Annotated in this window: 51 protein-coding genes and 1 tRNA gene (1 of these 52 running past the window's edge); 24 read left to right on the top strand and 28 right to left on the bottom strand. The window is 40.3% G+C overall.

Translation table 11 applies throughout. The features are described 5' to 3' along the window. Positions 1-99 precede the first annotated feature (99 nt). Positions 100-2,226 carry a hypothetical protein gene (locus ACX0HA_RS02195; RefSeq protein ID WP_458843632.1) on the top strand — a complete coding sequence of 709 codons (2,127 nt, stop codon included), beginning with the start codon at positions 100-102 and terminating at the stop codon, positions 2,224-2,226. 76 nt (positions 2,227-2,302) lie between these two features. On the opposite strand, the gene ACX0HA_RS02190 is transcribed toward ACX0HA_RS02195, so the two are convergent. From ACX0HA_RS02190 to ACX0HA_RS02160, 7 genes are all read right to left on the bottom strand, one after another. Then, the gene (locus tag ACX0HA_RS02190; RefSeq protein WP_458843631.1) at positions 2,303-3,904 is read right to left on the bottom strand and encodes an ABC-F family ATP-binding cassette domain-containing protein; all 1,602 of its coding nucleotides are present in this window, start codon (positions 3,902-3,904) and stop codon (positions 2,303-2,305) included. A gap of 311 nt (positions 3,905-4,215) precedes the next feature. After that, positions 4,216-4,292, bottom strand: a tRNA-Asp gene (locus tag ACX0HA_RS02185). A gap of 121 nt (positions 4,293-4,413) precedes the next feature. Continuing rightward, positions 4,414-5,340 (bottom strand): DUF58 domain-containing protein, encoded by a 927-nt coding sequence (locus ACX0HA_RS02180; protein WP_458843630.1) that lies wholly within the window; start codon positions 5,338-5,340, stop codon positions 4,414-4,416. Positions 5,341-5,370: 30 nt separating this feature from the next. After that, positions 5,371-6,516, bottom strand: a complete 1,146-nt coding sequence (locus ACX0HA_RS02175) for a hypothetical protein (protein ID WP_458843629.1) — start codon at positions 6,514-6,516, stop codon at positions 5,371-5,373. Between the two features lie 20 nt (positions 6,517-6,536). Then, positions 6,537-7,217 carry a hypothetical protein gene (locus tag ACX0HA_RS02170; protein WP_458843628.1) on the bottom strand — a complete coding sequence of 227 codons (681 nt, stop codon included), beginning with the start codon at positions 7,215-7,217 and terminating at the stop codon, positions 6,537-6,539. Further along, entirely contained in the window at positions 7,207-7,764 is a 558-nt protein-coding gene (locus ACX0HA_RS02165) for an RNA polymerase sigma factor (RefSeq protein WP_458843627.1), read from the bottom strand. Before ACX0HA_RS02165 ends, ACX0HA_RS02170 begins: the two co-directional genes overlap by 11 nt. 153 nt (positions 7,765-7,917) lie before the next feature. Continuing rightward, entirely contained in the window at positions 7,918-8,982 is a 1,065-nt protein-coding gene (locus tag ACX0HA_RS02160) for an NADH:flavin oxidoreductase (RefSeq protein ID WP_458843626.1), read from the bottom strand. Between the two features lie 135 nt (positions 8,983-9,117). Between ACX0HA_RS02160 and ACX0HA_RS02155 the strand changes: the two genes are divergently transcribed. After that, a complete protein-coding gene (locus ACX0HA_RS02155) occupies positions 9,118-9,480 on the top strand; it encodes a winged helix-turn-helix transcriptional regulator (protein WP_458843625.1) in 363 nt (120 codons plus the stop codon). Between the two features lie 3 nt (positions 9,481-9,483). Here the strand turns inward: ACX0HA_RS02155 and ACX0HA_RS02150 are convergent, their stop codons facing one another. From ACX0HA_RS02150 to ACX0HA_RS02130, 5 genes are all read right to left on the bottom strand, one after another. Beyond that, positions 9,484-10,119, bottom strand: a complete 636-nt coding sequence (locus ACX0HA_RS02150) for a TetR/AcrR family transcriptional regulator (RefSeq protein WP_458843624.1) — start codon at positions 10,117-10,119, stop codon at positions 9,484-9,486. 246 nt (positions 10,120-10,365) lie between these two features. Further along, positions 10,366-10,683 carry a thioredoxin gene (trxA, locus tag ACX0HA_RS02145; RefSeq protein WP_458843623.1) on the bottom strand — a complete coding sequence of 106 codons (318 nt, stop codon included), beginning with the start codon at positions 10,681-10,683 and terminating at the stop codon, positions 10,366-10,368. A gap of 117 nt (positions 10,684-10,800) precedes the next feature. Beyond that, a complete protein-coding gene (gene dnaE / locus ACX0HA_RS02140) occupies positions 10,801-15,300 on the bottom strand; it encodes a DNA polymerase III subunit alpha (RefSeq protein ID WP_458843622.1) in 4,500 nt (1,499 codons plus the stop codon). Between the two features lie 192 nt (positions 15,301-15,492). Further along, the gene (locus ACX0HA_RS02135; protein WP_458843621.1) at positions 15,493-15,873 is read right to left on the bottom strand and encodes an RNA recognition motif domain-containing protein; all 381 of its coding nucleotides are present in this window, start codon (positions 15,871-15,873) and stop codon (positions 15,493-15,495) included. Between the two features lie 166 nt (positions 15,874-16,039). Next, on the bottom strand, positions 16,040-16,522 hold the full coding sequence (locus tag ACX0HA_RS02130; RefSeq protein WP_458843620.1) for a DUF6252 family protein: 483 nt from the start codon (positions 16,520-16,522) through the stop codon (positions 16,040-16,042). A gap of 229 nt (positions 16,523-16,751) precedes the next feature. Here ACX0HA_RS02130 and ACX0HA_RS02125 point away from each other — a divergent pair, with 229 nt between their 5' ends. The 3 genes from ACX0HA_RS02125 (at position 16,752) to ACX0HA_RS02115 (ending at position 18,676) form a co-directional block, all read left to right on the top strand. After that, the gene (locus ACX0HA_RS02125) at positions 16,752-17,321 is read left to right on the top strand and encodes a 30S ribosomal protein S16 (RefSeq protein WP_458843619.1); all 570 of its coding nucleotides are present in this window, start codon (positions 16,752-16,754) and stop codon (positions 17,319-17,321) included. Between the two features lie 17 nt (positions 17,322-17,338). After that, complete coding sequence (gene rimM / locus ACX0HA_RS02120; RefSeq protein ID WP_458843618.1) at positions 17,339-17,869, top strand: ribosome maturation factor RimM; 531 nt, start codon at positions 17,339-17,341, stop codon at positions 17,867-17,869. Positions 17,870-17,971: 102 nt separating this feature from the next. Then, complete coding sequence (locus ACX0HA_RS02115; protein ID WP_458843617.1) at positions 17,972-18,676, top strand: tRNA1(Val) (adenine(37)-N6)-methyltransferase; 705 nt, start codon at positions 17,972-17,974, stop codon at positions 18,674-18,676. A 1-nt stretch (position 18,677) separates the two neighbouring features. Here the strand turns inward: ACX0HA_RS02115 and ACX0HA_RS02110 are convergent, their stop codons facing one another. Continuing rightward, on the bottom strand, positions 18,678-19,442 hold the full coding sequence (locus tag ACX0HA_RS02110; protein ID WP_458843616.1) for a hypothetical protein: 765 nt from the start codon (positions 19,440-19,442) through the stop codon (positions 18,678-18,680). 221 nt (positions 19,443-19,663) lie between these two features. Between ACX0HA_RS02110 and ACX0HA_RS02105 the strand changes: the two genes are divergently transcribed. The 8 genes from ACX0HA_RS02105 to ACX0HA_RS02070 all read left to right on the top strand — a co-directional run bounded on the left by ACX0HA_RS02105 (position 19,664) and on the right by ACX0HA_RS02070 (position 31,850). Then, a complete protein-coding gene (locus ACX0HA_RS02105) occupies positions 19,664-20,842 on the top strand; it encodes an acyl-CoA dehydrogenase family protein (protein WP_458843615.1) in 1,179 nt (392 codons plus the stop codon). A gap of 255 nt (positions 20,843-21,097) precedes the next feature. After that, positions 21,098-21,883: a DUF3050 domain-containing protein gene (locus ACX0HA_RS02100; RefSeq protein ID WP_458843614.1), complete on the top strand. Its 786-nt coding sequence runs from the start codon at positions 21,098-21,100 to the stop codon at positions 21,881-21,883. Between the two features lie 141 nt (positions 21,884-22,024). Further along, complete coding sequence (locus ACX0HA_RS02095) at positions 22,025-24,016, top strand: M43 family zinc metalloprotease (RefSeq protein WP_458843613.1); 1,992 nt, start codon at positions 22,025-22,027, stop codon at positions 24,014-24,016. Between the two features lie 205 nt (positions 24,017-24,221). Next, the gene (locus tag ACX0HA_RS02090) at positions 24,222-26,252 is read left to right on the top strand and encodes a M43 family zinc metalloprotease (RefSeq protein WP_458843612.1); all 2,031 of its coding nucleotides are present in this window, start codon (positions 24,222-24,224) and stop codon (positions 26,250-26,252) included. A gap of 146 nt (positions 26,253-26,398) precedes the next feature. Continuing rightward, the gene (locus ACX0HA_RS02085; protein WP_458843611.1) at positions 26,399-28,426 is read left to right on the top strand and encodes a M43 family zinc metalloprotease; all 2,028 of its coding nucleotides are present in this window, start codon (positions 26,399-26,401) and stop codon (positions 28,424-28,426) included. 402 nt (positions 28,427-28,828) lie between these two features. Continuing rightward, a complete protein-coding gene (locus ACX0HA_RS02080) occupies positions 28,829-29,605 on the top strand; it encodes a sensor histidine kinase (RefSeq protein ID WP_458843610.1) in 777 nt (258 codons plus the stop codon). Then, the gene (locus tag ACX0HA_RS02075) at positions 29,602-30,282 is read left to right on the top strand and encodes a LytR/AlgR family response regulator transcription factor (protein ID WP_458843609.1); all 681 of its coding nucleotides are present in this window, start codon (positions 29,602-29,604) and stop codon (positions 30,280-30,282) included. Before ACX0HA_RS02080 ends, ACX0HA_RS02075 begins: the two co-directional genes overlap by 4 nt. 203 nt (positions 30,283-30,485) lie before the next feature. Next, positions 30,486-31,850, top strand: a complete 1,365-nt coding sequence (locus ACX0HA_RS02070) for a M43 family zinc metalloprotease (RefSeq protein ID WP_458843608.1) — start codon at positions 30,486-30,488, stop codon at positions 31,848-31,850. An 83-nt stretch (positions 31,851-31,933) separates the two neighbouring features. Here the strand turns inward: ACX0HA_RS02070 and ACX0HA_RS02065 are convergent, their stop codons facing one another. The 7 genes from ACX0HA_RS02065 to trmB all read right to left on the bottom strand — a co-directional run bounded on the left by ACX0HA_RS02065 (position 31,934) and on the right by trmB (position 36,762). After that, the gene (locus tag ACX0HA_RS02065; RefSeq protein ID WP_458843607.1) at positions 31,934-32,257 is read right to left on the bottom strand and encodes a 2Fe-2S iron-sulfur cluster-binding family protein; all 324 of its coding nucleotides are present in this window, start codon (positions 32,255-32,257) and stop codon (positions 31,934-31,936) included. A gap of 70 nt (positions 32,258-32,327) precedes the next feature. Next, positions 32,328-33,380, bottom strand: coding sequence for an NAD(P)/FAD-dependent oxidoreductase (locus ACX0HA_RS02060; protein WP_458843606.1), 1,053 nt, complete (start codon positions 33,378-33,380; stop codon positions 32,328-32,330). Positions 33,381-33,484: 104 nt separating this feature from the next. Next, positions 33,485-33,724: a NifU family protein gene (locus tag ACX0HA_RS02055; RefSeq protein ID WP_458843605.1), complete on the bottom strand. Its 240-nt coding sequence runs from the start codon at positions 33,722-33,724 to the stop codon at positions 33,485-33,487. A gap of 2 nt (positions 33,725-33,726) precedes the next feature. Continuing rightward, positions 33,727-34,857, bottom strand: coding sequence for an Mrp/NBP35 family ATP-binding protein (locus tag ACX0HA_RS02050; RefSeq protein ID WP_458843604.1), 1,131 nt, complete (start codon positions 34,855-34,857; stop codon positions 33,727-33,729). A gap of 242 nt (positions 34,858-35,099) precedes the next feature. Beyond that, a complete protein-coding gene (locus tag ACX0HA_RS02045; RefSeq protein ID WP_458843603.1) occupies positions 35,100-35,435 on the bottom strand; it encodes an MGMT family protein in 336 nt (111 codons plus the stop codon). A 10-nt stretch (positions 35,436-35,445) separates the two neighbouring features. Continuing rightward, positions 35,446-36,087 carry a LysE family transporter gene (locus ACX0HA_RS02040; protein ID WP_458843602.1) on the bottom strand — a complete coding sequence of 214 codons (642 nt, stop codon included), beginning with the start codon at positions 36,085-36,087 and terminating at the stop codon, positions 35,446-35,448. Positions 36,088-36,090: 3 nt separating this feature from the next. Beyond that, positions 36,091-36,762, bottom strand: coding sequence for a tRNA (guanosine(46)-N7)-methyltransferase TrmB (gene trmB, locus ACX0HA_RS02035; RefSeq protein WP_458843601.1), 672 nt, complete (start codon positions 36,760-36,762; stop codon positions 36,091-36,093). A 96-nt stretch (positions 36,763-36,858) separates the two neighbouring features. On the opposite strand from trmB, the gene ACX0HA_RS02030 reads away from it, so the two are divergent. Further along, positions 36,859-37,920 (top strand): glycosyltransferase, encoded by a 1,062-nt coding sequence (locus ACX0HA_RS02030; RefSeq protein WP_458843600.1) that lies wholly within the window; start codon positions 36,859-36,861, stop codon positions 37,918-37,920. Here the strand turns inward: ACX0HA_RS02030 and ACX0HA_RS02025 are convergent. Then, positions 37,894-38,937, bottom strand: coding sequence for a sensor histidine kinase (locus tag ACX0HA_RS02025; protein ID WP_458843599.1), 1,044 nt, complete (start codon positions 38,935-38,937; stop codon positions 37,894-37,896). The genes ACX0HA_RS02030 and ACX0HA_RS02025 overlap by 27 nt on opposite strands. Then, positions 38,937-39,620 (bottom strand): response regulator transcription factor, encoded by a 684-nt coding sequence (locus tag ACX0HA_RS02020; RefSeq protein WP_458843598.1) that lies wholly within the window; start codon positions 39,618-39,620, stop codon positions 38,937-38,939. Before ACX0HA_RS02020 ends, ACX0HA_RS02025 begins: the two co-directional genes overlap by 1 nt. Positions 39,621-39,801: 181 nt before the next feature. On the opposite strand from ACX0HA_RS02020, the gene ACX0HA_RS02015 reads away from it, so the two are divergent. The 6 genes from ACX0HA_RS02015 to ACX0HA_RS01990 all read left to right on the top strand — a co-directional run bounded on the left by ACX0HA_RS02015 (position 39,802) and on the right by ACX0HA_RS01990 (position 48,485). Beyond that, on the top strand, positions 39,802-42,591 hold the full coding sequence (locus ACX0HA_RS02015) for a TonB-dependent receptor (protein WP_458843597.1): 2,790 nt from the start codon (positions 39,802-39,804) through the stop codon (positions 42,589-42,591). Positions 42,592-42,673: 82 nt separating this feature from the next. Continuing rightward, on the top strand, positions 42,674-43,849 hold the full coding sequence (locus tag ACX0HA_RS02010) for a hypothetical protein (protein ID WP_458843596.1): 1,176 nt from the start codon (positions 42,674-42,676) through the stop codon (positions 43,847-43,849). A gap of 217 nt (positions 43,850-44,066) precedes the next feature. Further along, positions 44,067-44,405 (top strand): T9SS type A sorting domain-containing protein, encoded by a 339-nt coding sequence (locus ACX0HA_RS02005; protein WP_458843595.1) that lies wholly within the window; start codon positions 44,067-44,069, stop codon positions 44,403-44,405. 126 nt (positions 44,406-44,531) lie between these two features. Then, positions 44,532-45,512 (top strand): LuxE/PaaK family acyltransferase, encoded by a 981-nt coding sequence (locus ACX0HA_RS02000; protein ID WP_458843594.1) that lies wholly within the window; start codon positions 44,532-44,534, stop codon positions 45,510-45,512. A 283-nt stretch (positions 45,513-45,795) separates the two neighbouring features. Then, positions 45,796-46,812 (top strand): hypothetical protein, encoded by a 1,017-nt coding sequence (locus tag ACX0HA_RS01995; RefSeq protein ID WP_458843593.1) that lies wholly within the window; start codon positions 45,796-45,798, stop codon positions 46,810-46,812. A 26-nt stretch (positions 46,813-46,838) separates the two neighbouring features. Further along, positions 46,839-48,485, top strand: coding sequence for a T9SS type A sorting domain-containing protein (locus ACX0HA_RS01990; protein ID WP_458843592.1), 1,647 nt, complete (start codon positions 46,839-46,841; stop codon positions 48,483-48,485). A 90-nt stretch (positions 48,486-48,575) separates the two neighbouring features. Here ACX0HA_RS01990 and tyrS read toward each other — a convergent pair whose 3' ends face one another. Beyond that, positions 48,576-49,877 carry a tyrosine--tRNA ligase gene (gene tyrS, locus ACX0HA_RS01985; RefSeq protein WP_458843591.1) on the bottom strand — a complete coding sequence of 434 codons (1,302 nt, stop codon included), beginning with the start codon at positions 49,875-49,877 and terminating at the stop codon, positions 48,576-48,578. A 96-nt stretch (positions 49,878-49,973) separates the two neighbouring features. On the opposite strand from tyrS, the gene ACX0HA_RS01980 reads away from it, so the two are divergent. Then, positions 49,974-50,966, top strand: coding sequence for an NAD-dependent epimerase/dehydratase family protein (locus tag ACX0HA_RS01980; protein ID WP_458843590.1), 993 nt, complete (start codon positions 49,974-49,976; stop codon positions 50,964-50,966). Here the strand turns inward: ACX0HA_RS01980 and ACX0HA_RS01975 are convergent. The 3 genes from ACX0HA_RS01975 to ACX0HA_RS01965 are packed head-to-tail and all read right to left on the bottom strand — an operon-like array spanning position 50,908 to position 53,438. Beyond that, positions 50,908-51,348 carry a DUF4296 domain-containing protein gene (locus ACX0HA_RS01975; protein WP_458843589.1) on the bottom strand — a complete coding sequence of 147 codons (441 nt, stop codon included), beginning with the start codon at positions 51,346-51,348 and terminating at the stop codon, positions 50,908-50,910. The genes ACX0HA_RS01980 and ACX0HA_RS01975 overlap by 59 nt on opposite strands. A gap of 16 nt (positions 51,349-51,364) precedes the next feature. After that, positions 51,365-52,705 (bottom strand): dihydroorotase, encoded by a 1,341-nt coding sequence (locus ACX0HA_RS01970; RefSeq protein ID WP_458843588.1) that lies wholly within the window; start codon positions 52,703-52,705, stop codon positions 51,365-51,367. 10 nt (positions 52,706-52,715) lie between these two features. Continuing rightward, complete coding sequence (locus ACX0HA_RS01965; protein ID WP_458843587.1) at positions 52,716-53,438, bottom strand: polyprenol monophosphomannose synthase; 723 nt, start codon at positions 53,436-53,438, stop codon at positions 52,716-52,718. 104 nt (positions 53,439-53,542) lie between these two features. Between ACX0HA_RS01965 and ACX0HA_RS01960 the strand changes: the two genes are divergently transcribed. Continuing rightward, positions 53,543-54,214: a DUF4271 domain-containing protein gene (locus tag ACX0HA_RS01960; protein WP_458843586.1), complete on the top strand. Its 672-nt coding sequence runs from the start codon at positions 53,543-53,545 to the stop codon at positions 54,212-54,214. 16 nt (positions 54,215-54,230) lie between these two features. Continuing rightward, positions 54,231-54,989 (top strand): uroporphyrinogen-III synthase, encoded by a 759-nt coding sequence (locus ACX0HA_RS01955; protein WP_458843585.1) that lies wholly within the window; start codon positions 54,231-54,233, stop codon positions 54,987-54,989. Between the two features lie 324 nt (positions 54,990-55,313). On the opposite strand, the gene pckA is transcribed toward ACX0HA_RS01955, so the two are convergent. Both pckA and ACX0HA_RS01945 read right to left on the bottom strand, forming a co-directional pair. After that, positions 55,314-56,915: a phosphoenolpyruvate carboxykinase (ATP) gene (gene pckA, locus ACX0HA_RS01950; protein ID WP_458843584.1), complete on the bottom strand. Its 1,602-nt coding sequence runs from the start codon at positions 56,913-56,915 to the stop codon at positions 55,314-55,316. A gap of 79 nt (positions 56,916-56,994) precedes the next feature. Continuing rightward, positions 56,995-57,381: a DUF423 domain-containing protein gene (locus ACX0HA_RS01945; protein ID WP_458843583.1), complete on the bottom strand. Its 387-nt coding sequence runs from the start codon at positions 57,379-57,381 to the stop codon at positions 56,995-56,997. A 110-nt stretch (positions 57,382-57,491) separates the two neighbouring features. On the opposite strand from ACX0HA_RS01945, the gene ACX0HA_RS01940 reads away from it, so the two are divergent. Beyond that, positions 57,492-57,671, top strand: partial view of a saccharopine dehydrogenase family protein gene (locus ACX0HA_RS01940; RefSeq protein WP_458843582.1) — the beginning only. 1,191 nt of this gene lie beyond the right edge of the window; 180 of the gene's 1,371 nt are visible here — the first part of the coding sequence; its start codon is at positions 57,492-57,494; its stop codon lies off the right edge, out of view.

Here is a 57,671-nt window from a genome sequence, read left to right as displayed (position 1 = left end):
GCATATGTGGTAAAGCCCAAAAATAAGGAAAAAAAATTTAAGTATATTTGGAGATATATTAAAGAAAAACCAAATACCTAACATAATCAACCAAACGCTTTGAAATTTATTGCCCTACTACTCTCCCTTTTATTATTAGCCGGATATGCCTATGTCGTTTTTAAGTTTTCTACCGAGCTGATTAAGATAGTTGCTACAATAAAAAACAAGCCCCTAAGAATTATTTACAGCACAAGCTTTTTGCTTCCCGGCCTTGCATTGTTCTTTTTATTAAACGAAGAAAGATTTATTTACTTCTGGGACTATTCCGGCTATTGGCATGGAGCAATAACATTTCATAATAATTTTTTTGACAATCCTTTCAGGGCCTTGATTGGAGTTTACACGTCTATAAAACATGACATCTATAACTCATCTCCTAACCTGCTCCCTGTCGCTGTCAATCATTTCCTCGGATTAAACTTCAATAGCTATGTGTTTTCCGTATATCTCGTCTATTTAGTACCTTTTTCATTGGTATTCTCTTCGATAATAATACGACTGAACCCTGATACCAATATAAAATTCAAGCTTGCGCTTCCGTTTTTTATCCTTTGCTTCACTCCCTGCCTTATACCTATCCGATATGGATTCCTTGACATTGCCGGACTGATTTACGTAGCAATTGCAATGTTACTATTAACAAGAAGCAATTATTACAGGGAACTGAATGTGAAAAATGCAATTGTTTCAGGAGTAGTGCTGTTGTTGCTTATTTTTACCCGCAGATGGTATTCGTTTTGGTTTGTAGCCTACTTTATTGCTGTTTTTACAGTAAATCTTATCGTCGCAATAAAAAGGAAAAACCGCAAAATCATTATAAACACCTGCATTAATCTTGCCATTTCGGGCAGCACTGCAGTTGTCATAATGCTGGTATTCTTTTACCCGTTTTTTGAAATGACAGTTTTAAAAGACTATAAAGATATTTATTCTGCCTACAGGTCATCAAGCTATATGCACCAATTAGATAACTTTAAGCATTTTTTCGGCCTACTTATTATCATCATTGCAATAGCAGGAATATTTCTTTCCATTAAAAAGCATAAATCACTTACCGCCTTCTTTATAACAGGATCAATAATAATCATTTTTCTTTTTATCAGAGTTAACGATTTTGGCGGACTTCAGCACTACTATTTGCTTGTTCCTTTCTTCCTGTATTTTTTCCTGCAGACTGCCGCTTTTTTTTCAAACAGAAAATATATCCTCGCCTCTCTGTTTGCGCTATTGCTCGTAAATAATTATTTTGTATTTGCTCTTAATCCTACGACCACAACACATGTTTTTTCAAACATTCAAGGAAAAGCATTTTTCAGGACGGATTATGATCAGATCGAAAAGATCTCTAACCGAATAATAGAACTTCAGAACTCGGGAGAGTATGTATATATCGTAGCCAGCGGAACAACGCTGAACGAAGATATAATTAAGAATATTAAGCTTCCTGACATCAGCAACCCTATATTCAAGATGCTGAATACCCAGCACGTAGATAAACGTGACAGATTTCCTAACACTCTTTTCCTTGCAGATTACATCATAACAACATCTCCTGATGAGATACATCTGGGCGCCGAAAATCAGCAAGTGGTAGTCTACTTTAACAACGCCATTATGAATGGCTACCTAAAGCATCATTACGAAAAAGTAGAAGAATTCCCTCTTATAAACAACATGAAGGCTTTCCTGATGAAAAGAACCTCATCGCTAAGCAATGCAGAAATACAAACCATGCACGACTATTTCAAAAAGGCATATCCGGAATATGAACAGATGTATGACGTTAACAGAAGTATGCTAAAAATATGTGACATCAATGTTGGCAACGGATATGGGATGGCAAATTTTGAAAATGAGAACACAATCAACCTGTGCCCGGGATCAGAAAGACCGAGCGAGATGAGCTTCATGTTTGATGAGAATGACAAAACCCTGAGCTTCACAGCAACATTCAACAATAAAGAAACTCTTGTAAGGGAATGTAATTCGGAAAAAGATGGTGAAGTTAATCTTATCATCAAAGAAAATGGAAACGTTATAAAAACCATATACCTTACCCATAAGCAAGACGAAAAGATAACACTTGATGTTTCAGGTAAGAAAAAAATAACCATTACGGTTGATAAAGGTAAAAACGAAGATTACTGCGATTGGTTTAGAATAATTGATTTTCACATCAAATAACGAAAACATCCTAAGAAAAACTTTAAAATATTTTAAGAACGCCCCGCAATTGCAGGGCGTTCTTAATTATAGGACCTTATTTCGGGCTTTTGCCAATACTAATAACCTTATCTGTATTTAGCTGTTCGATAAATGTTTCGTCATGCGACACTACAATCAGTGCCCCTTTATACTCTTTTACGGCCGTTGTAAGGATTTCGATATTCTGAATATCAAGATTGTTTGTAGGCTCATCTAAAATAATAACATCTGGCGGTCGGCTATCAATAGTAAGGCAGCAAAGCATCAGGCGCATCCTTTCGCCACCACTAAGGGCTCTGCACGGCTTATCCCAGGTCCCTTTCCCAAACAAAAAGCGATTAAGCCTCATTTTTATATCGTGTTCCTGCATTCCGGAAACATTAAATTGCTGCGCCTGTTCATAAACCGTAAGCCTGCTATCAATCAGGGAATAATCCTGGTCAATATATACCGCTTTAGTAAGATTACTGCTCACTTTGCCCATAGAAGGCTTCATTGCGCCAATTATGATTTTTATAAGAGTGGTCTTTCCTGAACCGTTCTCCCCTTTCAAAAGAATGCGTTCTCCGCTCATAATTTTAAAGCTCAGGGCTTTTTCCCAAATGGGATTAATCCCATAACTGAAATTCACCTCATCCGCAGAAAACAGAACTTTGCCTTTATGCAAACCAGAATCATCAAAACCAAGCTTCATCTTATCAATATCCGGGCGACCGGTTCTCAATTCCTGCAGTTCCTGAGTTATCCCGCCTATTCGCTCCTCATGAACATCTTTCATCTTCGATGTACTGTTCTCGGCCTTATTCCGCATAGTATTCATCATAATACGCGCAACACCGGACTTTTCCTGCTTTCCTTTGCCTCGGGCATCCAGTTTTTGCTGTTTCTCTATTGTTTCACGTTCTTTTTCTTTTGCTGCTTTAAGCTCTTTTTCTTTTGAGTGTATGTTTTGGCTCAGGGCATTTTGTTCGGTTTGCTTTTGTTCTGAATAAAAGTCATAGTTACCCCCGTAGGTTTTTATACCAATCCTGCTTAGTTCACAGATTGCATTTAACAGATTAAGCAATTTCCTGTCATGGCTAACAACTACGAGCGTAGCATTTGTTTGCTGTATAAAATCGTATAATAACTGCCTTCCCGAAGCATCAAGATGGTTACTGGGTTCATCCATCAACACCATGTCCGGTTGATGAATGGCAATCCCTGCAAGAAACACCTTTGTTTTCTGTCCGCCACTAAGGGAAGCCATCGTCTGATTTAAATCCAATCCGTCGAGTTCCCAATGTGACAGTGCCTGAGAGCAGCGCTCTTCGACCGACCAGTCGTCTTCCAGCCATTCAAAATTTTGTTCGGAAGTGTTCCCACTCAAAATCTCTTTAAGCGCGATAAGTTTCTTGTCTACTTTTAAAGCCTGCCCAATAGTAAGGCGGTTGTATTGCCCGAAAACCTGCGGAATAAGATAAGGTACGGCGTCAACAGACTTAAGTCCGCCTGAAGGCTCTAAATTACCTGCAATGATATTTAATAATGTAGATTTTCCGCTGCCATTATTACCTGCCAAAGCAATCTTCTGGTAACGGTTTACGGTTAAATTAAGCGATGAGAATAACAGATCCTTATTAGGATGGATATATGAAATGTTTTGTAGCGTAATCATAATTTATTTCTAAAGTTTACACAATGAACCTGCACCGCCGGTGCGGTTCGTTATTGAATATTCCGAGAAAAAATTATTTTTTACATTTCTATATCTTCAGATTTGTGTTGCAAATATATATTATTTGCGTGACAAGGAATTAAAACCGTACAGTACTTAAATCAAAAAAGCCCTCCAATCTAATGGAAAGCTTCTCATTCGGTCTAACTACTAAACCGTGTTAAGCCCGAAGCTTAACGTAAACAACACAACTGCTTTAAATATTTTAGGCGAAAAAAGCCCCGCATTATGCGAGGCTGTTTCTCCTTTACTGGCGGTCTGGACGGGACTCGAACCCGCGACCCCATGCGTGACAGGCATGTATTCTAACCAACTGAACTACCAAACCAGCGTTCTTAATGTCCCTCTCAACTCGCGTTGTTTGTTTCATTATTACGAGTGCAAATATACGGCTGTTTTTGATATCTGCAAGTGTTTTCAAAATAATTTTTAGATTATTTTTTCATCAATTATCCAAACTTTTGTTTCTCAACAAGGTAGGTCGTTAAAATTTTTTCAAATTTTTCATCCACCGAAACCGGAACATACTTGATTTTATACTGCATGCAGGTTTCAGCAACTTTTTTAAAGTAATTATCGGCCAGTTTTTCGTACTCTTCCTTTACATTTTCGGCAAAAAGGTTCACTTCCTCCCCCGATTCCAGGTCAATAAACTTCCTAGGGGCATTATCAAAGTCAAAATTAAGCTCCGTTTTTTTATCGATCACATGAAAAAGCACTACTTTATGCTTGTTGTGCTTTAAATGCTGAAGCGCATTAAACAGCGCTTCGTCATTTCCGGGCTGAAACATATCAGTAAATAATATGATCATGGAACGGCGGTGCATCTTTTGGGCAATCTGGTGCAAAAAGGTAGTCGTATCGGTCGCTTTGCTTCGTCCTGGCGACTCCAGTACACTTTCTAGCTTATTCAGCAGCATCCTGTGATGCCTGCCACTACCCTTTTCGGGCGCATAAAACTCATAACTGTCAGAGTATACACTCAGGCCAACAGCATCTCGCTGGTGCTTTAAAAGCTCCATAAGTACCGCAGATGCCAGAACCGAGAAACCTATCTTATTTTCATAGAACTGCTGCCCCGCTTTTAGCTTAGGATAATGCATCGACGATGAGTTATCTATAATGATATGGCATCGCAGGTTGGTTTCTTCTTCATAGCGCTTGGTATACAACCTGTCGGTACGGGCATACAGCTTCCAGTCCATGTGCCTGGTGCTTTCTCCTGCATTATATACCTTATGCTCTGCAAACTCTGAGGAGAACCCGTGAAACGGACTCTTATGCATCCCCGAGATAAAACCTTCCACGATTTGGTTGGCTAACAATTCGAGATGCGAAAAACTGGATATCTTTTCTAATTGGCCTTCTATATTCATAAACCAAATGTAACGAAAAAAAGATTTCTATTAAAGATCGGCTCTTAAACCAAAATATAAGGCATGATCTTTATAAGCTGAGTTACTAAACACGGTATTGAGTTCATAGTTCGCAAAAAGGCTAAGGCTACCAAACCCAACATAACCCTTTAGCCCGTAAACAAATTTTTCGACGTTGTAATCCTGACGGGTCTTTACTTTTATATCTTTTCCCTCATCAACATACTTCATCCACTGCATGGCTCCGGCATTAAACCCGGCAAAACCCCCAATTCCTACTTTAAAACTTGTAGAGGTATCATACCTGAAATAATCTTTATATTCCTTTTTCTTTGAAGGCCCGAATTCTAATAAAACAGGGAAAACTATATTACTGATCACAAATCTGTTCCATTTTACCTGATCAGGAAAAACCTCAAGGCTGGTATAGCCGTTGTCATTTACAAAATACTTATTGCCTTTTGGGCTTAGCTGATTTTGCTGATAGGAAACACCATAAGCTAACCTCCAGTAATTAGACTCCTTTAGCAAACGCGTGCGAAAAGTAAAACCAAGTTCAGCATAGCCGTTTTTTCCAAATTTGTACAAACCTCCCAAATCTACACCATCGCCGGTTGTTCCGCCAAATCCAAGTGCGAAGACCATATCAGTATAAGTACGCTTATCATATTTGGGTTTTTTGTCAGACCCCGCATAACTGATCCCTAACAAAAAACTTCCTTTATCGTCTGTTGTATTCCCAAAACCCACTTCTACATAACCCGTTGGATTAGGCTGGTAATCATATATAACATCCCTATTAATAAGTGCAATCTGGCTTTCCACAATAGCCATTTTATCATCGATATTCAGTGCCGTTATCTTTGCGGCTTCCTGTTTTAATGCCGTAGCTTTTTCCTGGGTTATTTCTCCTTTCTCAAGCCTTTTGTCTATTTTTTCGATTATTTTTTTAAGTTCGAACTTTTCAGCTTCAGCGATACTCTGTTTTTCAAGCTCGAAAGCTTCAAGTCTCCGCTTTTTAATCTCTTCGTAGTATGCATGATCATAATCATTCCACCACGACATCTTTTTTTCAGTAGAAGACTGCAAAAGAGGGCTGTTTTCAATCTGGGCGTTAACTTTGGGCAAAAAAATCCCTGTCGCCACAAAGGCGATGCATAATAAGGTTTGTTTCATAATTAAAAGATTGGGTGTTGTTAGTCTTTTACGGCAAAGCGTATCTTTTTATTCTTAAGCGAAAATATACTCATTGCCTTTTCGCGGTAGTATTCATTCATTTCCCCTTCAACTTCTTTTAGAAGGGCAGTATTATCTGTAGGTTTAGACAAAATTTTATCGGCTGCCACATCTTTTACAGCATTTTTAAGCAGATAGTCTACTTCCTGCTCATAAAGCTGTTCTTTAGTAAGCACTCTTTTTTCCTGTAGGGTAACACCTGCAAGGGTCGGGCTTTCTGCTGGCTCAACCTCATTATAAGCCCCTGTGATTGTCGCGACTTCATCTTTACGAATATCAGAACCTGTATACCTCTCAACTTCATAAGAAGTCGCTATTTCCATTTGCTTTGGTAGCACTCCGGTTTCGGGCTCAGCGTCAGGAGTTATTACATCAAACGTTTCATTTTGAGCACCCGTGGTTACTATTTGTGGTTTAACCTTTACATCATTGTTATTCTCCAACATAAAGTAATAACTTCCAAAAAGCATTAACAGCACAATCGACGCAGCATAATATATATATGTCCTTTTTTTCTTCTTTTTATCTTTACCCTGCTCACGGTTGCGAACAATGCGATCCCAAGCCTGCCCACTCGGGGTAATGCTTCTATTGCCAAGCTTATCGGCAAGCTGCTGTTCAAGGTTATTTCTATCTTTCATTTTCCATTCTCTTTAGCGATCCCAATTGTTCCTGTAGTTGCTTTCGCGCCTTAAACAATTGCGATTTCGATGTATTTTCACTTATCCCCAGCATTTCAGCTATTTCTTTATGGCTGTACCCCTCAACTGCAAACATCACCAATACGGTCCGGTAGCCTTCCGGCAGCCTGTCTATGAGCAACTGCAGCAAATCGGCATCAATATCGATATCATTGGTGCTAACAGGCGGCATTTCGGCTGTTTCAATGTCTTCAAAATAAAGCTGGGTTCGGCTCCTTAAAAAGTCAATAGCCTCCCTTACCATAATTCTTCTGAGCCAGCCTTCAAAACTGCCTTCGAACCTAAATTTTGCCAAATTATCAAGCGCACGGGTAAAACCCTGAATCATTACATCCTCGGCATAATGAAGGTCTTTAATATACATCCGGCATACGCCAAGCATTTTTGCGGCATAGCGGTCATACAGCTGCCTTTCGGCACGGCTGTCTCCCTGCTGGATCTTTTTGACAATAACTTCATCAGAAGCATGTAACCTGATTATTTTCAAATTGGTTAAAGTTGGTTTGTTTTTATAAGACGGATAATTTTTATTTAAAGTTGCCTGAAGCTTAAATTATTTTCCATTTTTCTTACTTACACCCAAATGTAAATAAAAAACCACACAATGATTTGTGTGGTTTTACGCTTTATTTTATTGATATTAGTACAGTTTACCTGCACTGGAAGGGCTAAACGATTTTAACTCATCAAAACGGTTTTCTTTTACCTTCTGCACCCATTCCGGATCCTGAAGAAGGGAACGCCCTACAGCTACTAAGTCAAAATCACCACGCTCATATCTGCGTAACAACTCGCTCAGGTCAGTAGTATCTGCTCCTTTTCCTTCGCCAAAGAATTCCATGAAATCACCACTCAGCCCTACCGACCCTACTGTAATCGTTGGTTTACCCGTAATCTTTTTTAGCCAGCCAGCAAAATTCAGGTCGCTTCCATCAAACTCGTTTTCCCAGTACCTGCGCTGCGAACCGTGAAAGATATCTACTCCGGCTTCGGCTAAAGGCAATACCCAGTCCTCAAGCTCTTTTGGGTTGTGTGCCAGTTTTGCGGTATAATCCTGTTGTTTCCATTGCGACAGCCTCATAATAACCGTAAAGTCATCACCCACGGCCCTGCGTATAGCTTTTACAACCTCAACCCCAAAACGAGCCCTCTCCTCAATACCTTTTCCACCATAGTCATCAGTACGGCTGTTAGTCCCTTCCCAAAAGAACTGGTCAATAAGATATCCGTGTGCGGCATGTATCTCCAATGCATCAAAGCCAAGATCTTTAGCATTCTTTGCTGCGCTGGCAAAGGCCGCTATAGTATCTTCTATATCTTTTAATGTCATCGTTTCCGGACTTTCCAGAGGAGACGAAGGCCTCCACTCCCCTGCAACTGTATTTCCTACATGCCATATTTGCGGAGCGATAGCGCCTCCTTCGGCATGCACACCATTTACTACACGGTTCCATCCGTCCAGGGCTTCATTACCATAGAAGTCCGGGATGTCTTTCATATTCTTAGAGGCTGGCCGGCCAATTACCGTACCTTCTGTAAGAATCAGCCCCACTCCGGCGGCTGCCCTTCGGGAATAATATTCAGCTACCTGTTGTGTAGGCACGCCATCCGGCGAAAAAGCCCTAGTCATAGGTGCCATTACAAATCTGTTCTTTAAATTCAGGCTTTTATATTGAAACGGGGTAAATAGCGATTCGAAATTCATAGTATGAAATTTAGGTTTTATTAGAGACAGCAATTGGCCGTCAATTATTTATATTTTGGAAATACAAAGTAACGCATAATAGTTTACTTTTGTAACCAATGATAGTATATACTGGTAACCTATAAGTAACCTGAAATGAAAAATGATGTTTTTAGATATAGCGCATGCCCTATGCACCGCGCAATGTCTATAATGGGCTCAAGATGGAAGCCTATTATTATATATGCACTGCGCAGCCGAAAAGCACGTTTTGGCCAGCTGCATGCAGCCATTGGCACCATATCAAAAAAGGTGCTTACCTCATCTTTAAAAGAACTGGAGACCGATGGTATTTTACTTCGTGAAGAGTTTAAGGAACTTCCGCCAAGGGTAGAATACACACTAACAGAAAAAGGACAAAGTCTTGTGCCCATAATCATTGATCTCGCTAAATGGGATAACAAGCATTATGAGCAAAAAGTATCCCTGAAGGAAGTAGAAACCGTAAATATAGAATAAGAACTATTCTTGTTTATCTTTATAAAGCATATCGACTAAAGATGTCAATGCCGTTTTTATGGCATCTTTACCTTCTTCTTTAGCAGGATCTATGCCACAAAAGGTGCTATTGCTTGCGCCGGAATACATGTTCAGGTAGTAAGCCCCAGAAATAAGGATTGCCATCGAAGCACGAAAATTCACAGCCTTATCCCCAAAAAAAGGGTCAGTGATATTTTTAAGCAACACTTCGCCCGCTATTTCACGCTCGTCGGCTAAATTTTGTAATGATTTTCTCTTTTCAGACAGGCCCCATAACAGAATCTTCTGAAACTCTTTGTTAGAAGCTACATAGTCATACTGCTGCAACAGCATTTGCTTTGTAAATTCCTGCCCGCCATCGGTAATCACTGGTGGGGCATTCTCCTCCTTTACATTGCTCCAAAAATCAATTGACACCAAATACTGGTCAACAAGCTGATCCCTGCCGCCAAAGTATTTATAGATAAGCTTTTTGTCAAGTCCTGCCGTAGCAGCTATGTCGTTTACTTTGAGAGCCGAAAAGCCCTTCGCCTGCAGGAGTTTACCAATCGCATTTAGAAAGCGCTGCTTGCTCTTTTCTTTATCCCTTACCTGAATATTTTGCTTCTTCTCTGTCATTGCTAAAATATTTTAAACAAAAATAATCATAAATAAGTCACCATTTAGTGACTTTTATTATATTTGCAGCATCAATCAAAAAAGGAACTGCAGCTTTAATTAAAATTAAACTTAAAATGTTCTTTTTATAATTCCTGGTTCATATTTAAAAAGGGTTAGTTCATTTTTATTTCGCACCATTGATTAACCAACCAACAACAAAAAAGCCCACAATATTGTGGGCTTTTTTACTTTATTGTCAGCTTATTATATTAAAGCATCGATAGCGTCTGTATACGTCTTTTTAGGAGCAACACCTACCTGACGGCCTACTACTTCTCCGTTTTGGAAAACCAATACCGTAGGGATGTTCCTTACACCATATTTAGCAGCAAATTCCTGGTTAGCATCTACATCAACTTTACCAACTACAGCTTTACCTTCGTATTCTGAGCTGATTTCGTCAATGATCGGTCCTACCATACGACATGGTCCACACCATGCTGCCCAAAAGTCTACCATTACAGGTTTGTCTGATTTTAATACTACTTCATCAAAAGTAGCATCTGTGATTGCTTGTGCCATTATATTTTTTCTTTTTAGATTAACTTTAGGGAACAAATTTACATATTAATATCAATTATTCTGTTAAAGATATATTAGATTTACCTATATGCTCATAGAGGCAATTTATTAGGAAATTTAATTCAGCTTAAAATTCACCTGAAGCTTTTCAAGCTCCTGCAATAACTCATTGCTAATCTTAACCTTAAGCTTACGGCTGGGCATGCTAACTTTAGTCACCACCTGTATATCTTCCACATCGGCAACTACCGGATCAGACACCTCAGCATCCAGCTCATCACCATCTTCAGAGACTTCTTTTACCGGAGCTGCATTGGCTATCTCTACTTTTTTAAGCACTTTTTTTAGTTCCATAACCTCAAACGTTACGGTATTATCGCCCGTGTTATTCCTGAACAACTCACTAAGCGATGCTATCAGCTGCTCCTTCAGTTCGGTAATATTAAATTGTATGATCAGCTTTTTGGCAAATGTGGTCAGTACATCCTGTAGGTATTGTATTGCAATGAATTGTAGCCTTGGCTCTCCCTTTTTGCCCTCGGCATTGGTCCAGCCTTCTTTAACCAACACTTTCATAAAGGTGAAATTATTACCGATAAGGAAATGCCTGAACTTTAAATACTCCTCTCCATATATCCTGAACTCATAACTCTCATCATAGCCTTCAAGCATGAATGATGCCCATCCTTTACCATTCTTGGCTACCCTGTGCTGCACATTCGAAATGATACCCCCAAAGCTCAGGTTTTTGGTAACATGCTGCTCCAGATTTTTAAGTGCTTCAAGCTTTGCGTTGCAGAAGTATTTCATTTCGAACTTATAATCATCCAGCGGATGGCCCGATATGTAAATCCCGACTACCTCTTTCTCTTTGGCAAGCTTTTCCATAGTGCTCCATTCTTCACATGGTGGCACTACAGGTTCCGGTATCTGTACCTCACTGGCTTCACCAAACAGACTCACCTGCGATGAGTTCTCATTCTCCTGGAATTTAGAACCATAACGCACAGCTTTTTCCAGGAACGAGATATTCTCACTCGAATCCATGTGAAAGTACTGTGCCCTGTGGGTTGCCATAAAACAATCAAACCCACCGGCAAGCGCAAGGTTTTCAAATGCTTTTTTATTGGCTGCACGCAGGTCAATACGCTTGGCAAGGTCAAATATCGATTTGTAGGTTGCATCCTTCCTGTTGGCAACAATGGTTTCCACAGCTCCGGCACCCACACCTTTAATAGCACCCATACCAAAACGTACCGCACCATGGTCGTTTACGGTAAACTTATAGTACGACTCATTAACATCCGGACCTAAAACTTCAAGCCCCATTCGCTTACATTCCTCCATAAAGAAGGTAACCTGCTTAATGTCGTTCATGTTGTTCGAAAGTACTGCCGCCATATACTCAGCCGGATAATGCGCTTTAAGGTAAGCCGTTTGATAGGCCACCCAGGCATAACAGGTAGAGTGCGACTTATTGAAGGCATAACTCGCAAATGCCTCCCAGTCTTTCCATATTTTTTCGAGTACGGTAGCATCATGACCCTTTTCAGAAGCCTGCGCAACGAATTTGGGTTTCATTTTGTCCAGTACATCCTTTTGCTTTTTACCCATCGCTTTACGCAGTACGTCGGCCTCACCTTTAGTAAAGCCCGCCAGCTTTTGCGACAGTAGCATCACCTGCTCCTGATATACCGTAATACCATAGGTTTCCTTTAGGTATTCTTCACAGGCATCAAGGTCATATTTTATTTCTTCCTCTCCGTTTTTCCTTCGAACGAAACTCGGGATATACTCCAAAGGCCCCGGACGGTATAATGCATTCATGGCGATAAGATCGGCAAATACAGTAGGCTTCAGGTCCTTCATGTATTTTTGCATACCGGGCGACTCGTACTGGAACACCCCTACGGTCTCACCGCGTTGAAAAAGCTCATAGGTCTTTACATCATCTATTGGGAATGACTCCGGATCAAGGTCAATATTATGCTTGTATTTTACCAGCTTAACGGTATCCTTGATCAGCGTAAGGGTCTTCAGACCCAGGAAGTCCATCTTAAGTAGTCCGGCACTTTCTACCACCGAGTTATCAAACTGGGTAACATACAGCTCAGAATCCTTAGCCAGGGATACAGGAACGAAATTGGTAATATCATCAGGCGTAATGATCACACCACAGGCATGAATACCCGTATTACGCAATGATCCTTCAAGAACTTTTGCCTGCTGGATGGTTTCACCGGTAAGGTCGCCACCATCGGCCATGGCAATAAGCTCTAAAACCTTTTCATACTCCTCGGCACGCAATGCACTTTTAAGCGCATTGGCATCAAGGGAGAATATTTTGGCCAGCTTAAGGTTAGGGATTAGCTTGGCAATCTTATCAGCTTCAAAAAGTGGCAGGTCGAGCACCCTTGCGGTATCACGGATAGACGATTTCGCTGCCATGGTACCATAGGTAATGATCTGCGCCACCTGGCTTGAGCCATATTTATTGATTACATAGTCCATTACACTGCCACGACCCTCATCATCAAAGTCGATATCAATATCGGGCATCGATACACGGTCAGGGTTAAGGAAACGCTCAAAAAGGAGGTCGTACTTAATAGGGTCAATATTAGTGATCCAAAGACAGTATGCTACCGCAGATCCCGCAGCCGATCCCCTTCCCGGCCCTACAGATACTCCCATATTACGGGCTTCCGCGATGAAATCCTGTACAATCAGGAAATATCCGGGGTAACCACTATTCTCAATGGTCTTTAATTCAAAGTCAAGACGCTCGCGAATATCATCTGTTATTTCGCCATAGCGAATCTTGGCTCCTTTATAGGTAAGATCTCTCAGATAACTATTCTCTCCTCGTTTCCCTCCATCGGCATCATCTTCGGGATTAACAAACTCTTCCGGAATATCAAACTTCGGAAGAAGTACATCTCTATATAAGGAGTAAATTTCAATTTTATCTACTATCTCCTGAATATTGGCAATCGCCTCAGGTAAGTCTTTAAAGAGCTGTTTCATCTCATCTCCCGACTTAAAGTAGTATTCGCTGTTTGGGAGACCATAACGGAAACCACGGCCACGGCCAATAGGTGTTGCCTGTTTTTCGCCGTCTTTTACACACAACAAGATGTCATGTGCATGCGAGTCTTCCTTATTGGCGTAATAGGTATTATTTGTCGCAATAAGCTTTACATTATGCTTGCGTGCCAAAGAGACCAATGACTGGTTAACACGGTTCTCGTCTTCCTGCCCATGGCGCATAAGCTCCATGTAGAAGTCGTCGCCAAACATGCCTTTCCACCACAATAGGGCTTCTTCCGCCTGGTTTTCACCGATGTTCAGCACTTTATTAGGGATCTCACCATATAAGTTACCCGACAACACAATGATATCCTCTTTATAATGCTCAATAACTTTTTTATCGATCCTTGGCACATAATAAAATCCTGCCGTAAAGGCAATAGATGACATTTTTGCCAGGTTATGGTAGCCTTTTTTATTTTTAGCCATCAGTACGATCTGATAGCCGTTGTCTTTACGGGTTTTATCTTTATGGTCTTCACAAACAAAGAATTCCACACCTACTATAGGTTTCATTATGACCTCTGTAGGTTCTTCGCCATTTTCTACAGCAGCTTTGTTCTTCGCTTCGGCCGCCTTGTTATGGTTAAGCACATTGCTCACAAAGTGGAATGCGCCCATCATGTTACCGTGATCGGTCATGGCAACAGCCGGCATCTTATATTTGGCCGCGACCTTCACAAGGTCGGGCACTGCTATGGTAGACTGCAGTACCGAAAACTGCGTATGATTGTGCAGATGTACAAAATTCACATCTGCTATATTGTGTACTTCCCCTGACGGATGCTGTGGTACTGCTTCGGCAGACTTCAGTTTTTCAAGGCGCAGGCGCACCTCTTCCGAAGCTTTCTTAAGATTAATATGCTTTAACCCAATCAGCTGTATCGACTGCGGGTTTTTAGCCGTAAACTCATTAAAATATGAAGCAGGAACATCAAGCTCCTGAGACGTAAATATTTGTCGCTTTACCAGCTCAAGGAAACAACGGGTGGTCGCCTCAACGTCGGCAGTAGCATTGTGTGCTTCAGAGAAAGGTTCACCAAAAAGGTACTGGTGCAGCTCGGTAAGCGTAGGCAGTTTAAAACGACCACCACGACCTCCCGGCAGCCTTAGTAATTCGGCAGTAACTTCAGTACAGGTATCAAGTACTTTCATGTTAGCCATACTGTTCTCAACACCCATGCGGTAAAACTCTGACCCCATGATGTTCACGTCGAAGCCTACGTTCTGGCCAACTATGAATTTTGATTTGGATAACGCTATATTAAACTTCTCCAATACCTCGCCCAGCTCAATCCCCTGTTCTGCGGCAAGCTCGGTAGAGATTCCATGAATACGCTCGGCATCATAGGGAATATTAAACCCATCAGGCTTCACCATATAATCCTGGTGCTCTATAAGCTGCCCCATCTCATCATGGAGCTGCCATGCTATCTGTATACAGCGGGGCCAGTTGTCGGTATCGGTAATCGGGGCATCCCAGCGTTTGGGCAATCCGGTTGTTTCGGTGTCAAATATCAGGTACATACCAACTTAGGGATTTATTTTTGCGAAGCTTAAACATACAACTGCCATTAGCGGCAGTCACTTCAAAAATACAATTTTTAAAAATAGGGTTTTCAGAAGTTATAAACAAAAGGAAACCGAATGGTATAAACAAAAAAATCCCCGCTAAAAGCGGGGATACAATATATACTGTAATGTAAATATCTCTTTTTCTTAGTAACGACCTCCACGGTTGTAGTCACCTCCACCACCACCACGGTTGTTGTCTCTATTAAAGCCTCCACCACTACGGTTGTTGTCTCTGTTGAAACCTCCGCTACGGTTATTGTTGAAGCTTTTTCTCTCGCCTTCCGGTCTTGGTTCAGACTTGTTAACAACAATTGTTCTGCCTGATACAGTAGCACCGTTAAGCTCATCGATAGCTTTTTGAGCCTCATCGTCGTTTGACATCTCAACGAAGCCAAAACCTTTACTTCTGCCTGTAAATTTATCTGTAATAATCTTTACTGATTCTACAGCGCCATAAGCCTCAAAAGACTCTCTTAAATCTGCCTCCTCTAAACTGAACGGAAGGCTACCTACGAATATGTTCATAAAAAAAAATTTGTTCGGTGTTTATACTTCTTACAAATGTAAACTTATTTACTTATAAAACAACTTATTATTTTTTTTTAATACAATTTTATGAATTTTAGTAGTATAAGGAAGCACAAAAAAAAACCGCCGGTTGGCGGTTTGTATATTTTTTGCGGTTTTACCGTTATTGTTTTACCGTTATAGGCACTTTGTAAAATACACCTTCCTGGAAGTTTACAACTTCAGATTTATCGCTTGTATAAGCGTTAAAATAAAAACTGCCGGATATAAATCCTTTCCCTGCTGTTCCGTCTATGTTATTATCTTTCACATCCATAATAACAACCTTTCCGTTACCGATAGTCCCTGTAGCATACGACTCGGTGATTCCATCTACCGAAAGATCATAGGCAGCACTATTAAGGTTATTCACCCCAAGATCGTGTACAGAATTTGGAGCAGGTGCATTTAATGTTATAGTAACAGTATCAATATCCGTTTTAGCCGTAATGATTACTGAATTTCCTGTTTTAATAGCCGAGAACTCCCTCGCTTTCCATTTTACATTATCTTTTAGAGCCTGTACTGCGGGGTTATTGAATTTAATATCTTCTTCACACGACGCAAAGACAGCCACTAATACTAAAAGTGATAAAATTTTTTTCATTATTTATTAGTTAGAAAGGGTAGTTCAAATTTTACAACGACAAAAATAGTTTTTTATGGAATATATCCTAATCAAAATCAAATAAATCACAAGAAAAATATAAAATTCCAATAATCTTACGGATAAGAAATCATAAAACAAGAGATTAAATCTGTTTATAAACTAAAGTTTTATATATTTGCACCCTTAATTTAACGAGGTCGGGTACCTCACACTAATCAAACAGATTATGCCTGTAAAAATCAGATTACAAAGACACGGTAAAAAAGGAAAACCTTTTTACTGGGTAGTAGCAGCGGATAGCCGCTCTAAAAGAGATGGTAAATTCCTTGAAAAAATCGGAACTTACAATCCTAACACTAACCCTGCAACGATAGATATCAATCTTGACAGCGCTGTACAATGGCTTCACAACGGAGCTCAGCCTACAGAAACTGCTAAGGCTATCCTATCTTACAAAGGAGCTTTACTTAAACACCACCTTGATGGAGGTGTACGTAAAGGTGCACTTACTCAGGAGCAGGCTGATGCTAAACTAGCACAGTGGCTTGATGAGAAAGCAGGAAAAGTAGACGCTAAGAAACAAGGACTTTCTAAAGCTGATGCTGACGCTAAAGCTAAAGCATTTGCTGCAGAGCAAAAAGTTAATGCAGACCGTATCGCTGCTGCTAAACAAGCAGAAGCTGATCTTATCGCTGCTGCAACTGCTGAAGAAGCTACAGCTGAGGCTACTGAAGAAGTTGCTGACGTTGCTGAAGAAACAGCTACAGAAGAAAACAACGAAGAAACTCAAGCTTAATTATTATTTAGCGGTACATGCGTAAAGAAGATTGTTTCTATTTAGGTAAAATCGCTAAAAAATTTAGCTACAAGGGTGAAGTCCTTATCTGGTTAGATACGGATGAGCCTGAGTTGTATGAAAACATGGAATCGGTGTTTGTTGAGATCAACAAACACCTGGTTCCATTTTTTATTGTTACCTCCTCATTGCATAAGGGCGATTTCTTAAGAACCCGCTTTGAGGATATCGACAATGAGGATGATGCCGATGGTATCATGGGTAAAGAAGTTTACCTGCCTCTTTCGATGCTTCCTGAACTGGAAGGTGATAAATTTTATTTCCACGAGGTTATAGGCTTTGATGCCGAAGACCAGCGACTGGGCAACATAGGCAAGATTGTATCTATAAACGACAGCTCTGCACAGCCGCTTTTTGAAATACTTAAAGGAGAGACAGAAATATTAGTCCCTATGATTGACGACTTTATCGTAAAGATAGACCGTGAAAACAAAAAGGTGATACTTAATACACCTGCAGGACTTGTAGAAATGTACCTTAATAGTTAGAATTGGTTTCCGGTTGATAGTTGTCAGTTGTCGGCCTTCTTTTCTTCTATTATCTTTTGTCTATCATCTATTATCTCAACACTCATATCTAACATCTAAAAAATGTTCCAGTTCAAGCAATTTACTATTCAGCAGGATAAATGTGCCATGAAAGTAGGTACCGATGGCGTATTGCTTGGCGCATGGGCACCTGTTCACCACAGACCTTTCAGCATACTGGATATTGGAGCAGGAACCGGGCTTATAGCATTAATACTTGCCCAGCGAACCCATGCCGAACAGATAGACGGGATAGAGATCGATGACGATGCCTATGAACAGGCAGTAGATAATTTTGAAAATTCACCTTGGGGCGACAGGCTGTTTTGCTACCACGCAGGGCTTGATGAATTCATGGAAGAACCCGAAGACGAATACGACCTTATCGTATCCAACCCTCCTTTTTATACTGATGGGTATTTTTCGGGCGACGAGAAACGCGACAAAGCGCGTTTTACTGAGTCACTCCCTTTTGAAGACCTTATCGAAGCTTCTTCGATATTATTATCAGATATTGGTGTACTCGCAGTTATCATACCCTCAAAGGAAGAAGAGCATTTTATAGCGCTGGCAAAGGCCGAAGAGCTCTACCCTTTTAAGATTACCCATGTAAAGGGAACTCCTGACACCGAAATTAAACGCAGCCTTATTGCTTTCAGCAGGATAGAAAATGAAATAACATCAGACGAACTGGTCATAGAAACTGCCCGTCATAAATATACCGATGAGTATATTTCACTCACCAAAGATTTCTATCTGAAGATGTAATTTATTTACGTCCCACTTTCAAACCGAAGTTGGGAGCAACTAGCATTTTTTCAGGGGCTTGTTTTTTAAAGGCATATATATAATCTGTCCTTAGCCTCTTATTGCTGTTTATCCAAAACTCATCATCTGTACCATATACACTTGCTGTTCCGCAGTAATTATCTGTAGTAGACGAATGATAATCTATAGTTGTTAATTCTTTTTGTTTGAATTTCGACCGTTTTATTGCAGTACCGCTTTCATCAATATAATTTACCAATTCAAGGCTCACAAAAACACCATCCATAGGTATCACTATATCAAACTGAAGCAAATCAACTTCCACTAGCCCTCTTTGACCGGGATTAATATAAACTATAATATCTTCAGTCTTAATTTCATCTCCCGGAACAAATGAAGGATATGTTAGTGTACCGGTTTCAAGATACACTTCCTCCGTATAATTTTTCTTTTTATACAAATGAACCTGTAATTTCGTCCTGTATTTTGCGCGGTCTACTTTAAAGAAAAATGATTCTAAAAAAAAATTATTACCCTGAGTTTTATTTTCAAAATAGTAAGCATCTCTACCTACAGGCCTGCTCTTTTTAGACTTAACATCAAGCTCTCCTAACAGGATTTCCTTCATATCAGAAATGACTACCTCTTTGATTTGGTAACTTTGCAAGTTGGCATTATTAACGCTGTCGTCTAGAGCAACCAGAGTGTTCTGGGCATAAACAGCTGTACCAAGAAGTACTGTTGAGGCAAGTAGTAGTGTTTTCATAATTAGTTGGTTTTGTGGCCATAAATATACAAAACTAATAACGTTTTTTTGTTGTGTTTAGGATTCTGCTTTTTACCACAAATACCTAAAGATATTGGGTTAAAAAAGGGCTTTGTAGCGAAAGTTCTCACTAAAACGATTTAGCTGCAAAAAATACAACATTTTATTATTGAATTGTTAGAATACTTAGTTACTTTTGCTCCTGTTTAAAACTAAAGCAAATGAGACCCGATCTATTCCAGGCACCTGATTATTACCTATTAGACGAACTTTTGTCTGACGAACATAAAATGGTGCGCGACGCTGCCCGCGAGTGGGTTAAGCGCGAAGTATCTCCTATTATAGAAGACTATGCACAAAAGGCTGAATTTCCTAACCAGATCATTAACGGTTTGGCAGAAATCGGAGCTTTTGGCCCTTATATACCTGTAGAGTATGGCGGCGCAGGCCTTGACCAGATCTCTTACGGACTTATCATGCAGGAAATTGAGCGTGGCGACAGCGGCGTTCGTTCTACGGCATCGGTACAGTCATCTCTTGTTATGTACCCTATATGGAAGTATGGTAACGAAGAACAAAGAATGAAATATCTTCCTAAGCTTGCTTCGGGTGAGTTTATGGGCTGTTTTGGCCTTACAGAACCGGATCACGGTTCTAACCCGGGTGGCATGATCACCAACTTTAAGGATATGGGCGACCATTATCTTTTGAACGGTGCTAAAATGTGGATCTCTAACGCTCCTTTTGCAGATATCGCTGTAGTATGGGCTAAAGACGAAACAGGCCGTATCCACGGACTTATAGTAGAGCGTGGCATGGAAGGATTCACAACTCCAGAAACACATAATAAATGGTCGCTTAGGGCATCTGCTACAGGCGAACTTATATTTGACAACGTAAAAGTACCTAAAGAAAACCTGCTACCTAACAAATCGGGACTTGGGGCGCCGCTTGGCTGTCTTGACTCTGCACGTTATGGTATTGCATGGGGCGCTATAGGTGCCGCTATGGACTGTTATGATACTGCACTTCGTTATGCACAGGAACGTATCCAGTTTGACAAGCCTATCGGAGCTACACAGCTTCAGCAGAAGAAACTTGCCGAAATGATTACTGAGATCACTAAAGCGCAATTGCTTACGTGGAGGCTTGGTGTACTTAGAAACGAAGGAAAAGCGACATCGGCTCAGATATCTATGGCAAAACGTAACAACGTAGACATGGCCATCAACATAGCACGCGAAGCACGCCAGATCCTTGGCGGTATGGGTATTACCGGCGAATACTCTATCATGCGCCACATGATGAACTTAGAGAGTGTAATCACTTATGAAGGCACACACGACATTCACCTGCTTATTACAGGTATGGACATTACAGGTTTCGCAGCATTTAAATAATATGTTGCAACACAATATAATAGATACGGACTGAAATTCAGTCCGTATTTTTTTTGGTAAAAAGTTATCAACCGAAAACCTTTTCGCCTATCAAAACGTATATTTGAGAAAACATCATCCCAATATATTAATGATATTTGACGTTATGATGAAAAAGCATAAAACATAACAGGACACTATTTTTGTATTGATAAAATTGATATAAAAACCCTCCCTTTGTGCCAAAGCTTTTTTAATTTTGTAAAAATAAATGCTATGAACACCGCTACTATTAACAGTATCATCCGTCCCCAAAAGGAACTGCTGTTGCAACACCCGCTATACGAAAAAGTAAAGACCATAGACGACCTGAGACATTTTCTTGAAGGGCATGTTTATGCCGTTTGGGACTTTATGTCACTACTCAAGGCATTGCAGGCAAAACTTACCTGCACCACTACCCCATGGCTTCCTGTGGGCAATCCGGAGATACGCTACCTGATCAACGAAATAGTGCTGGCCGAAGAAACGGATCTTACTCTTGAAGGAAAAAGGCAAAGCCATTATGAGATGTACGTCGATGCCATGAATGCCTGCGGCGCAGACACGCTTACCATTGCTGCATTTCTTGATGATGTGGAAACGACACAGAATATCTTTGTATCTATAAGAAAAAGCAATCTGCACAATAATATTAAAGCTTTTCTTGACTTTACCTTCAGGGTAATAGAACAGGGTAAGCCGCACGAGATTGCCGCCGCATTTACCTTTGGCCGTGAAGATTTGATCCCGTCGATGTTTACAGCGATATTAAAAAACTTCCAGCAGAATTTCCCGGAAACGAACCTTGACAAGCTTATTTATTATTTTGAAAGGCATATTGAACTTGATGCCGATGAGCATGGCCCGATGGCAATGCAGATGATTGCCGAGCTGTGCGGAACCGACACCCAGAAATGGAAAGAAGTAGAAGAAGTCTCTGTCCTTGCTCTCGAAAAAAGGATAGGCCTTTGGGATGCTCTTGAAGAAAATATTATGCAGCATGACCTCGCTTCAATATAAAAACCATACACATAAATACTGAATCCCGGCAATGCCGGGATTTTTTATTATGAATATCCCGACAACACTTATAGATTTTCAAGGTGCTATTTTACAGCAATATCCGATTACTTAACTTCGGTTTAACAAAAAATTATTGCTATGAAAAACATCACAAAAATCACTATTTTGGCATTAGCCTTCGCATCGTTTGCAGGCCAGGCACAAAGTAAAGCCGCCCGACAGTTTGGGCAGGTTTCATCCCCTTGCGGATCTACAGAGTATGAAAACCTGCTGCTTCAAAAAGACCCTTCCAGAAAAGGTTTGCAGCAATTTGAGCAATGGCTTGCCCCTAAGACAGCGTTTACTATGCGCAAGCGTCTTCAAAAAAATGGCAATGGCGCAAATGACGTGCTTACCATTCCGGTCGTGGTACACATTATTCATGATGGCGATGCCATAGGCCAGAATGAGAACATTGCCGACGAACAGGTAGTATCGCAAATCACAGTACTTAACCAGGACTTCAGAAAAATGGAAGGAACTCCCGGTTTTAACACCAACACCGTGGGGGCAGATACCGGCATAGAGTTCTGTCTTGCCAGGCGTGACCCTCAGGGATTATACACATCGGGCATAAAAAGATACAAAATGGCGAAGAGTGTTTTAAGCATGGCCGAAATGGAGGAGCTAAAAACACAGACACAGTGGGACCCTGAAAAATACATGAATATATGGGTAACACAGGCAGTAGTTATAGACGGAGGCCAGTTAATGGGTTATGCTCAGTTCCCTACTGACTCAGGAATTGATGGCCTCGAGGAGACAGGCGCGCCAACCACGGCCAATACCGACGGTATTGTTATGGTCTATGGTGCCTTTGGGTCGGTGGACCTCTATCCTGCAGGCAATTACTTTCCCGGTTCGGATAAAGGCCAGATCACGCCTCACGAAGTTGGCCACTTTTTGGGATTAAGACATATATGGGGCGACATGCCAAACTGCGAAGGATCCGATTTTTGCGATGACACTCCTACAGCAGCAGGGCCAAACTTTGAATGTCCTCCTGCCAACTGGGACAGTTGCCCCGATAATCCAGGCTATGACATGGTTCAAAATTACATGGATTATACCAATGACATCTGCAGGAATGTTTTTACCCTTGGACAAAAAGACAGGATGCTTGCTGTACTGGCCAATTCGCCAAGAAGAGTTTCGCTCCTGACATCAAACGGCTGTGAGCCGGGAGCAAGATCGGCAAATGACGGCTCTCTTAATATCTTAGATGTAAACTCACAGTGTAGTACAACATTTACACCAAGGCTACTATTGGAGAATAACGGCAATAACCTAATAACAGCGGCATCTATAACCTATTCTTTTGACGAAAGCACACCGGAAGTTTATAACTGGACAGGAAACCTTGCATTAGGTGAACAAATCATCCTGTCTCTTCCTGAAGCCACAGCAGCCAAAGGGCAACATGTACTTAATGCAAGCCTTATATCACTCAACGGAACTACGGATTCCAGTCCTGAAAACAATGACGATATCCGTCCGTTTACAATTGCAGGGACTTATAACACCCAACAGGTCGTGTTAACCATAGAAAGCAACGGCAACCCTACAGACGAGACGTACTGGGAACTTAAAAACAGTACCAACGAAATTATCGCATCAGTGTTTACCATTAGTTTCCAGAATCCGGAAACAACATTTACTGTAAACAATGGGGAGTGCTATACATTTACCATGTATGATCTTATGGGCGATGGTATATGCTGTACAAACGGCGAAGGTTTTTATGACATTAAAACTGCCGAAGGTGTACTTATTGCCCACGGAGGTGAGTTTACATCTTCTGAAGAGACTAAATTCAAAATTGATACTACACTCAGCAATGTGGTCTTTAGTCCGCAGGGCAATATAAAATTGTATCCAAACCCGGGTAATAGTAGTATCAATATAGCAGCTACCGGGGGAACCATACCCGAAAGCTATACCATATACAACAATCTTGGACAACTGACAGACAGCGGTTCTATTACATCGGCACTTCAGCCAATAGATATATCGGCCTATGCAGAAGGAGTTTACCTCATAAAACTTGCCAAAGGCAATAATATAACAACACTACAGTTCATCAAGCACTAAAAATTCATTTGAATCCCGGTAATGCCGGGATTTTTTTTTGGAATGTCTCAATTTTACAATTATCAGACAATAGGGTTATCGATATTTGTACCTGAAAACTTGAATACATCGAGTTCGGTTTTATTACGCTTATCTCGTTTAAAGCAACAATGTTTAGCGTTTTTAAACTATTTTCGCCTAGAAATTAAACAACTATTATTACCTCATGAAAAAAATTACTTTTAAAGTCTCATTGCTGGCCCTTACAGGACTTTTTGCCCTTACGGCAAATGCACAGCAAAAACCGGTCGGGTCAAAAAAATTCGGAAGGCCTTTTACAACAGCTTCTAATTATTGCGGAACTGTAGAAAATGAAGCGATCTTAAAAGAAAAAGATGCAAAAAGAGCTACCACACAGGAATTTGAACAATGGATAGCTCCTAAAGTTGCTGAAATAAAAAGAAAGTTACTACAAAAAAATGGACAGGGAGCAAATGAAACAGTTACCCTGCCGGTAGTTTTCCACATCATTCACAATGGAGACGCTATTGGCGAAAACGAAAACCTGTCTGAAAACCAGATATTATCTCAAATAACCGTTCTTAATCAGGACTACAGAAGAACTCCAGGCACTCCCGGCTTTAATGATAACCCTGTAGGGGCTGACATGGAAATTGAATTTTGCTTAGCAAAACGCACTCCAAACGGCTTGCCTACTGATGGTATTATACGCTACAATGTTGGTGATGATAATGGATGGGTACGCGAAGAAGTTGAACTTTTTAAAGCACAAACACAATGGGATCCAAATAAATACCTGAACATTTGGGTATTTGAAGACATATATATTCCCGGCGGATATTTGGCCGGTTATGCCCAATTTCCTGGTGGGTCAGGATTGGATGGTATCACTCAGGACATGTTAGGCGTTGCGAATACTGACGGCGTAGCATTAGGCGCACGATTTGTTGGTTCAATAGACCTTGACCCTGACGGGCTTCATGACGAAGTTAGAAACATGGGTAGAACAGCATCGCACGAAATAGGCCACTTCTTAGGCTTAAGACATATTTGGGGTGACAGCAACAGCTGTGCTACTGCAACAGATTATTGTGATGACACACCTACCTCGCTTCAGGCGAATGAAGGCTGCCAGACAAATCTTGACTCATGTCCTGACGACCAGGGTAATGACATGATAGAAAACTACATGGATTACACTGATGACAACTGCCTTAATACCTTTACAGCCGATCAGAAATTAAGAATGCAGGCAGTATTGGCAAATTCTCCAAGGAGGCAAACCCTGCCAACATCTAACAGTTGTACTTTAGGTACTGCAAGCCTTAACAATGACGGTGCTATTTACCTTCTTCCGTTCGACACAAACTGCGACAATTTTATTGCGCCGGTATTATCTTTCCGTAATGCAGGAACTAACACATTAAATACAGCTACAATTAGTTATAAAGTAGACAATGCTGCGCCAACTACTTATACATGGAATGGCACACTGGTACCTGGTGAAGATGCAAGAATAGAACTTCCTACAACATCAGTATCAGCTGGAGAACATACTTTTACAGCTACGTTACAAACAGTAAACGGTAGTGCAGACGCCCTTTCTTCTAACAATACAAGAACTAATGATTTCGCCTATGTACCAACTGAGAGTCATGACATTGAAAGTGTTACTGTAACTATTCAGACAGATGAATTTGCTTCCGAAATAATTTGGTTGCTATCGGATTCAAACGAACAAATTGTTGGCTTTGGCGCAATGTATGAAAATAACCCGGAGGGTGTATTAGATATACAGAATATTGAACTTGACAACAATGCATGCTACAACTTTGCAATCATAGATCAGGGCTTTGACGGTATGCCAGGAGGCTATTACTCTATAGTGGCAAATACCGGCGAAGTAATTTTTGAAGGCTCAGGAGACGATTTAGAATTTTATGATGAAACCTCTTTCGGTGTAAATGTAGTCTTAGGAACTAAGAATCATCAGAAATCAGGTAAAGGAATCGTGCTATATCCTAACCCGGCTAACAGCATACTTAATATTGCAACTACTGATGGCAATATACCTGAAAGCTATACAATATATAATAACCTTGGCCAGGTAATGGATAACGGCAACATAACGTCGGCAATCCAGCCGCTGAATATTGCCGGCTATGCTAATGGTGTTTATTTTGTTAAGATTACAAAAGGCGTAGATTCTAATACGCTTCAGTTTATCAAACACTAAACCTATAATTTGATTTTAAAAAAGTCCTGCCCGATTGAGCAGGACTTTTTTTTTGGATTTATTCTCTTGTATATTTAATCCTACTTTTCCCATTGAGTGTTAAATATTTTTTGTTGCTTTGCTACAACAACCAATTATTAAATGCTATGAAAAAGATTACTTTACGATTTTCCCTGCTGGTTTTAGCGGGTATGTTCTCTATTGCCGGAACAGCACAAACAATACCCCGCGAGGTGAAAGCTTTTGGAAAAAAAATTCTTTCAGAAAAATCCAGCTACTGTGGCTCTACAGAAAATGAAGAAAATCTTCAGAAACAAGACCCAAAACGATTATCCAATGAGGCTTTTGAAAATTGGATCGCACCCAAAGTAGCCGAGGCTAAAGCTAAAAGACTGCAAAAAAACGGAAATACCATTCTAACATTACCCGTTGTTGTACACGTAATACATAATGGAGATGCCGAAGGATTTAACGAAAACATCTCAGAAGCCCAGATCCTTTCCCAAATTGAAGTGCTTAATCAGGATTTCAGAAAAATGGCTAACACTCCCGGATTCAACAGTAACGAAGTAGGTGCGGATATAGAACTTGAGTTTTGCCTTGCCAAAAGGACACCCACAGGCGAAAACACAACCGGTATAATGCGTTACGAAATAGGAGATGACAATGGTTGGGAAACAGAGGAAGCTAACACGCAACTAAAACCTTTTACACAATGGGATCCCGAAAAATACATTAACATCTGGGTTGTAGACTTTGTATACAGAGACACAGGCAATTCGAGAATAAGTCTTGCCGGCTATGCCCAATTCCCATCTGGCACAAACCTTGACGGACTTGAGGCTTCCGGAGGATTTGGTTTTCAGGATGGTGTTGTTATCGATCATAAATATTTTGGTTCAGCAAATATTTTCCCTGAAGGAACTTATGATACGACCAATAACATGGGAAGAACAACTACACATGAACTTGGACACTTTTTTGGACTAAGACATATTTGGGGTGATGGAGGCTGTAACGTAGACGACTTTTGTGATGATACACCTGTAGCCGGCCAGGCCAACAGCGGATGTGAGGAAGGGACTGACACATGTCCAGCCTTAGGCGTGGACATGATAGAAAACTATATGGACTATACTAACGATGCATGTAAAAACATTTTTACTCAGGATCAAAAAGCACGTATCGATGTGGTTATGAATCAGGCAGCAAGAAGAGCCAGCCTGAAAACATCTAACAGTTGTTCTCCTGCCGAGGTTTTTAACACCGACGGTGCCTTGTTTATTCAACGTATTAACCTTGCAGATTGCAGCAATGCTTTTGCACCATCGCTTGTATTACAAAACGAAGGAAATACTACAATGACATCTGCTATCATATCTTACAATATAGATGGCGGCAGTGCGAACCAATACACCTGGACAGGCAACCTTATTGAAGGGCAAAAAACCAGTATTCAATTAGACGGAATGACAGCGGGCAGCGGTGTAAGAACGCTGAATGTGGCCCTTACATCTGTTAACGGAATAAATGATGAGAACAGCATGAACGATGCCAAGCTCGCCAGTTTCAGAATCGTACCTAGTGTAGTTACCGAAGATATAACCGTTACGATAAATACAGACATGATGGGTTCAGACACCTATTGGTTCTTATTTGATGATGATCAGAATATATATGGCTCCGGAGGTCCTTATCAAGATTTCAGCCAGGAAACCTTCACACAAAACATTGCTGTACAACCAGAGAGATGCTATATGTTTTACATTATTGATTTTGGAGGAGACGGATTATGCTGTGAAAACGGAGAAGGAAGTTATACCCTTTCTACTTCGGATAATATCATCATTGCACAGGGGGGTACGTTTGGCCAACAGGATTTCGTAAGATTCGGTGTAACCGAAACATTGGGAACCACTAACGTTGACGATACGCTAAACAGTATAAGACTTTATCCTAATCCAGCTCACAACACACTAAATATCGCTATTGCTAACGAAAAAAGCATGCCTGAAAACTATACCATATACAACAGCCTTGGGCAGATTATGGACAGTGGAAAAGTACTTTCAAAAATACATTCCATAAATACCGAAGCGTATGCCGATGGTGTCTATTTTATAAAGCTTAGTGCAGGAAACGTTGCAAAAACAATGCAATTTATAAAATACTAAAAAAGAACACCCTTGTTTAAAGCCTCGCATAAAGCGAGGCTTTTTTTATGATTTACCGCATAAAAAAAAGGGTTTACCGCAATATTTAGAAAGGGAGGATTTTTAGTTTTAGTTTTGGCTGTTATGCAAATATCTGACAAAAAGATTCTTATTTACCTCCTATATATTCTGGGAAGCCTGCTTTTTATAAGTATCCCGGTTTTTTCATCTCCCGATCTTAAAATGCCGGGGCATTTATTTAACATTGCCCCATTCCAAAGAAATTTTCTGAGCCACGTGTTATTATTGGCTTTTTTTTATGCCAATTACTTTTACTTTTTGCCCCGCCTTTATTTCTCAAAAAAAATGATGTTGTATTTTGTCTGCATCTTTCTGTGCTTTGCAATTGTTAACTTTTTGCCCATGGCTCTAATTCAGGAAGGACTTACCACATATTCGTCAACGGAATTTATGCCACCTCCTCGAATGCATTCAGGCAGCGGATCAATTCCTTACCTGATGCCATTACTTCCCAGCGGCCCTTTAGTCAACTTTTTACTGATATTTTCTTTAGGGTTTCTTTTAAAAGTAAACCAACGGCTCGCAAACATAGAAGGTGAAAAACTAAAGACCGAAGTTTCTTATTTAAGAGCGCAGATAAATCCACATTTTTTATTCAATACACTAAACAGCGTATATTCCCTGGCTCTTGAAAAATCAGATCTTGCACCCGAAGCCATTCTTAAACTGTCATCGATGATGCGCTATGTTGTCTCTGAAAGCAGTAAAGAGAGTGTGTCGTTAGAAAAAGAGATTGATTATATTAAAAATTATATCAGCCTGCAACGTTTACGAATGGATGGAGAGTCCTCTTTTTCATTTATTGCCGCCGGCAATGCAGTGGGAAAAAGCATATCGCCCCTATTACTTATCCCTTTTATAGAAAATGCATTTAAATATGGCCTTAATCCTGAAAAAGAATCTTTTATAGCAATAAACATAGATATAACCACCCACGAATTAGTCCTGAATATTGAGAATAACAAAGTTAATATGCAGCCTGTTAAAGGCGAAAAAAGCGAGCAAGGGTTAAAAAATACCGCCCAACGGTTAGAGTACTTGTATCCGGATAAGCATAAATTGCGTATCTTTGAGACTGAGCACACCTTTACCGTTAACTTATCCATAACACTGCTATGATAAAGGCTATAGCTATAGACGATGAACCTCTTGCGCTTAAAATTATTGAGCATTTTTGTAAACAGACTGATTTTATTGAACTCGACAAAACCTTCACAAAGACTGATGAGGCGCTGAGGCATATAAAAAAATTTCCGGTAGACCTTCTCTTTTTAGACATACAGATGCCCGGTAAAAACGGAATCGATTTTTACAGGCAACTTGATGCCGATGTTATGGTGATCTTTACCACAGCATTTAGCGAGTATGCGGTAGAAGGGTTTAACATCAATGCACTTGATTATCTTCTTAAACCTTTTTCGCAGGAACGCTTTATGCAGGCTGCCGAAAAGGCAAAAAAAGAGATGCAGAACAAAAAGCATACGATAGACCACACACACTTACTTATACGTGCTGATTATAAACTTAACCGAATTGAGTTTGATGACATTATGCTTATTGAAGGCCTGGATGATTATATCCGCATACACCTGAAAAATAAATCAGCAATAACCGCAAGGCTATCGATGAAAAGCATACTCGAAAAACTTCCAGCGGCATTGTTTGTAAGAGTACATCGCTCATATATCGTACCGGTTAAAAAAGTTAAGTCGCTATATAACAAAACCATACAAATAGAAGATTTTGTTATCCCCATTGGCGATACTTATAAAGAAGAAATCAACAAATATTTTTGATTTTAATTTGGTGTTCACCGCGCCTTTTTAGCCTTTTACCTCATTTATGCTGATTCTACGCATTATATATTGAATTTTACGCAACCTTTTGAGTAACTATGCATCTTAAATTAACATTCTATTAATATTTAACTGTAAAAATTTCTCAATACTACTGAATTTGAATATATTGCGCCGCGAAAAAAAATGAATACTATTATACTATGAAAAAAACTATGACTCTTAAAAGTATGGCTATGGCTATAGTTTTGGCTACTCCTGTTTTTGTTAATGCACAGGATGCGCCTAAAACTTTTGGAAAAAGCCTTACAGAAATACGCAACCCTGAAAACGGACTTATCCGATGCATCTCTACCGAATATGAAAGATTCCTTCAGGAGAGCAGTCCTAAGAGAGCAGATGAAGCACAATTTGAATCTTGGATAAATAACAAAATTACCGAAAGAAGAGCTACCAAGTCAAACCAAAAATCAGGAAATGCTGTTGTAACTATTCCTGTTGTTGTTCACATTATACATAATGGAGACGCTCTTGGAAGCAACGAAAACATAAGAAACCAACAGGTAAATTCACAAATACGTGTACTAAACGAGGATTACAGAAGAAAACTTAATTCACCCGGATATAACGACATACTTGTAGGAGCTGACACCGAAATAGAATTTTGCCTTGCACAGGTAGATCCTACAGGAGAAGCTACAAATGGTATCATACGCTGGAGTTTTGACACCCCAACTTATAACAGAGCTGCAGTACAATCTACCAAATCGCTTACACAGTGGGATCCTACAAAATACCTGAATATATGGGTATTCAATTTTGGTGGTGACCTGCAAAGCGTATTAGGATATGCACAATTCCCTCAGGGTTCAGGCCTTCAAGGCCTGGAAGAGAGTGGTTTTGATTTTACTGACGGTGTAGCTATAGGCTATCAGTACTTCGGATCTTCGACTTATTATCCTCAAGGCAATTACACCGCTCCTTATGACAAAGGAAGAACTACGACACACGAAATAGGTCACTTTTTAGGCCTAAGACATATATGGGGAGACGGAGTTAATCCCGGATGTAACAATACTGACTACTGCAACGACACACCGTTTGCTGCTGAGGCTAATGCATCTTGTATTGGATTTATCGACTCATGCCCGCAGCCAGGTGAAGACATGACAAACAACTACATGGATTATACTAACGATACATGTATGAATATCTTTACTGCAGATCAAAAAACAAGAATGGTAACAGTATTGGAGAATTCTCCCAGAAGGGCTTCTCTTCTTACATCAGGTGTTTGTGGACTTGCTACGACAGCCGATTTCCAGACACTTCAGGAAACGTCTGTTTATCCTAACCCGGCTCAAAACGAATTGAACATTTCTGTTGCAGACGGAGATCTACCGGATAGCTTTGTTATTTATAACACTTTAGGGCAAACAGTTGCCAATGTAAAAGTAAGCAACCAGTCTTCTCTTACTGTAAATACTTCAGCTTATGCTAATGGTATTTATATTATCAAAATATTTAAAGGAAGCGAGTCTAAAACAATCAAGTTCATTAAGAACTAAGGATAAGATTTACTGACAATATAAAAGAGGCCCTGTAAATTTTACAGGGCCTTTTCTATTGATATAAAATATGAATTTTAGTACTATTCCGGTGCGAGCTCCAGCTCCAGTCCCTCAAGTTCGGGTGTTATATTGATCTGACATCCAAGCCGGCTGTTAGGCTTAACATTAAAAGCTTCACTAAGCATTGCATCCTCATCAGGACCCATTTCGGGCAATTCTACATCGTTAAGGATGTAGCACTGGCAGGAAGCGCACATTGCCATACCTCCACAAACACCTATAGTTCCTTCAGGAGCAAGCTCATAAGCCCTTACCAATTCCATAATGTTCATAGACATGTCGGTAGGCGCCTGAACTTCGTGCATTACCCCTTCACGGTCGGTTATTTTTATTGTAACGTCCATTCTTTAGTTAACAGTTTACGGCTTTCAGTTTACAGTCATGAGACTTTATGACTTTAGCCCTTTGACTTTGCTACTCTATCGCTTTAACAACTTGTTTTTCGGCTTCCTTACGGGTACCGTCAAAACCATCTACACCACTTACCGTAGTATATTTAAGCACATATTTTTTGCCCGGGTTCAGCTTGTTGTAAACGCTTTGGCACATTAATGTCGCTTCGTGGAATCCGCAAAGGATAAGCTTCAGTTTCCCAGGATATGTATTAATGTCTCCTATCGCATAAATACCTTCAACATTCGTCTGGTAATCCAGCGCGTTGTTTACTTTAATAGCATTCTTTTCGATCTCAAGACCCCAGTTGGCAATGGCGCCCAGCTTTGGTGTAAGCCCGAAAAGCGGAATAAAATAATCCGTTTCAATGCGTTGGTGTGCACCGTCAATTTCCACGTCAAGCGCCTCAATTTTTTCGGCACCGTGAATTCCGGTAACTTCAGCAGGAGTGACAAGATGTATTTTGCCTGCCTTTTTAAGTTCCTGCACTTTCTCTACCGAGTCAAGTGCTCCCCTAAATTCATTCCTTCTGTGGATAAGCGTAACGTGAGAAGCCACATCGGCAAGGAAGATACTCCAGTCAAGTGCTGAGTCGCCTCCACCGGCAATCACAATCTTCTTATCACGAAAAAGTTCCGGATCTTTCACAAAGTATTCGACCCCTTTATCTTCATAGAATTCAATATCCTCTATAAGGGGTTTACGTGGCTCGAAGCTACCAAGGCCTCCGGCTATTGCAATAGCTTTGGCATGGTGTTCGGTTCCTTTATTTGTAGTAACGATAAAAGTACCGTCTTCAAGTTTTTGTATGGTATCTGCCTTTTCGTTTAGTGTAAAGCCCGGCTGGAACTGTTTTATCTGTTCCATAAGGTTATCTACAAGGTCGCCCGCTAGTACAGATGGGTATCCAGGGATGTCGAAAATTGGTTTTTTAGGGTAAAGCTCTGTAAGCTGTCCTCCGGGCTGCGGAAGCCCGTCTATAATATGGCATTTTAATTTTAGCAGTCCTGCTTCAAACACGGCAAAAAGCCCCGTTGGGCCTGCGCCGATTATAAGTATATCGGTTGTAATCATTGTGTTGTATAAAATAAACAGTTTTAAAGCACAAATCTCTTTAAAACTGTTTTTACTATTTATGATAATTATCAGCTTATGTAAAGCTGTTGTGCATTACAGTTTTAAGCAACGTTAATCACTGTCTCTATCTGCGGCACATATTTTTTTATGGTAGTCTCCACACCGGCTTTAAGCGTCATCTGGTTTACGCTGCAACCTACACAGGCACCTTCAAGACGCACTTTTACGTGCTTATCATCTTCTATACCGATAAGTGTAATATTACCACCATCTGACTCAAGGAACGGACGTATTTCATCCAGTGCCTTTTCCACATTAAGCGTGATTTCTTCTGTAGTCATTGTTATTTCTTTTTAACAGCCGAACAGCCGGCCATAGTCGTTATTTTTATTGCCTCCGTTGGCGGAAGGTTATCATTCCTGTCTACCGTTTCCTGAACTACGTTACGAGCCAGCTCTTCAAAAGCAGCTTCAAGCGGGGTTGCAGTCTGCAATGCTGCAGGACGGCCATAATCACCTGCCTCACGTATGCTTTGTACGATAGGAATTTCACCTAAAAATGGTACATCAAGATCTTCAGCAAGGTTTCTTGCACCTTCTTTACCAAAGATGTAGTATTTATTGTCCGGAAGTTCATCCGGCGTAAAGTAGGCCATGTTCTCTATGATTCCCAATACAGGAACATTGATGCTTTCCTGCTGGAACATCGCTACACCTTTTTTGGCATCTGCCAAAGCAACAGCCTGCGGCGTGCTCACTACAACCGCACCTGTAATAGGCAGCGACTGCATGATAGAAAGGTGGATATCTCCTGTTCCCGGAGGTAGGTCAAGCAGCATAAAATCAAGCTCACCCCAATCGGCATCAAAGATCATCTGGTTAAGTGCTTTAGAAGCCATTGGGCCTCTCCATATTACTGCCTGCTCAGGGCTTGTGAAGAAACCTATTGAAAGTATCTCTACACCATAGCTTGTAATAGGCTTCATTTTAGATTTTCCGTCTATCTGTACCGATATAGGGCGCTCACGCTCCACATCAAACATTATAGGCATTGATGGCCCGTAGATATCTGCATCGAGCACACCTACCTTAAAGCCCATCTTGGCCAAAGTAACAGCAAGATTTGCCGTTACGGTAGATTTACCAACACCGCCTTTACCTGACGATACTGCAATGATATTACTGATGCCCGGTATGGCTTTACCTTTAATTTCGGGTTTGTCCGGCGATTCAACTTTTACGTTTACTTTCACCTTGGCATCTGCGTATACTTTTTCCTGGATTGTTTTTATGATATCGGCCTCGGCCCTTTTTCGGATGTGCATTGCAGGAGTACTCATTACAAGCTCAACTACAACCTCATCGCCAAATGTAAGTACATTCTTTACAGCTCCGCTTTCTACCATGTTCTGGCCTTCTCCGGCAAGTGTTATGGTTTCAAGGGCGCTTAGTATCTCTTTTCTGTCTAACTTCATGATTTATATTAATCTAATCGTCTCTTATTAAGACTGATTTCAAATTACAAAGATACTATGAAAAGTTTAGATGGTAAAGTTTTAAAGGGTAATCATTTTGATGATTTCGTAGATTAAAGGGCATTATTTATGATTTCGACCAGTATGAAATGAAGAGGAGAAATCTCAGGGATTCTTCGACTCCGCTACATTGCATTCAGAATGACAATGTACATGGTAGAATTGTCTGACAATCCAACTATCTATAAATCCAGTTCTTTCGCCGGATCCCAAAAGTATTTTTCGAATTTCACGATTTGATTCTCTTTTACTTTTACGCCTTCACTTTCCAACAGCTGCTGCATAAGGTTGGTTCCATCAAAGTGGTGTTTCCCCGAAAGAAGCCCAACGCGGTTCACAACCCTGTGCGCAGGCACATCTTCACGCCCGTGGCAGGCATTCATAGCCCAGCCCACCATACGTGCAGAACGCGCAGCACCAAGAAATTTAGCTATAGCGCCATAGCTCGTTACTTTGCCATAAGGAATCAACCTTACTACTTCATATACTTTTTCGAAAAAATTTTCATCTTTCGCCATAGTAAGATTTTTAACTGCGAAGCATCTTAATGAGCGTTACAATAGCAATAAGGCCGGTAATTGTACCTATAAGATAGTTTACATTACGCATCAGGAAATCGGTCTTATGCTCAAATCTCCTAAAGAAAGCTATGTAAATATAAAATACGGTATAAGCCCCCAACGAAGCTCCAAGTACAAAAAGGAATATAGGTAAATTAGTAAACTCAAATACTTTTGATGCCGAAAACGAAACCCCCAGAAAAACATAATATGGAATAGCAAAAAAGTTAAGGGCAGATATAAGTGCACCTAAAAAAAAGTTACCTGTCTTGCTTCTCGTTTTCGAAAGATGTTCTGAATCCTTTTCCTCGTCTTTCTTTTTTGTTTTAGCAAAAAAGAAAAAATAAATCGTAACCACACCAAAAATACAAACCCCCGCTTCCTGAATATTCATAAGGATATCCGGGCTACGGTTGATCAGCTTTGCAAATGTAACAGCGACATAAGCCTGTACAAATAAAATTAAGGCCGCACCAAAACTAAAGAACCTGGCGTTGGATCGTCCTTCGCGCAGGCTTATTTTTGCAGCGGTCATGTTTAACAGTCCCGGTAACAGGGTAGCAACAAATGACAGTAAAAAACCCAATCCTACCGGTACTATTAATTTCATTCCTTATTTTATTTTAAACTTAATATAGGTTATAGGCTTATTCTGTTCAAGATATTGTTGTTCGTAGAATGTCTGAATTGCAGTCACAACCTCAGGAGATCCCTCATTACGGTATACGTTATGGTTGGCATATATCACCTCATGCCCTTCACCATGAAGCAGCCCAAGGGTATACCCATGCATGAACTCGCTATCGGTCTTAAGGTTCATAAAACCGTCTGCCTTTAATATCTTTTTATAACGCTGAAGGAATTCAGAGTTGGTAAGCCTGTGTTTGGTACGCTTATATTTTATTTGCGGATCAGGGAAAGTGATCCATATCTCTGATACTTCGCCTTCGGCAAAGAAATTATCGATAAGCTCGATCTGTGTGCGTAGAAAAGCTACATTATGCAAACCATTGTCTACGGCAGTCTTGGCACCTCTCCAAAAACGGGCACCTTTAATATCTATACCTATAAAATTGGTATCAGGGTAACGTTCAGCAAGACCTACCGAATATTCTCCTTTACCACAGCCAAGCTCCAGCACAATAGGATTGTCGTTCTTAAAAAATTCATTCCATTTGCCTTTTAATGCAAAATCTCCTGCTACAGCATCTTCTCTCGTTGGCTGCATTACGTTGCCAAATGTTTCGTTTTCTCTAAACCTCTTGAGTTTGTTCTTGCTTCCCACTTTTTAATTTAAATTTTTGGTAAAATTAGGGAAATATACGACAATGGAAATAATTTTAGATTGCACTTATTAAATAGTTATTAAAAACCTCCCACTTTGTCATATAAAAAGAGAATACTTGTTGCCCCGCTCAACTGGGGGCTTGGCCATGCCACACGCTGCATACCTGTTATCGAAGCACTGGAAAATCACGGATACGAACCCATTATCGCCTCAGACGGTATTGCCCTGGCATTGCTTAAAAAAGAGTTTCCTCATCTAACCGCGCTCGAGCTTCCGCATTACCATATAGAATATGCCAAGAGAGGCGTTTTCTTTAAACTAAAGATCATACGGCTGCTTCCGCAAATGCTAAAGGCAATACGCCAGGAGAAAAGAATAGTACGCCAGATCATAAAAGATCACAGCATAAAAGGCATTATCTCTGACAACAGGCTTGGTGCAAGGTCAAAAGCAATACCATCGGTATTCATTACGCACCAGCTTAATGTACTTACCGGGGCAACAACATTTATCACAACCCCATTACACCAACGGTTCATTAAGAAATATGACGAGTGCTGGGTACCCGATGTGGAACATGCACCAAACCTTAGCGGCAAACTGGGACACAGCTATGAAAGCTTCTTGCCGTTAAGATACATTGGCCCCTTAAGCCGACTGTATAAAAAGCCCGTGCCGATAAAATATGACCTTATGGTCATCCTTTCGGGAACAGAACCACAGCGCACCGAACTTGAGCTAAAACTCAGACCCGAACTATTAAAATTTAAAGGAAAGGTACTTTTTGTAAGGGGCGTTATTGAAGAGAATGAGAAAATAACTCAGGAAGGCAATATCACTTTTTATAACTTCATGAACAGTGCAGCACTGGAACAAGCGTTTAATGAAAGCGAAATGGTATTGTGCCGTTCGGGTTACAGCACCATAATGGATTTAGCCCAGATGGGTAAAAAAGCATTTTTTATCCCTACACCGGGGCGATATGAGCAGGAATACTTGGCCAAAAAGCTTAAAAAATCAGGATTGGTGCCTTATGCATCACAAAACGATTTTAAAATAAATGATCTGCGCAAGGCAGATCATTATAAAGGTTTAAAACATATCGCAGGCGATATGAAATGGAAAGATCTATTTTGTCTTTTCGAGCGTAAATGAGAATTCGGATCCTTTTCCGAATTCGCTCTCTACATATAGTTTCTCATCGTGAGCCTCAATAATATGCTTAACGATAGCAAGCCCAAGGCCTGAACCACCCTCGGTTCGGGCACCGCTCTTGTCTACACGGAAGAAACGCTCAAAAAGGCGTGAGATATTCTTTTGCTCTATCCCTTCGCCATTGTCTTTTACGCGAATGATCACTTTATTATTTACAAGGTCTTCGATACTGATCTCTGTAGTACCATTCTCCTTACCGTATTTTATGGAGTTTACCACGAGGTTAGTCACTACCTGCTGTACCTTCTCCTGATCGCCATATACCCATATAGGCTTAAAATACTTCATGTCAAACATAAGCATTATACCTTTGGCATCGGCTTTCATCTCAAGAAGGTCGAATACATTCTGAATAACCTCTACAATATTGAATCGCGTAAAATTAAGGTTCAGGTCACCCACCTCAAGCTTGGTGATCATATCAAGATCCTGAACGATATAAATAAGCCTTTCCACGCCTTTTTCGGCACGTTGAAGGTATTTTTTACGCAATGCCTTATCGTCCATGGCCCCATCAAGAAGCGTTAGTATGTATCCCTGAACAGTAAACAAAGGTGTTTTTAGTTCGTGCGATACATTCCCAAGGAATTCCCTACGGTATTCTTCGCGAATCTTAAGGGTTTCGATCTCTATTTTCTTATCGCGGGCAAACTTTTCGACTTCGCGGGTAAGTGTTGCCATATCGGTAGTGATAGACTTGTTTCTGAAACTGCTCGACTCTAACAGGGAGACATCGTCATATATTTTTTTTACCCTTCGGTAAATAAAACGCTCTACCCTGTACTGCAGTACAAAAAAGGAAAATATAAACAGTGCAATTGAGAATATTACAATGAAATTCCAATTAAGTATAAGGAAATAATACAACATAACCGCCAGGAAGGCGGTTGAGAAAAGTGATATGTAAAATGCCGATTTAACGGCAAATTTATATGTTTTTTTAAAGCTTATTGCCACTAAATTTCGAGCTTATAGCCCACTCCTTTTATAGTTTTAAACAAATCGTCTCCAATTTTTTCGCGAAGCTTTCTAATGTGTACGTCTATGGTACGGCCACCTACAACAACTTCGTTACCCCATACCTTGTCAAGAATTTCTTCTCTTTTAAATACTTTACCGGGTTTAGAAGCTAAAAGATAAAACAGTTCGAATTCTTTTCTTGGAAGCACTATTTCTTTATCTTCCATTACTATTTTATATTCTTCGCGGTTTATCTCGATAGTACCCACTCTAAGAACATCTTCTTTTGCCTCATCATCTTTAAGCCTTCTAAGCAAAGCTTTTACTTTGCTTACTAACAATTTTGGTTTGATAGGTTTTGCAATATAATCATCAGCACCTGCATCGAACCCTGCCACCTGCGAATAGTCTTCGCTTCTTGCAGTAAGGAAAGTAATGATCACGTTGCTAAGCTCCGGGATCTTCCTTATGTTCTCTACCGCTTCCATACCATCCATTTCTGGCATCATTACATCAATAATGATAAGGTGCGGAAGTTCTTTTTTTGCTTTGGCTACTGCCTCTTTCCCATTAACCGCGGTAGACACCTGATATCCTTCCTGTGTTAGGTTGTACCCTACAATTTCCAGGATATCCTGCTCATCGTCAACCAGTAAGATCTTAATCTCTTTTTTCTTCATAATGACAATTCATCTGTGTTTTCGGGCTCAAAGGTAAAGATAATACAAAACCATCAAACGTGTTAACAATTATTTAATCCCTTAACAATTTAATAATAAATAGTAAATCCAGTCATAACGATTATGTAACACAGCATCCAAATCCCGGCAGTTACTTTGCAGCAAAATTATAACACACGAAATGAAACTTAAATTTTTATTAATTGCACTCTTTATTGTAACGTTAGGGTTCGCCCAAAACAAAGGTACAATTACCGGTACTATTACCGACAAAAACATGACAGATGAAACACTACCTTTTTCTAGCGTAGTTGTTAAAGGAACATCTGTTAGCGCAAACGCCGACGAAAATGGTGTTTACTCATTATCTGTTAACGAAGGAACACACACACTTATCTTTAACTTCTTAGGTTATCACAATGCCGAAGTACAAGTATCGGTTAAAGCAGGTGAAACTAAAGTAGTAAACCAGGCACTAGAGTCTACCAGCGTTCAGCTTGCAGACGTAGTAATAGAGAAAGTGGTGAACCGTGAAAAAGAATCGGCTCTTATGGCAGAGCAGCAAAATGCTGTAGAAATGAAACAGGCCATTGGCGCACAGGAGCTTTCACGTAAAGGTATCAGTGATGCAGCTGCAGCCGTTATAAAAACATCTGGTGTTGCAAAATCTGACGATGTAAACAATGTATTCGTACGTGGTCTCGGAGACCGTTACAACTCAACTACATTAAACGGGCTACCTCTTCCTTCAGAAGATCCTGTATATAAAAATATTTCACTTGAATTCTTTGGCTCATCTATTATAAAGAATATCAACATCAACAAAACGTTCAGCGCTGATCTTTATGGTGATAATGCAGGAGCTAATATTGACATTGCCTCTAAAGAAGTAGATAAAAGAAGTTATTTTACTGCAGGTGTAGGAACAGGTTACAACACCAATGCACTTGGCGCAAGTAATTTTCTGGTAGCCGATGGTGCTTACAATTACTTTGGGTTTTTAGAAAACGGAAATGACGTTCCTCTTAACAACCTTAAAAGCTACGATTTTAAAACAAGCTTTGCCCCTCTACAAAAAAGCAATACCGTTAATTCAAACTTCAATATTGCAGCAGGCGGTAAGTTTGACCTTGGTGAAGAAAAAACACTTTCGGTTTTTGCCGTGGCACAAAACTCAAGTGATTTTGTATACAAAGAAGGCCAGACAGCATCGGTAAACCCACAGGGTGGTTACGGAATGGATATGGATTTTGAAAAATCAGAATACAAAGCTACTCAGGCAGTATTAGGAAATGTAAAATATAAATACGGAAACCAAAGGAGCATTGCATACAACGCCCTTTATATTCACGACAGCAAACAATCAGTAGGTGATTATAGCGGTTTTTCTAAAAACATAAACGACAATAACGACGCTAACAATTCATTTATACGTCGTCAGCAATTAAACAATAACAACCTGTTTGTTAACCAGTTATTAGGCGAATACCGCTTTAATGACAAGATAAAAGCAAATGCAAGCGTTGCTTACAACATGATCAGGTCAAGCGAGCCGGACAGACGTACTAACTCATACGATTATGATTATAATGGTACAAACGGTAACGGATATACTGTAGCAAGTAACTCGGCAGGTCTTAACAACCGTTTTTACTCTACACTTGAAGAGAATGATATTGCAGGAAAACTTGAAGGAGAATATACATTTAACCCTGAAAGCAACCTGAAAAAGATATTAACTGTAGGTTTTAACATCCGTAGTACAGACAGAACTTTTAACTTTACACAGATCAACTACGACTTTAACAATCCTGTAGCAATTGATATCAACAATCCTGATGCAGTATTCAACCAGGAAAACTTAACACTTGGGAAAAACAATGGTGGATTTGACCTTGTAACAGGAAGAGGAAAACAAGCGAATGCACTTGATCCTTTCTACTACCTGGCTGACAGACAAATTGTATCGGGTTATGCACAAATGGCATACCCATTCAGCGAAAAGCTAACGGTTCAGGCTGGTGTGCGTTTTGAAAAAGTAAACCAGACAATTGACTGGGACACTAACCTTTCAAGCAGTGTAAACAACCTTGCTATAGACCCTTCTAAGATTGACAAGAATTACTTTCTGCCAAGCCTTAACATGAAGTATTCGATAAACGAGAAAAATGCATTACGTTTTGCAGCAAGCCAGACTTATACATTGCCTCAGTTTAAAGAAACAGCAGCTTTCCTTTATGAGGATATAAACTTTTCAGAAATGGGTAACCCTGACCTGTTACCATCTACAAATTACAACGTAGACCTTAAATATGACTGGTACCTGTCAGACAATGAAGTTATCTCAATAGGTGGTTTGTACAAATACATACAAGACCCGATAAGCCGTATGAGAATCCTTTCTGCTGCTAATGACCTTTCTTATGTAAATACCGAAAAAGCTTTTGTTGCCGGTGCTGAAGTAGAAGTAAGAAAAAACATTTTCAGAATGGGGAGCGACCTAAGAAAAAAAGATCTGACATTCGGGCTTAACGCTTCTTACCTGTACACTGAGCAGGTTCAGAACGATGCTACAACAGATAAATATACGGTACAGTTTACCCATGACAAAGGAAGAATGCAGGGTGCATCTCCGCTACTTATCAATACAGACATCAGCTATAACGTAAGCGATGATAAAACAGCTTTACTATCAACTCTTGTTTTCTCATACTTCTCTGACAAAGTTTACTCAGTAGGTACAAATAGTAACGAAAACATAATAGAGAAAAGCGTACCGGGACTGGATTTCATCAATAAATTTGACATCAAAGACAGTAACATTCAGCTAAGCCTTGGTGTTAAAAACATACTGAATCCAAGATACAGACTTACCCAGGATACCAGCTTAAATGGCACAACCACGGAAACGATTGTAAACAATTACCGCAAAGGAGTATTCTTATCGTTCGGTATAAACTGGACACTATAATAAGCGAACACAACAATTAAATCAGATAAATATTTTTTTTTAAACAATTAATTAAACTATGAATTTCAAAACCATGAACACAATGAAAAAAGTTCTTATGCTTTCCCTTATCGCAGGCTTCTTTACAGCTTGTGGAGACGATGATTCAAAACCATCTACTAACCCAGGTACAGCTGACGGAGTAATTACTTCTCTTCAGGATCCTGACTATAGCGCTACTGCTCTTAAAGGAATCATTGGTGCTAACATCGAATTGCCAGCTGGAGAGTATGTACTTTCTGCAGGTCTTGTTGTAAGAGCTCCTTACACACTTAAACTTGCTCCGGGCGTTACTTTTAAAGCTGTGGCTGGTGGTACAAACGTTTATGTAATTGTTGAGCAAGGTGCTAAACTTGATGCTCAGGGTACTGAAGCAGCTCCTATTACTTTTACATCTAACGCTGCAACTCCTGAACCAGGTGACTGGGGTGGTGTAATCCTTTGTGGCAAAGCTCCTATCAGTGGTGGTGGTACTGCTGTAACTGAGGTTGTTGACCATTTCTATGGTGGTGAGGATACTAATGACAACTCTGGTTCTCTTAACCACATTGTTATCAAATATTCTGGTGCACGTATCAACGGTGAAAAAGAATTTAACGGTCTTACTTGCTACGGTGTAGGTAAAGGTACTTCTATCCAAAACATCGCTATCTACAATGGTGATGACGATGCTATCGAATTCTTCGGTGGTTCAGTAGATGTTACTAACCTTCTTGTAGTTAACGCTAAAGATGATATGATTGACTGGACTCAAGGTTATGTAGGTAAAATAACTAACGCTTATGCTGTTAGAGAAGCTGCTTACACTGCTATATCTTCTGACCCAAGAGGTATCGAAGCTGATGGTAACCTTGACGGTCTTAACCCTACTCAGGGAGGTCAGTCTAACCCAACAGTTACAGGTCTTACAATCGTAAACAATGCTCCTGTTGCTCTTTCTGACATCATCAAAATCAGAAGAGGTAGTGGTGCAATCATCACTAACACTCTTGTTCTTTGGAATGCTTCAGCTACTGTAGCTCCAGACGATTTCGTAGACTGTACAGATTCTCTAGGTCATGCTATGGCTAGTACTTCAGTTACTGTACTTGCTAACGGTGCTGCACTTAACCTTACAGATAACAAAGCTGGCGATAATAACGCTACAATTTCTGTAACTCAGGGTACTACAGGTGGTGCTACCACTTCAGCATTTGCTTGGACTGGTTACGCTTTCTAATCTGAAAGAAAATCAAATAAAATAATTTCTTCACGAAATACTTTAAACATCCGCCAAATGGCGGATGTTTTTTATTTTGGCAATATATGCAGCTTTTCCGCAGTTAAATATTGTTTTTTATAACTCTTATATAGTGAAGACTAATAATTTAACAATAATGCTTTTTTGGTATAATATTTGAAACATCTTTTGTATCTTTACACAATCATTACACCATATGACAAAAAAATACTTTTATATCGCCTTACTCCTAACCTGCCTATGTTCTCTTGGTGCCGTTGCACAGGAAAGCAGAAGTACTGTGGCGGCCGGTAAAGAACCTATTGAAGGTCTTAACATCTACCCCAACCCTACAAAAGCAGACAGGATTTACATTACCACGGCAAAACCTGCCATGAGTAAAGAGGTAGAAATTTATGACATGCTTGGAAAAAAAATACTTCAGGCTACCCTTAACGGAAAAGAATTGAATATTTCTAATCTTAACCGTGGTGTATATATCATTAAAGTAAGAGAAGGTGATGCCTCTGCTACCCGTAAACTGGTTGTAGAGTAACCCTGCCAAAAATAATCACAAGCACCGCCACGGCGGTGCTTTTTTATTTTATAGTGTTCAAACTTTTCACTGCAATCAAAAAAGTTTAAACAAGTTCTTTCGTATTTTTACAAAAAATAATTTCCCTTGGTCAACGCTCAGGACATATTTGCAATAGGCTCTAAAAAAGAGTTCGAAAAGATTACCTTAAAAGTGTTTCGTCACCAGTACGACAACAATACCGTATACCGCGATTTTTGCAGCTTTTTAAAAAAAGATAAGCAAAACGTGAAATCGGTTCAGGAAATCCCTTTCTTACCCATACAGTTCTTTAAAAGCCATGACGTTGTAAGCTCCACCGATCCTGTTCAGGAAACCTTTACCAGCAGCGGCACAACAGGCATGGTAACCAGCCGCCACCTTGTAACCGACCTGAACTATTACGAGCAAAGCTTTCGCCTTGCGTTCTCGCAATTCTATGGTAATATAGAAGATTATGCCGTGCTGGCACTCCTGCCGTCTTACCTGGAACGCGAGGGATCGTCACTCATATATATGGTAGAAGATCTTATTGAAGGCTCCAACAACTCTCACAGCGGCTTTTACCTGCACAATTATGACGAACTCATAACAAAGCTCACCGCTCTTGATAAAGCCGGGCAAAACGTGCTGCTGATAGGCGTTACCTATGCACTTTTGGATTTGGTAGAAAAACAAAGCTTCGATCTTAAAAACACCATTATCATGGAAACCGGAGGCATGAAAGGTCGCCGCAAAGAGATGATCCGTGAAGAGCTACACGATGTGCTTTGCAAAGGTTTTGGTGTAAGCAAGATCCATTCAGAATATGGCATGACCGAATTATTATCTCAGGCATATTCTTTGGGTGACGGTATATTTGAGTGCCCGCCATGGATGGATATCCTTATACGCGATACAGAAGATGCGTTAAGCTATGTCGATTCCGGCAAAACAGGCGGCATCAATGTAATTGACCTTGCAAATATCAATTCCTGCTCATTTATTGCCACTCAGGATTTGGGTAAAAAATACCCCAACCAATCGTTTGAAGTATTGGGCCGTTTCGATAATTCGGATATCCGCGGATGTAACCTTATGGTATACTAAACATTAACCCGCACATTTCCAGTCTATAATAAACTAAACATTACAATTTAGCTTGTAAATCGACATATTTACGCTGTTTCTAAAAAATATCACAAAATAATTTACACCTTCGTTGAATTAACTTTTAATTAAACCGAACGCAATTGCTGACACGTAGACTTTAAACATCTAATTTGTAGATATTTAGAAATATTTAACAAGAAAAAAATACCGTAAAAATATTTTTTCTGAAAAATTTATTTACATAGATTTAACAAAATTAATCTTAAATCTATAATAAATTATGAAACCAAATCACCTTTTAACAGGCTTTCTAGTAATCGGATCAGTTTTAACAATGAGTGCTCAGGATGTATCATCATCACCTTATCTGGTTAGTGGTGGCCAGGACGCAGGACACAACGGAGATAAAGGAACGTACTATGGCTATCAAGCCGGAAAACAAACAGTGGCTGAAGCAATCGGAAATTGTTTTATTGGCCATGATGCAGGTGTAGGCAATATTACCGGAGTAGAAAATGTATTCATGGGACTTCAATCAGGAACCAACAGCAGCGAGGGCCATCAAAATGTATTTATTGGATCTTACTCAGCTGTGTCAAGTATAAACAGTAACCGCAATGTAGTCATAGGACAACAGGCCGGTGACAAAATGGTAAGTGGCGATTCAAACGTATATTTAGGAATATATTCAGGCAGCGGCGGACCATCAAAACCTAATAACAATACCTTTCTAGGAGCCTTTTCAGGCACAAATAGTTATGGGTCAGGCAACGTATTCCTTGGTACCCGCGCAGGGGCAGGATCAAAAGTAGACAATCAGCTATACATCTCAAACTCTGACGATGCAACACCACTTATCTGGGGTGATTTTAAAAACGACCTTGCGAAAGTTAACGGTAAATTAGGCACCGGAAATCTTGTAAATTTCCCAACCATGGCAGGCAACGTAAATGTTAGCAAATACTCGATTTTTGCAATGGGAGGCATCCTTACAGAGGAAGTGCGCATCATGAAAAATATAGATTGGGCAGATTATGTTTTCGATGCAGATTACAAATTGTCAACTCTTGACGAAGTAGAAGCTTTCATCCAACAGAATGGCCATTTACCAAACGTCCCTTCTGCCACAGAAATTAAAAGAGACGGACTTGAACTGGGCGAAATTGCCAAGATCCAGCAGGAAAAAATTGAAGAACTGACACTATATCTTATAGAGCAGAAAAAGCAAAACGAAAAGCAGGATCAGCAAATAAAAGAACTGACAGCACTGGTACAGCAACTAACTCAAAAGAAATAAATATAACATCATAAACAGTAACATATATGAAAAAGTTATATTTATTACTAACAGCAATAGCGCTGACAGTTGTTAGCGGCTATTCCCAAAACCTCCAAAACGCCAACTGGTATTTTGGTGACTTCGCAGGAGTGACCTTCCTGCCAAATCCAAGTGCACCAACAGGAGTAAGCAATAGCGCAATGCATGCTTATGAATCGGCAGCATCGGTTTCAGACCCCACAGGACAACTATTGTTTTACACCAATGGCTGGACCGTATACAACAGGCAACATCAGGTTATGACAAACGGAAATGGCCTGTTGGGAGACTTATCAAACAGCCAGATGGCTATTGTACCCCGCCCGGGATATCCTGACAGGTATTATATAATTGCCATGGATGGTTCATCGGGATATATGAACGGCCTTACCTATTCTGAAGTTGATATGGCAATAGGAACTGATGGAGCGGTAACATCAACCAAAAATGTTTTTTTTAAAGACCACAATGGTGTTACGATAAATTCCCCATACAATCTAAACGGCCCAAACTACTCAGAAAAAGTAACTACGACAAAACACTGTAATGGTGTCGATTATTGGATTGTCACTCAAATAAAGGATAATATTTATTCTTATAAAGTGACGTCCTCAGGCATCAGTGTACAACCTGTAGTTTCACCAGCTTATATTGGCTCTTCTTTGCCCGGAAATGGGCAGGGAAACATAAAAATAAGCCCTGACAACAAACGCATAGCTATATGTTATAGTTCCAATAATGGTGGTGTTATGCTTGGCCAGTTCAATAGCGCAACAGGACAGGTTATCTTAGACCCGAATGTAATATCGTTAGGCAATATGTCTTACTTCCGTTTAGAATTTTCACCTTCAAGCCAGTATGTATATTTCTCTGCAGGCAGTGCCCTGTATGTAACCAGTGCTTATTCTAATACTGCTACGCTTGTGACTAACGCTGTTCCTATTAATGCAATTCAGCGTGCTCTAAACGACAAAATATATATTACATATGGCATCGTGGCCCACAACTCCCATCTGGCAGTCCTTAACGATCCTGACAACGCTGCAAATCCCGATTTTCAAACTAACGCAATCGATTTAAGCCCTGCCTACCACAACGGCTACACAAACCTGCCTCCATGGGTATACAGGCATGGTGCCGGCTGTGACGACCATATAGTGCTAACAATCCCAGAGGGAAATATAACACATGAGTACAAGTATAGCAATTACGTGCAGGCAGAGGGCAATTACAAAATAATCTCCTCGCTTCAGGACATTACCATGCAGGCGGGCAACTATATTGTTTTAAAACCCGATGTTTATATCAAAAGTGGCAGTAAATACTATGGCCATATTGAAGACTGTGGAAGCAATCTTCGCCTCGCTATAGCTGTATGTCAGGAAAGCCAAAGCCAGACTGAAGAGGTTAACGAAGTTTCAAGAACAGGGCTTCAGTTATTCCCTAACCCTGCAAAAGACATTGTAAACTTCTCATTACCTGACGAAATCATAAGCCAGGTTACCATCAGTTCACTCAGCGGATTAACTTTAATTCAGGAGCAACCTAAAGACAACGCAGTAAATGTGTCACGTCTTGAAAAAGGAATCTATATTGTTGTGATTACCACACAATCAGGCAAAACATACAATAAGAACCTTGCTATCGAATAATTTTGATCAACAATAGCGCTTACACAAGTGCATTAATACAAAAAGGAGCCCTCAATCAGAGGGCTCCTTTCAATTATATATAGTCAGTTATTATCCTTCAACAGGAATAACGAAGTTCTTTTTCTTACCGTGCGATACAAGAATATATTTACCAAGAATAATATCCGATTCAGATAATGTAAATGTCTCAGTTACTTTGTCTTTATTGATGGCAACCGCATTAGCGATAAGTGCTTTTCTTGCCTCACCACGCGATGAGAATATACCCGTTGAATCCGACAGGATGCTCACGATATTAGCCTCTTCGCCAAGATCGGCTTTTTTTATAGCCGGAGTAAGGAATTCACCAAAGATATCGGTAAAGAATTCATCATTAAGACCTTCAAGATCCTGCTTGTTATAGTTAGAGAATACAAATTCCGATTTTTTAACCGAATCTTCCATATCCTCTTTAGAGTGAACAAAAGTAGTTACCTCTGCAGCAAGTTTCTTTTGAAGTATCCTTAAATGCGGAGCTTCGGCATGCTGTGCAATAAGCGCTTCTATCTCTTCCTGCGGAAGGAATGTAAATATCTTTATGTATTTTTCAGCATCGGCATCGCTTGTATTCAGCCAGAACTGGTAAAATTTGTATACCGATGTCTTGTCTGCATCAAGCCATATATTTCCACCTTCAGATTTTCCGAATTTAGAACCGTCAGCCTTCGTGATAAGCGGACATGTCATGGCATAAGCCTTAGCACCTTCGTCGTTCATTCTGCGCACAAGCTCAGTACCCGTAGTGATGTTACCCCACTGGTCGCTTCCGCCCAACTGAAGCATACAGTTGTATTCTTTATGCAGGTGGTAAAAATCGTACCCCTGGATCAACTGGTACGTAAATTCAGTAAATGACATTCCTGATCCCGCTTCGCCTGTAAGGCGTTTTTTAACCGAATCTTTTGCCATCATGTAGTTAACCGTAATACGTTTACCCACATCACGCACAAACCCGATGAACGAGAATTCCTTCATCCAGTCGTAGTTATTTACCAATACCGGTGCGTTGGCTTCGGTAGAGTTAAAATCAAGGAAACGCGAAAGCACACCTTTGATACCTTCTACGTTTTTATTCAGTGCAGCCTCATCAAGCAAATTACGCTCGTCAGACTTACCCGATGGGTCACCGATCATACCGGTAGCACCTCCTACAAGGGCGATAGGCTTATGGCCGCATTTGTTTAGATGAACCAATATAATGATAGGCACAAGGCTGCCGATGTGCAGTGAATCTGAAGTTGGATCAAAGCCAATATAGGCTGTGGTCATTTCTTTATTCAGTTGCTCTTCGGTTCCCGGCATAATGTCGTGCACCATGCCCCTCCATCTTAGTTCTTCTACAAAATTTTTCATAAGTATGTTTTAATGAGTTGCAAAAATACAAACCTGACAAACATTTTTGATTAACATTTGTAAAATATTCTCCTTTTACATCCTACATTTGTAAATATGATACTAGTAACCGGCGGAACAGGATTAGTTGGTGCGCATTTACTGCTCGAAATTACAGGAAGCGGACAAAAAGTGCGCGCTCTCTATCGCACTGACAAATCTCTCGATAAAACCCGTGCCCTTTTTACAGCCAATGCCAATCCTCATTTTGAAACTATAGAATGGGTAATAGGCGACATTACCGATATACCATCGCTTGAAGATGCTTTTGCCGGCATTGACATTGTATACCATTGTGCCGCCTACGTGTCTTTTGAACCGAAGGACGAAGAAATGCTGCGCAACGTAAACATTGAAGGTACAGCAAACATGGTAAACTGCGCACTTGATTATGGCGTGAAGAAATTTTGCCATGTAAGCTCAATTGCAGCATTAGGCGACGCTAAAGAAAACGAAACCATTACCGAAGAAACCGAATGGAATCCTGAGGTAACGCACAGCGATTATGCCATTAGTAAATATGGCGCTGAGATGGAAGTATGGCGTGCATGGCAGGAAGGCCTTAATGTGATTATTGTAAATCCGGGAATTATTTTTGGTAAAGGCTTTTGGGATTCTGGCAGCGGGAAGATGTTCAAAGCCGTAGATAAAGGACAGTATTTTTACACAAAAGGCAGTTGCGGTACTGTCGCAGTAGAAGATGTGGTAAAAGCAATGATGTCTCTTATGTCAACCGATACCAATGGCGAACGTTACACCCTAATTGCTGATAATGTTTCGTATAAAGATATGCTGGACACCATTGCCGACGGCATGAAAAAAAGCCGCCCTTCACTGCATGCCTCTCATTTAATGACATCTGTGGCATGGCGACTGGACTGGTTCTTTTCTAAACTGTTCAGGCAAAGGAGAAAACTAACCCGGAGCATGGCACGCTCATCACACAACCATGAGCGCTACAGCAACGCTAAGCTTAAAGAAAAACTTGATTTTACTTTTGTTTCCCCTGCTGTTTTTCTAAAGCAGCTTTCCGAAGGTTATCGTGCTTAGCACGAGCCTTGACAGGATCAGCTTTTTTAGCAGCTTTTGAAGTATCTGCTTTTACCGAAAACTGATCTTTTTCTTTTTTTATCCTTTCGGAAGCCTTTTTTTGTATGCCTTCATATTTTTCCATATTGGCAGCATACCATGCGTTGTTTTGGGCAAAAGTAAGACTGTCAATCTTGTATTTTTTGTAGATATAGTTTTTGGGCTCCACATCGTTATCCGTCAGCGCCTGTGGCTGGGATGCCCTCAAAGCCTGAATAATGTTAATATCATAAATGATATTTGCCATCTCATCCTCGGTAAGCAGGTGCTTTGGTTTTTCGACAGTTTCTTTCGCACACGAAAAAAGGAGGATCGAAAGCAATAACAATGTAATTCTTTTCATAGTACCCAAGATACTTTTATCTGTCAAACAATAATCTTTCTCCACAACGAAGGTCTTTTACCTTAAAGTTGTTGTATACAAGCGAACCGTTTACAAATGTATGGGTTATCCTCGATTTGAAGTTTACGCCTTCAAACGGAGACCATCCGCATTTGTACAGTATATTTTCTTTTTTTACGTTCCATGGCAGACCCGGGTTTACAATGGCAAGATCGGCATAGTAGCCCTCCCTGATAAAACCACGTTTCTCGATCTTGAATATTTTGGCAGGGTTGTGCGCCATTTTCTCCACGATCTTCTCTACCGAAATTTTCTTTTGGTGATATGCCTCAAACATTGCCACTACAGCATGCTGAACCAGCGGCCCTCCTGAAGGCGAGCTTGTATAAGGATTTTTCTTTTCGTCAAGGGTGTGAGGAGCATGGTCAGTCGCTATAACATCAATCCTGTCATCAAGCAACGCTTCCCAAAGTGCCTGGCGGTCTTCGGCAGTTTTTACAGCCGGATTCCATTTTATAAGTGCACCTTTCTTTTCATAATCAGCATCGCTGAACCACAGGTGGTGTACACATACCTCGGCAGTGATCATTTTATCTTCAAGCGGGATCTTGTTGGTAAACAGGTCGGTCTCGATAGCTGTAGACACATGGAATACATGCAGCCTTGCACCTGTTTTCTTAGCAAGCTCAATTGCTCGTGAAGAAGATATGTAGCAAGCCTCGGCACTACGGATAAGCGGGTGAAATTTCACCGGGATATCCTCGCCATATTCAGTTTTATATTTTTCAAGATTAGTACGGATGGTAGCCTCGTCTTCACAATGTGCAGCAATAAGCATCTTTGTGCTCGAGAATATCTTTTCCAGTACAGCTTCATCGTCTACCAGCATATTACCTGTAGATGAGCCAAGGAAAAGCTTAATACCCGCAACATTCTTAGGATTGGTCTTAAGCACTTCTTCAAGGTTATCGTTAGTACCACCCATCATGAACGAGTAGTTGGCATACGAAGTTTCAGAAGCCCTTTGGTATTTTTGCTCTAACAGCTCTTGTGTTACCGCGTTGGGTACAGTATTAGGCTGCTCTATAAAAGAAGTGATACCACCGGCAACAGCAGCACGCGATTCGGTTTCAATAGTTCCTTTATGGGTTAATCCCGGTTCGCGGAAATGCACCTGGTCATCTATGGCACCAGGTATCAGGAAGCTTCCTTCGGCATCAATAATTTGTACGTCGGAAAACTTAGGGCTTATTTTTTCGGCAATTTCTTTGATGAATTTATCTTCGATAAGCACATCACCTTCAAAAATAGTTCCTTCGTTTACAATCCTGGCATTCTTAATTAAAATCCTGTTCATTAATTCTTTTCTATAGTCTGTTAAGCATTTTTTTCATTCGCAGCGCCACTACACCAAAGATAGCTTCTTTTATGATAGCATTGCTCATTTTCGATTCGCCTTTTGTCCTGTCTGTGAAGATAATAGGCACTTCTACAATATTAAAACCGTTCGCATGCGCACGGTATTTCATTTCGATCTGGAAGGCATAGCCCACAAATTTTATCCTGTCAAGGTTCACGCTCTCCAATACCTTTCGGCGGTAGCATATAAACCCGGCAGTAGCATCTCTTATCGTCATACCTGTAATTGTCCTTACATAAGCCGAAGCATAGTATGACATCAGCACCCTGTTCAGCGGCCAGTTAACCACATTCACTCCGGTAACATAACGGGAACCTATCGCTACATCGGCACCTTTTACACAGGCAGCGTGCAACTTTTCAAGATCCATCGGGTTATGCGAAAAATCGGCATCCATCTCAAAGATGTATTCATATTTCCTCGCAATAGCCCATTTAAAGCCATGTACGTAAGCAGTACCCAATCCGGATTTACCCGGACGCACTTCAAGAAAAAGCTGTTCAGGATATTCGGCCTGCAGCTCCCTTACCTTTTGGGCGGTGCCATCGGGAGAGTTATCGTCTACAATAAGCACATCGAAGGCCGTATCAAGCAGGAAAACTGCCCTGATGATAGCTTCAATATTTTCAATCTCGTTATAAGTAGGTATTATAACTATGCCTTCGTTCATGTGGTGCCTTGAATTTTTGTGCAAAAATAACGTATTTCTAACGCTCTACACATAATTAAATTATAATTAAAATAAGAGAATGTAAAAAACACTAATTTTGCGGCATGATGGAACTGGTTTATAACGAGAGACTGGCAAGCGGCAAAGACTGGGCAACACTGCTTTTTGTGGCCTGTTTTGCCATAATTGCAATCAACCGAAATGTATTTGAAAACCGCTTTTCAGAATTTATAAAACTTGCGGTTTCAGACAAATACACCAAGATATATAAAGACAGCGGCAACATGCTAAGCTGGTTTACCATCTCTTTTTTCCTGATACAGGTCATTTCGTTCACATTCCTGCTACAGTTCCTGCTGAGCTATAACGACCCCGACCCGGGAAAAAAAACAAGCTGGATCTTTTTCATACAGCTGTTTACATTAATAGGCGTTTTTATTCTCGCCAAGTACCTTATAGAGAAAATTATTGCCACCGCATTCAATATAGAAGAGTTTAATGAGCTCTTTAACCTGCACAAAGTCAACTACCGTACTTATATCGGATTATTGCTTTTGCCTGTAAATATTTTCTTATTTTACAATAACTCACAGCACACAATTGTCATATACGTAATTATAGGACTGATAATCGCTGCCAGCATAACTTCATATCTTGTTTCATTGCGGATTTATCAAAATTTGATCCTTGGGAAGTTATTCTATTTTATTTTGTATCTTTGCACACTTGAAATAGCGCCCTATTATTTCATGTATTATTGGTTTACAAACGTATAGTATAGAACATTAAAATATGAAAGTGAAAACAATTTTGGTTTCTCAGCCAGAACCTAAAGTAGAAAATTCACCATACTTCGAACTTCAACAGAAACTAAAAGTAAAAGTTGATTTCAGGTCATTTATTCACGTAGAGGGTGTTAGCGCAAAAGATGTAAGGGCTCAAAAAATTGACCTTAACAATTATACTGCTATTATTCTTACCAGCAAGTTTGCGGTAGATCACTTCTTCCGTGTAGCAGAAGAGATGCGTTATAAAGTACCTGAAACACTAAAATACTTCTGTCAGAGCGAAGCTATTGCCTTTTACCTGCAAAAATATGTAGTGTATCGTAAGCGAAAAATATATGTAGGACAAAAGGACTTTGCAGATATGGCTCCGCTTATCAAAAAGTACAAAGACGAAAAGTTCCTGCTGCCGTCGTCAGACCAGCTTAACCACGATATACCTCCAACACTGGATGCCTTAAAGGTAGACTGGACTCCGGGAACCTTCTATAAGACGGTTATGAGCGACCTTAGCGACCTTAAAGACGTGTACTATGATGTACTTGCATTCTTTACGCCAACAGGGATTAAATCGCTTTTCAAGAACTTCCCTGACTTCCAGCAAAACAATACGCGTATCGCTGTATTTGGAAGCACAACGCAAAAGGAAGCCCTTGAACACGGACTAAGAGTTGATATCATGGCTCCAACACCGGATACCCCGTCTATGACCATGGCTTTAGAGAAATACATTATTAAAGCTAATAAAGAGACTAAGGAAAAATAGAACTTTACTTTATATACAAAAACAGCCGCTCAATGAGCGGCTGTTTTGTTTTATACTCCTCACCCCCGACCCCTCTCCAAGGGAGAGGGGAGTGAAAACCTAATCGGCATCGTATTTCACGAACTGTGTGCTTGCCCCTCTCGTTTGGAGAGGGTCGGGGGTAAGGAAAACCGCAACTCAACCACCCACCCTATAGGCATTCCTCCAAAGGAGGGAAAAGCTTACTCACATCCTCAAAAAGAGAAACTGAAATAAACGCATAAAAAAACTGCCCCATTACTGAGGCAGCCTTCTTTCCAAAAAACATCTATTCTAAAATTCACATTATGCCAACGGTCCGCCGGACATAATCTCTTCATTTGCAAATTCTTCGAATTTGGCAAAATTATTTTTAAATGCTGCAGCCAGTTCAAGGGCTTTTGCATCATAAGCTTCTTTATCTTCCCATGTATTCCTTGGGTTTAGTATTTCCGCAGGAACATTAGGACAACTTTGTGGTTTAGCCAGGCCAAACACAGTGTGGTTTTTATACTCAACATTATCAAGCTCACCATTAAGTGCAGCCGTGATCATGGCACGTGTATATTTCAACTTCATCCTTTGACCTGTGCCATAGGCACCACCAGACCATCCTGTATTGATTAACCATACATTCACGTCGGCATCTTTCATTTTCTTAATAAGCATCTCAGCATATTTTGCAGGGTGAAGCGGCATGAAAGGCGCTCCAAAGCAAGCAGAGAAGTTAGGCTGTGGCTCGTTTACACCTGCTTCAGTACCGGCAACTTTTGCAGTATAACCAGAAATGAAGTAGTAAGCAGCCTGTCCCGGAGTCAGTTTAGAGATTGGAGGCAGGATACCAAACGAGTCAGCGCTCAGGAAGAAAATATTCTTAGGGTTATGCCCTACTGAGTCCGGCTGTATGTTATCGATATGGTAAATTGGGTAACTAACACGTGTATTAGGAGTGATTGACACATCATCAAAATCCACCTCGTTAGTTCCTTCTTTAAAGATCACGTTTTCAAGGATCGCTCCTCTTTTGATTGCCCTGAAGATATCCGGCTCATTTTCCTCGGTAAGGTTAATTACCTTGGCATAACAGCCACCTTCAAAGTTAAATACGGTGTTATCGCTTGTCCAGCCGTGCTCATCGTCTCCGATAAGTTTACGTGCAGGATCGGCAGAAAGCGTTGTTTTCCCGGTACCTGAAAGGCCGAAGAAAATCGCTGTATCACCTTTTTCACCAACGTTAGCACTACAGTGCATCGGTAGTGTATTCTTATCTACAGGAAGGATAAAGTTCAGTGCCGAGAAGATGCCCTTTTTCATCTCGCCTGTATATCCTGTACCGCCCACAAGAGCGATTTTCCTTGTAAAATCCAGTATTGCAAAGTTAGACTGACGTGTTCCGTCTACAGCAGGATCTGCCATAAAGCCCGGAGCACATACTACATGCCAGTCGGCCTTAAAATTCTCAAGTTCTGATTCTTCAGGACGAAGGAACATATTGTAACAAAAAAGGTTTGACCACGCTGTTTCTGTTACTACTCTTACGTTAAGCCTGTAATCCTGGTCTGCACACACATAACTGTCGCGTACAAAAACCTCTTTATTAGAAAGGTAAGCAGTCACCTTATTATATAGTGCTTCAAATTTAGCACTGTCAAACGGGATGTTTACGTTACCCCACCATACTTTATCTTCGGTAATGCTGTCACGAACAATGAAACGGTCCTGAGGCGATCTCCCGGTAAACTCACCTGTATTGATTGCAAGTGCACCTGTATCGCTTTCAACTCCCTGGCCTTTTTCAATCGTGATATCATGTAACTCATCCGGAGTCAGCTGATATCTCACATTAGCATTCTTTATTCCCAAGTTCTCTAACGAAATCGTTTTCGTAGAAAGGCCGTAATTCTCCATACTTTTAGATATAAGTTGCATTGTTACAAAGCACAAAAGTAAAATATTTTTTTTTACATTGTATAAATTTCAAAAAAAATTATCGCTTTTGTTTAATTAAATGTAAAAATAAGGTTATCCACGCGCCTATTAATAGTAATCCTCCAATAGGAGTAACGAAGCCAATTTTCTTAAAATCAAAAGAAAACAACGAATTACATGCCAAAAAGTAGATAGATCCTGAAAAAAGCACTACACCCGATACCACCAAAATAAGGATGGTGTTTTTTGCTTTATCAGACACTAAAGAAGTTGTTCCCAAAAACAACAAAAACAAGGCATGATACATTTGATATTTCACTCCGGTCTCAAAAATTGTTATAGATTCCGGTGAAATAAGCTGTTTTAACCCATGAGCCCCAAAAGCTCCTAAAACAATAGCTATTGCCCCTAATACTGCGGCAATTAAAATAATTTTTCTATCCATTAGTTATAATATTATGCTGTAAAATTATAAACTTTTCATAATTTTTTTGTTCTAAAATTTTTTATAAATATAACATATCGCTACTTTCGTGTGATATTATCAAAATTGCCATGAGGAATATTTTTATTATTGGGGCCGGAAGATCGGCTTCATCACTTATAGATTACTTACTTAACAAAGCCGAAGCAGAAAATCTGCACCTTACCATAGGCGACCTTTCTGTTGATCTGGCCGAGCGCAAAACCAAAGGACACCCACGTGCAACTGCCATAGCTTTTGACATATTTAAC

It is taken from the genome of Flavobacterium hauense (genome assembly GCF_054457175.1).
Note: the sequence above shows the minus strand (reverse complement) of the source record. Positions and strands in the feature narration are given on the sequence as shown.

Coding starts and splice junctions, on each gene's coding strand:
- ACX0HA_RS02190 (WP_458843631.1), bottom strand. CDS start 3,904: ATGATTACGCTACAAAACATTTCATATATCCATCCTAATAAGGATCTG.
- ACX0HA_RS02180 (WP_458843630.1), bottom strand. CDS start 5,340: ATGAATATAGAAGGCCAATTAGAAAAGATATCCAGTTTTTCGCATCTC.
- ACX0HA_RS02175 (WP_458843629.1), bottom strand. CDS start 6,516: ATGAAACAAACCTTATTATGCATCGCCTTTGTGGCGACAGGGATTTTT.
- ACX0HA_RS02170 (WP_458843628.1), bottom strand. CDS start 7,217: ATGAAAGATAGAAATAACCTTGAACAGCAGCTTGCCGATAAGCTTGGC.
- ACX0HA_RS02160 (WP_458843626.1), bottom strand. CDS start 8,982: ATGAATTTCGAATCGCTATTTACCCCGTTTCAATATAAAAGCCTGAAT.
- ACX0HA_RS02155 (WP_458843625.1), top strand. CDS start 9,118: ATGAAAAATGATGTTTTTAGATATAGCGCATGCCCTATGCACCGCGCA.
- ACX0HA_RS02150 (WP_458843624.1), bottom strand. CDS start 10,119: ATGACAGAGAAGAAGCAAAATATTCAGGTAAGGGATAAAGAAAAGAGC.
- trxA (WP_458843623.1), bottom strand. CDS start 10,683: ATGGCACAAGCAATCACAGATGCTACTTTTGATGAAGTAGTATTAAAA.
- dnaE (WP_458843622.1), bottom strand. CDS start 15,300: ATGTACCTGATATTTGACACCGAAACAACCGGATTGCCCAAACGCTGG.
- ACX0HA_RS02135 (WP_458843621.1), bottom strand. CDS start 15,873: ATGAACATATTCGTAGGTAGCCTTCCGTTCAGTTTAGAGGAGGCAGAT.
- ACX0HA_RS02130 (WP_458843620.1), bottom strand. CDS start 16,522: ATGAAAAAAATTTTATCACTTTTAGTATTAGTGGCTGTCTTTGCGTCG.
- ACX0HA_RS02125 (WP_458843619.1), top strand. CDS start 16,752: ATGCCTGTAAAAATCAGATTACAAAGACACGGTAAAAAAGGAAAACCT.
- rimM (WP_458843618.1), top strand. CDS start 17,339: ATGCGTAAAGAAGATTGTTTCTATTTAGGTAAAATCGCTAAAAAATTT.
- ACX0HA_RS02115 (WP_458843617.1), top strand. CDS start 17,972: ATGTTCCAGTTCAAGCAATTTACTATTCAGCAGGATAAATGTGCCATG.
- ACX0HA_RS02110 (WP_458843616.1), bottom strand. CDS start 19,442: ATGAAAACACTACTACTTGCCTCAACAGTACTTCTTGGTACAGCTGTT.
- ACX0HA_RS02105 (WP_458843615.1), top strand. CDS start 19,664: ATGAGACCCGATCTATTCCAGGCACCTGATTATTACCTATTAGACGAA.
- ACX0HA_RS02100 (WP_458843614.1), top strand. CDS start 21,098: ATGAACACCGCTACTATTAACAGTATCATCCGTCCCCAAAAGGAACTG.
- ACX0HA_RS02095 (WP_458843613.1), top strand. CDS start 22,025: ATGAAAAACATCACAAAAATCACTATTTTGGCATTAGCCTTCGCATCG.
- ACX0HA_RS02090 (WP_458843612.1), top strand. CDS start 24,222: ATGAAAAAAATTACTTTTAAAGTCTCATTGCTGGCCCTTACAGGACTT.
- ACX0HA_RS02085 (WP_458843611.1), top strand. CDS start 26,399: ATGAAAAAGATTACTTTACGATTTTCCCTGCTGGTTTTAGCGGGTATG.
- ACX0HA_RS02080 (WP_458843610.1), top strand. CDS start 28,829: ATGGCTCTAATTCAGGAAGGACTTACCACATATTCGTCAACGGAATTT.
- ACX0HA_RS02075 (WP_458843609.1), top strand. CDS start 29,602: ATGATAAAGGCTATAGCTATAGACGATGAACCTCTTGCGCTTAAAATT.
- ACX0HA_RS02070 (WP_458843608.1), top strand. CDS start 30,486: ATGAAAAAAACTATGACTCTTAAAAGTATGGCTATGGCTATAGTTTTG.
- ACX0HA_RS02065 (WP_458843607.1), bottom strand. CDS start 32,257: ATGGACGTTACAATAAAAATAACCGACCGTGAAGGGGTAATGCACGAA.
- ACX0HA_RS02060 (WP_458843606.1), bottom strand. CDS start 33,380: ATGATTACAACCGATATACTTATAATCGGCGCAGGCCCAACGGGGCTT.
- ACX0HA_RS02055 (WP_458843605.1), bottom strand. CDS start 33,724: ATGACTACAGAAGAAATCACGCTTAATGTGGAAAAGGCACTGGATGAA.
- ACX0HA_RS02050 (WP_458843604.1), bottom strand. CDS start 34,857: ATGAAGTTAGACAGAAAAGAGATACTAAGCGCCCTTGAAACCATAACA.
- ACX0HA_RS02045 (WP_458843603.1), bottom strand. CDS start 35,435: ATGGCGAAAGATGAAAATTTTTTCGAAAAAGTATATGAAGTAGTAAGG.
- ACX0HA_RS02040 (WP_458843602.1), bottom strand. CDS start 36,087: ATGAAATTAATAGTACCGGTAGGATTGGGTTTTTTACTGTCATTTGTT.
- ACX0HA_RS02020 (WP_458843598.1), bottom strand. CDS start 39,620: ATGAAGAAAAAAGAGATTAAGATCTTACTGGTTGACGATGAGCAGGAT.
- ACX0HA_RS02015 (WP_458843597.1), top strand. CDS start 39,802: ATGAAACTTAAATTTTTATTAATTGCACTCTTTATTGTAACGTTAGGG.
- ACX0HA_RS02010 (WP_458843596.1), top strand. CDS start 42,674: ATGAAAAAAGTTCTTATGCTTTCCCTTATCGCAGGCTTCTTTACAGCT.
- ACX0HA_RS02005 (WP_458843595.1), top strand. CDS start 44,067: ATGACAAAAAAATACTTTTATATCGCCTTACTCCTAACCTGCCTATGT.
- ACX0HA_RS01995 (WP_458843593.1), top strand. CDS start 45,796: ATGAAACCAAATCACCTTTTAACAGGCTTTCTAGTAATCGGATCAGTT.
- ACX0HA_RS01990 (WP_458843592.1), top strand. CDS start 46,839: ATGAAAAAGTTATATTTATTACTAACAGCAATAGCGCTGACAGTTGTT.
- tyrS (WP_458843591.1), bottom strand. CDS start 49,877: ATGAAAAATTTTGTAGAAGAACTAAGATGGAGGGGCATGGTGCACGAC.
- ACX0HA_RS01980 (WP_458843590.1), top strand. CDS start 49,974: ATGATACTAGTAACCGGCGGAACAGGATTAGTTGGTGCGCATTTACTG.
- ACX0HA_RS01975 (WP_458843589.1), bottom strand. CDS start 51,348: ATGAAAAGAATTACATTGTTATTGCTTTCGATCCTCCTTTTTTCGTGT.
- ACX0HA_RS01970 (WP_458843588.1), bottom strand. CDS start 52,705: ATGAACAGGATTTTAATTAAGAATGCCAGGATTGTAAACGAAGGAACT.
- ACX0HA_RS01965 (WP_458843587.1), bottom strand. CDS start 53,438: ATGAACGAAGGCATAGTTATAATACCTACTTATAACGAGATTGAAAAT.
- ACX0HA_RS01960 (WP_458843586.1), top strand. CDS start 53,543: ATGATGGAACTGGTTTATAACGAGAGACTGGCAAGCGGCAAAGACTGG.
- ACX0HA_RS01955 (WP_458843585.1), top strand. CDS start 54,231: ATGAAAGTGAAAACAATTTTGGTTTCTCAGCCAGAACCTAAAGTAGAA.
- pckA (WP_458843584.1), bottom strand. CDS start 56,915: ATGGAGAATTACGGCCTTTCTACGAAAACGATTTCGTTAGAGAACTTG.
- ACX0HA_RS01945 (WP_458843583.1), bottom strand. CDS start 57,381: ATGGATAGAAAAATTATTTTAATTGCCGCAGTATTAGGGGCAATAGCT.